Annotated in this window: 54 protein-coding genes and 6 pseudogenes (1 of these 60 running past the window's edge); 32 read left to right on the forward strand and 28 right to left on the reverse strand. The window is 63.8% G+C overall.

All coding sequences use genetic code 11. The annotated features are described in order from the left end of the window. Positions 1-285: 285 nt before the first annotated feature. Positions 286-417, reverse strand: a complete 132-nt coding sequence (locus J2S97_RS22030) for a hypothetical protein (RefSeq protein WP_307052072.1) — start codon at positions 415-417, stop codon at positions 286-288. A gap of 505 nt (positions 418-922) precedes the next feature. Between J2S97_RS22030 and J2S97_RS22035 the strand changes: the two genes are divergently transcribed. Both J2S97_RS22035 and J2S97_RS22040 read left to right on the forward strand, forming a co-directional pair. After that, on the forward strand, positions 923-1,354 hold the full coding sequence (locus J2S97_RS22035) for a YybH family protein (RefSeq protein WP_307052073.1): 432 nt from the start codon (positions 923-925) through the stop codon (positions 1,352-1,354). A gap of 46 nt (positions 1,355-1,400) precedes the next feature. After that, positions 1,401-1,614, forward strand: a pseudogene (locus J2S97_RS22040) (SDR family oxidoreductase); the annotation flags it as partial. Between the two features lie 227 nt (positions 1,615-1,841). On the opposite strand, the gene J2S97_RS24190 reads toward J2S97_RS22040, so the two are convergent. Together J2S97_RS24190 and J2S97_RS24195 are read right to left on the reverse strand one after the other, a co-directional pair. Continuing rightward, positions 1,842-2,225, reverse strand: coding sequence for a hypothetical protein (locus tag J2S97_RS24190; RefSeq protein ID WP_444875945.1), 384 nt, complete (start codon positions 2,223-2,225; stop codon positions 1,842-1,844). 74 nt (positions 2,226-2,299) lie between these two features. Next, positions 2,300-2,632, reverse strand: a pseudogene (locus tag J2S97_RS24195) (hypothetical protein); the annotation flags it as partial. A gap of 304 nt (positions 2,633-2,936) precedes the next feature. Here J2S97_RS24195 and J2S97_RS24200 point away from each other — a divergent pair. The 5 genes and pseudogenes from J2S97_RS24200 to J2S97_RS22070 all read left to right on the forward strand — a co-directional run bounded on the left by J2S97_RS24200 (position 2,937) and on the right by J2S97_RS22070 (position 5,967). Beyond that, the gene (locus J2S97_RS24200; protein WP_444875944.1) at positions 2,937-3,128 is read left to right on the forward strand and encodes a hypothetical protein; all 192 of its coding nucleotides are present in this window, start codon (positions 2,937-2,939) and stop codon (positions 3,126-3,128) included. A 547-nt stretch (positions 3,129-3,675) separates the two neighbouring features. Further along, entirely contained in the window at positions 3,676-3,945 is a 270-nt protein-coding gene (locus tag J2S97_RS22055) for an SHOCT domain-containing protein (RefSeq protein ID WP_307052074.1), read from the forward strand. Next, on the forward strand, positions 3,945-5,411 hold the full coding sequence (locus J2S97_RS22060; RefSeq protein ID WP_307052075.1) for a multicopper oxidase family protein: 1,467 nt from the start codon (positions 3,945-3,947) through the stop codon (positions 5,409-5,411). The genes J2S97_RS22055 and J2S97_RS22060 overlap by 1 nt, the downstream gene beginning before the upstream one ends. Before the next feature lie 111 nt (positions 5,412-5,522). Next, positions 5,523-5,621, forward strand: a pseudogene (locus tag J2S97_RS22065) (flavodoxin domain-containing protein); the annotation flags it as partial. Positions 5,622-5,763: 142 nt separating this feature from the next. Further along, the gene (locus J2S97_RS22070; protein WP_307052130.1) at positions 5,764-5,967 is read left to right on the forward strand and encodes a hypothetical protein; all 204 of its coding nucleotides are present in this window, start codon (positions 5,764-5,766) and stop codon (positions 5,965-5,967) included. Between the two features lie 180 nt (positions 5,968-6,147). On the opposite strand, the gene J2S97_RS22075 is transcribed toward J2S97_RS22070, so the two are convergent. The 6 genes and pseudogenes from J2S97_RS22075 to J2S97_RS22100 form a co-directional block, all read right to left on the reverse strand. After that, on the reverse strand, positions 6,148-7,557 hold the full coding sequence (locus tag J2S97_RS22075; protein ID WP_307052076.1) for an MBL fold metallo-hydrolase: 1,410 nt from the start codon (positions 7,555-7,557) through the stop codon (positions 6,148-6,150). 105 nt (positions 7,558-7,662) lie between these two features. After that, positions 7,663-8,025, reverse strand: coding sequence for a thioredoxin family protein (locus J2S97_RS22080; RefSeq protein ID WP_307052077.1), 363 nt, complete (start codon positions 8,023-8,025; stop codon positions 7,663-7,665). A 64-nt stretch (positions 8,026-8,089) separates the two neighbouring features. Further along, positions 8,090-8,379, reverse strand: a pseudogene (locus J2S97_RS22085) (rhodanese-like domain-containing protein); the annotation flags it as partial. Between the two features lie 42 nt (positions 8,380-8,421). Next, positions 8,422-8,763 (reverse strand): annotated as a pseudogene (locus J2S97_RS22090) (rhodanese-like domain-containing protein). A gap of 21 nt (positions 8,764-8,784) precedes the next feature. Continuing rightward, positions 8,785-9,543, reverse strand: a complete 759-nt coding sequence (locus tag J2S97_RS22095) for a sulfite exporter TauE/SafE family protein (protein ID WP_307052078.1) — start codon at positions 9,541-9,543, stop codon at positions 8,785-8,787. Next, positions 9,540-10,157: a rhodanese-like domain-containing protein gene (locus J2S97_RS22100; RefSeq protein ID WP_307052079.1), complete on the reverse strand. Its 618-nt coding sequence runs from the start codon at positions 10,155-10,157 to the stop codon at positions 9,540-9,542. The genes J2S97_RS22095 and J2S97_RS22100 overlap by 4 nt, the downstream gene beginning before the upstream one ends. A 129-nt stretch (positions 10,158-10,286) precedes the next feature. Between J2S97_RS22100 and J2S97_RS22105 the strand changes: the two genes are divergently transcribed. The 4 genes from J2S97_RS22105 to J2S97_RS22120 all read left to right on the forward strand — a co-directional run bounded on the left by J2S97_RS22105 (position 10,287) and on the right by J2S97_RS22120 (position 13,585). After that, positions 10,287-10,544, forward strand: a complete 258-nt coding sequence (locus J2S97_RS22105; RefSeq protein ID WP_307052080.1) for a metal-sensitive transcriptional regulator — start codon at positions 10,287-10,289, stop codon at positions 10,542-10,544. 635 nt (positions 10,545-11,179) lie between these two features. Continuing rightward, positions 11,180-11,503: a DUF3040 domain-containing protein gene (locus tag J2S97_RS22110; protein WP_307052081.1), complete on the forward strand. Its 324-nt coding sequence runs from the start codon at positions 11,180-11,182 to the stop codon at positions 11,501-11,503. A gap of 54 nt (positions 11,504-11,557) precedes the next feature. Next, positions 11,558-12,829, forward strand: coding sequence for a glycosyltransferase (locus tag J2S97_RS22115; RefSeq protein ID WP_307052082.1), 1,272 nt, complete (start codon positions 11,558-11,560; stop codon positions 12,827-12,829). 87 nt (positions 12,830-12,916) lie between these two features. Next, positions 12,917-13,585: a DUF998 domain-containing protein gene (locus J2S97_RS22120; RefSeq protein WP_307052083.1), complete on the forward strand. Its 669-nt coding sequence runs from the start codon at positions 12,917-12,919 to the stop codon at positions 13,583-13,585. Positions 13,586-13,652: 67 nt separating this feature from the next. On the opposite strand, the gene J2S97_RS22125 is transcribed toward J2S97_RS22120, so the two are convergent. Continuing rightward, the gene (locus tag J2S97_RS22125; RefSeq protein WP_307052084.1) at positions 13,653-14,111 is read right to left on the reverse strand and encodes a potassium transporter TrkG; all 459 of its coding nucleotides are present in this window, start codon (positions 14,109-14,111) and stop codon (positions 13,653-13,655) included. A 44-nt stretch (positions 14,112-14,155) separates the two neighbouring features. Here J2S97_RS22125 and J2S97_RS22130 point away from each other — a divergent pair. Then, positions 14,156-14,353 (forward strand): annotated as a pseudogene (locus J2S97_RS22130) (potassium transporter TrkG); the annotation flags it as partial. On the opposite strand, the gene J2S97_RS22135 reads toward J2S97_RS22130, so the two are convergent. Further along, positions 14,263-14,868, reverse strand: a complete 606-nt coding sequence (locus tag J2S97_RS22135; RefSeq protein ID WP_307052085.1) for a hypothetical protein — start codon at positions 14,866-14,868, stop codon at positions 14,263-14,265. The pseudogene J2S97_RS22130 and the gene J2S97_RS22135 sit on opposite strands and share 91 nt — an antisense overlap. A gap of 249 nt (positions 14,869-15,117) precedes the next feature. Further along, positions 15,118-16,158: a hypothetical protein gene (locus tag J2S97_RS22140; RefSeq protein WP_307052086.1), complete on the reverse strand. Its 1,041-nt coding sequence runs from the start codon at positions 16,156-16,158 to the stop codon at positions 15,118-15,120. Positions 16,159-16,518: 360 nt separating this feature from the next. Here J2S97_RS22140 and J2S97_RS22145 point away from each other — a divergent pair, with 360 nt between their 5' ends. Together J2S97_RS22145 and J2S97_RS22150 are read left to right on the forward strand one after the other, a co-directional pair. Continuing rightward, the gene (locus tag J2S97_RS22145; protein ID WP_307052087.1) at positions 16,519-17,427 is read left to right on the forward strand and encodes an ABC transporter ATP-binding protein; all 909 of its coding nucleotides are present in this window, start codon (positions 16,519-16,521) and stop codon (positions 17,425-17,427) included. Between the two features lie 4 nt (positions 17,428-17,431). Next, positions 17,432-19,051, forward strand: a complete 1,620-nt coding sequence (locus J2S97_RS22150; RefSeq protein WP_307052088.1) for a polyketide antibiotic transporter — start codon at positions 17,432-17,434, stop codon at positions 19,049-19,051. Positions 19,052-19,095: 44 nt separating this feature from the next. Here J2S97_RS22150 and J2S97_RS22155 read toward each other — a convergent pair whose 3' ends face one another. The 3 genes from J2S97_RS22155 to J2S97_RS22165 all read right to left on the reverse strand — a co-directional run bounded on the left by J2S97_RS22155 (position 19,096) and on the right by J2S97_RS22165 (position 21,650). Next, positions 19,096-19,638, reverse strand: coding sequence for an alpha/beta fold hydrolase (locus tag J2S97_RS22155; RefSeq protein ID WP_307052089.1), 543 nt, complete (start codon positions 19,636-19,638; stop codon positions 19,096-19,098). A gap of 609 nt (positions 19,639-20,247) precedes the next feature. Continuing rightward, entirely contained in the window at positions 20,248-20,490 is a 243-nt protein-coding gene (locus J2S97_RS22160) for a hypothetical protein (protein ID WP_307052090.1), read from the reverse strand. A gap of 212 nt (positions 20,491-20,702) precedes the next feature. Next, positions 20,703-21,650 carry a DUF6454 family protein gene (locus J2S97_RS22165; RefSeq protein ID WP_307052091.1) on the reverse strand — a complete coding sequence of 316 codons (948 nt, stop codon included), beginning with the start codon at positions 21,648-21,650 and terminating at the stop codon, positions 20,703-20,705. A gap of 477 nt (positions 21,651-22,127) precedes the next feature. Between J2S97_RS22165 and J2S97_RS22170 the strand changes: the two genes are divergently transcribed. Continuing rightward, positions 22,128-23,159, forward strand: a complete 1,032-nt coding sequence (locus J2S97_RS22170) for an NADPH:quinone reductase (RefSeq protein WP_307052092.1) — start codon at positions 22,128-22,130, stop codon at positions 23,157-23,159. 1,209 nt (positions 23,160-24,368) lie between these two features. Here the strand turns inward: J2S97_RS22170 and J2S97_RS22175 are convergent. Then, the gene (locus tag J2S97_RS22175; RefSeq protein ID WP_307052093.1) at positions 24,369-25,343 is read right to left on the reverse strand and encodes a TIR domain-containing protein; all 975 of its coding nucleotides are present in this window, start codon (positions 25,341-25,343) and stop codon (positions 24,369-24,371) included. A gap of 735 nt (positions 25,344-26,078) precedes the next feature. On the opposite strand from J2S97_RS22175, the gene J2S97_RS22180 reads away from it, so the two are divergent. From J2S97_RS22180 to J2S97_RS22205, 6 genes are all read left to right on the forward strand, one after another. After that, the gene (locus tag J2S97_RS22180; protein WP_307052094.1) at positions 26,079-27,812 is read left to right on the forward strand and encodes an L-aspartate oxidase; all 1,734 of its coding nucleotides are present in this window, start codon (positions 26,079-26,081) and stop codon (positions 27,810-27,812) included. A gap of 262 nt (positions 27,813-28,074) precedes the next feature. After that, the gene (locus tag J2S97_RS22185; RefSeq protein ID WP_307052095.1) at positions 28,075-28,971 is read left to right on the forward strand and encodes an RNA polymerase sigma-70 factor; all 897 of its coding nucleotides are present in this window, start codon (positions 28,075-28,077) and stop codon (positions 28,969-28,971) included. Positions 28,972-29,008: 37 nt separating this feature from the next. Continuing rightward, positions 29,009-30,229, forward strand: a complete 1,221-nt coding sequence (locus tag J2S97_RS22190) for a low temperature requirement protein A (RefSeq protein ID WP_307052096.1) — start codon at positions 29,009-29,011, stop codon at positions 30,227-30,229. 202 nt (positions 30,230-30,431) lie between these two features. Further along, complete coding sequence (locus J2S97_RS22195; protein ID WP_307052097.1) at positions 30,432-31,178, forward strand: SDR family oxidoreductase; 747 nt, start codon at positions 30,432-30,434, stop codon at positions 31,176-31,178. 183 nt (positions 31,179-31,361) lie between these two features. Continuing rightward, the gene (locus tag J2S97_RS22200; protein ID WP_307052098.1) at positions 31,362-32,099 is read left to right on the forward strand and encodes an SDR family oxidoreductase; all 738 of its coding nucleotides are present in this window, start codon (positions 31,362-31,364) and stop codon (positions 32,097-32,099) included. Positions 32,100-32,207: 108 nt separating this feature from the next. Then, on the forward strand, positions 32,208-32,651 hold the full coding sequence (locus J2S97_RS22205; protein ID WP_307052099.1) for a carboxymuconolactone decarboxylase family protein: 444 nt from the start codon (positions 32,208-32,210) through the stop codon (positions 32,649-32,651). A 235-nt stretch (positions 32,652-32,886) separates the two neighbouring features. Here J2S97_RS22205 and J2S97_RS22210 read toward each other — a convergent pair whose 3' ends face one another. The 7 genes from J2S97_RS22210 to J2S97_RS22240 form a co-directional block, all read right to left on the reverse strand. Beyond that, positions 32,887-33,654 carry an SCO1664 family protein gene (locus J2S97_RS22210; RefSeq protein WP_307052100.1) on the reverse strand — a complete coding sequence of 256 codons (768 nt, stop codon included), beginning with the start codon at positions 33,652-33,654 and terminating at the stop codon, positions 32,887-32,889. Then, positions 33,654-34,205 (reverse strand): DUF3090 domain-containing protein, encoded by a 552-nt coding sequence (locus J2S97_RS22215; protein WP_307052101.1) that lies wholly within the window; start codon positions 34,203-34,205, stop codon positions 33,654-33,656. Before J2S97_RS22215 ends, J2S97_RS22210 begins: the two co-directional genes overlap by 1 nt. A 24-nt stretch (positions 34,206-34,229) precedes the next feature. Continuing rightward, a complete protein-coding gene (locus tag J2S97_RS22220; protein ID WP_307052102.1) occupies positions 34,230-34,922 on the reverse strand; it encodes an MSMEG_4193 family putative phosphomutase in 693 nt (230 codons plus the stop codon). 767 nt (positions 34,923-35,689) lie between these two features. Then, positions 35,690-36,733, reverse strand: a complete 1,044-nt coding sequence (locus J2S97_RS22225) for an alcohol dehydrogenase catalytic domain-containing protein (RefSeq protein ID WP_307052103.1) — start codon at positions 36,731-36,733, stop codon at positions 35,690-35,692. Between the two features lie 53 nt (positions 36,734-36,786). Further along, positions 36,787-38,085: a four-carbon acid sugar kinase family protein gene (locus J2S97_RS22230; RefSeq protein WP_307052104.1), complete on the reverse strand. Its 1,299-nt coding sequence runs from the start codon at positions 38,083-38,085 to the stop codon at positions 36,787-36,789. Between the two features lies 1 nt (position 38,086). Next, positions 38,087-39,352, reverse strand: coding sequence for a RuBisCO large subunit C-terminal-like domain-containing protein (locus tag J2S97_RS22235; protein ID WP_307052128.1), 1,266 nt, complete (start codon positions 39,350-39,352; stop codon positions 38,087-38,089). Positions 39,353-39,390: 38 nt separating this feature from the next. Then, positions 39,391-40,401, reverse strand: a complete 1,011-nt coding sequence (locus J2S97_RS22240; protein ID WP_307052105.1) for a 2-keto-3-deoxygluconate permease — start codon at positions 40,399-40,401, stop codon at positions 39,391-39,393. 149 nt (positions 40,402-40,550) lie between these two features. On the opposite strand from J2S97_RS22240, the gene J2S97_RS22245 reads away from it, so the two are divergent. After that, positions 40,551-41,411 (forward strand): GntR family transcriptional regulator, encoded by an 861-nt coding sequence (locus J2S97_RS22245; protein WP_307052106.1) that lies wholly within the window; start codon positions 40,551-40,553, stop codon positions 41,409-41,411. Between the two features lie 437 nt (positions 41,412-41,848). Here the strand turns inward: J2S97_RS22245 and J2S97_RS22250 are convergent, their stop codons facing one another. From J2S97_RS22250 to J2S97_RS22265, 4 genes are all read right to left on the reverse strand, one after another. Then, positions 41,849-42,934 (reverse strand): transposase, encoded by a 1,086-nt coding sequence (locus J2S97_RS22250; RefSeq protein ID WP_307052107.1) that lies wholly within the window; start codon positions 42,932-42,934, stop codon positions 41,849-41,851. A gap of 1,215 nt (positions 42,935-44,149) precedes the next feature. Beyond that, on the reverse strand, positions 44,150-44,614 hold the full coding sequence (locus tag J2S97_RS22255; protein WP_307052108.1) for a sensor histidine kinase: 465 nt from the start codon (positions 44,612-44,614) through the stop codon (positions 44,150-44,152). A 247-nt stretch (positions 44,615-44,861) separates the two neighbouring features. Next, positions 44,862-45,173 (reverse strand): hypothetical protein, encoded by a 312-nt coding sequence (locus J2S97_RS22260; RefSeq protein ID WP_307052109.1) that lies wholly within the window; start codon positions 45,171-45,173, stop codon positions 44,862-44,864. 379 nt (positions 45,174-45,552) lie between these two features. After that, entirely contained in the window at positions 45,553-46,905 is a 1,353-nt protein-coding gene (locus J2S97_RS22265; RefSeq protein WP_307052110.1) for an NAD(P)/FAD-dependent oxidoreductase, read from the reverse strand. Between the two features lie 76 nt (positions 46,906-46,981). Here J2S97_RS22265 and J2S97_RS22270 point away from each other — a divergent pair, with 76 nt between their 5' ends. Further along, on the forward strand, positions 46,982-47,593 hold the full coding sequence (locus tag J2S97_RS22270; protein WP_307052111.1) for a helix-turn-helix domain-containing protein: 612 nt from the start codon (positions 46,982-46,984) through the stop codon (positions 47,591-47,593). A 39-nt stretch (positions 47,594-47,632) separates the two neighbouring features. On the opposite strand, the gene J2S97_RS22275 is transcribed toward J2S97_RS22270, so the two are convergent. Further along, a complete protein-coding gene (locus J2S97_RS22275; protein WP_307052112.1) occupies positions 47,633-48,340 on the reverse strand; it encodes a DUF4386 domain-containing protein in 708 nt (235 codons plus the stop codon). Between the two features lie 146 nt (positions 48,341-48,486). Here J2S97_RS22275 and J2S97_RS22280 point away from each other — a divergent pair, with 146 nt between their 5' ends. From J2S97_RS22280 to J2S97_RS22320, 9 genes are all read left to right on the forward strand, one after another. Next, entirely contained in the window at positions 48,487-49,113 is a 627-nt protein-coding gene (locus J2S97_RS22280; RefSeq protein WP_307052113.1) for a TetR/AcrR family transcriptional regulator, read from the forward strand. Positions 49,114-49,168: 55 nt separating this feature from the next. After that, the gene (locus tag J2S97_RS22285; protein WP_307052114.1) at positions 49,169-51,910 is read left to right on the forward strand and encodes a LuxR C-terminal-related transcriptional regulator; all 2,742 of its coding nucleotides are present in this window, start codon (positions 49,169-49,171) and stop codon (positions 51,908-51,910) included. Between the two features lie 127 nt (positions 51,911-52,037). Further along, on the forward strand, positions 52,038-52,724 hold the full coding sequence (locus J2S97_RS22290; RefSeq protein ID WP_307052115.1) for a hypothetical protein: 687 nt from the start codon (positions 52,038-52,040) through the stop codon (positions 52,722-52,724). Positions 52,725-52,745: 21 nt separating this feature from the next. Next, positions 52,746-53,468 carry a DUF2306 domain-containing protein gene (locus tag J2S97_RS22295; RefSeq protein ID WP_307052116.1) on the forward strand — a complete coding sequence of 241 codons (723 nt, stop codon included), beginning with the start codon at positions 52,746-52,748 and terminating at the stop codon, positions 53,466-53,468. After that, positions 53,465-53,722 carry a hypothetical protein gene (locus J2S97_RS22300; RefSeq protein ID WP_307052117.1) on the forward strand — a complete coding sequence of 86 codons (258 nt, stop codon included), beginning with the start codon at positions 53,465-53,467 and terminating at the stop codon, positions 53,720-53,722. The genes J2S97_RS22295 and J2S97_RS22300 overlap by 4 nt, the downstream gene beginning before the upstream one ends. 114 nt (positions 53,723-53,836) lie before the next feature. Beyond that, positions 53,837-54,301 (forward strand): hypothetical protein, encoded by a 465-nt coding sequence (locus J2S97_RS22305; protein WP_307052118.1) that lies wholly within the window; start codon positions 53,837-53,839, stop codon positions 54,299-54,301. Positions 54,302-54,329: 28 nt separating this feature from the next. After that, positions 54,330-55,070: a DUF4386 domain-containing protein gene (locus tag J2S97_RS22310; RefSeq protein WP_307052119.1), complete on the forward strand. Its 741-nt coding sequence runs from the start codon at positions 54,330-54,332 to the stop codon at positions 55,068-55,070. After that, the gene (locus J2S97_RS22315) at positions 55,067-56,068 is read left to right on the forward strand and encodes an NAD(P)-dependent alcohol dehydrogenase (protein ID WP_307052120.1); all 1,002 of its coding nucleotides are present in this window, start codon (positions 55,067-55,069) and stop codon (positions 56,066-56,068) included. Before J2S97_RS22310 ends, J2S97_RS22315 begins: the two co-directional genes overlap by 4 nt. Positions 56,069-56,204: 136 nt before the next feature. After that, positions 56,205-56,360, forward strand: partial view of a hypothetical protein gene (locus J2S97_RS22320; protein WP_307052121.1) — the beginning only. It continues 444 nt past the right edge of the window; the window shows 156 of its 600 coding nt (coding positions 1-156); its start codon is at positions 56,205-56,207; its stop codon lies off the right edge, out of view.

The following is a 56,360-nucleotide window of genomic DNA, read 5'->3' on the forward strand; positions in this document are numbered from 1 at the left end:
CAGTTTTCGAGCCTAAAGAAGCACTTCTGACACCGTTCCTGCACGCTGCCGTTATCCGTCATAACGACGCCGGAACGCGGCTCGCGGAGTCCTGTTCCGGATAGCAGAACAGCGGTCCCCACCCAGGTACACCGTTAAGCCGGGGTGTCGAAGCGTGACCAGGAGAACGGTCGGGGAGTCCGGCGTGCGGGGCAACGGGTTTAGCGGGACATACGAGGATTTCGCGATTTCTGCACACCCGAGGACCGTCCACGAAGTCCAAGCCCGTGGCGGAACAGGCCTGCACTAAGCGGAGAAGCCGTCCTCGGCCATGGCGGCAGCCGTGCCCATGACGTCCTTGGCACGAATGTCCCGGGATGCTTCGATCAGGGAGACCTCGCACAACCCAGGGGCTCGCCAGCCGGGCCACGGGTTCACCTGCCATCCCCGCCACGGCCGTCCGGGCGCGGCGCGCCAGACCGGGCCGGTGACTTGGGCGCCGTTCAGGTCTGTCAGCGGGCCCTCCGATATGCGATCTTGGGGGCAAACGTTGCTGATCTTGGGATCGACGCAGACGTGGCCGGGTCAGCACATACGTGGAAGAGTTCAACGATGCCGGAAGCCACCGGTATGGGCGCCCGACCACCCCATCTGAGCGCCAGCTCGTCATAAGACCCGCTAACGGCCGGTGCTGGTGAGGGCACGCGCCTCGCACGCTAGCGCGTGAGGAAGACGGGATGAAAAGGCGGTCGGACTCCAAGAACATCGGTGGCCAACCCTCTGTCCATGGACTGACGCTAAGCACCCTCTCCGCTCCTGGATGGGCAAGGCGTGAACGTGGGAAATGCCCGGTAGACATCCCTGGCTAACGGTGCCACCATGGCCGGATACGGGCAGGCAGCAGCACACGGCGCCGGCTCGAAAGCGGAGGCTGGAGGAATCAATGTCAGGGTCCGAACTTGATCTGTTCGTGGAGCAGTACCACCGGGCGCTCGATGCGGTGGTCAGGGGGGATCCCGCGTCCATGAAGAAGCTGTTTTCAAGGCGGGATGACGTAACTTTGGCCAATCCGATAGGCCCACCGGTCCGGGGGTGGAGTGAGGTCGAGAAGACGATGGAGCGGGCGGTATCCCAACTCAGGGAAGGCGAGCCCAACCGTTTCGAGCGAATTTCCGGGCATGCCGGGACAGACTTGGCCTACATTGTGGAAATTGAGCGAACGCAGATGAAGGTCGGCGGATCCGACAAGGCGTCCTCGGTATCACTTCGGGTGACAACAATATTCCAACTGGAAGACGGGACATGGAAAGTTCTCCACCGCCATGCCGATCCGATAACTTCCCCCCGGCCGATCGAGTCAATCGTCCAGGTGTAGCCAGTCAGGGGGACTGAACGCCGCCGTTCCGCCGATCCTCGGCTGAACCAACGCGATGGCCCGCGAGGTCGGCTGGACCGGCGTGACCGTCACTGCCATCACCCCGGCGCCCTGGACACCGACATCCGCGTGGGCAGCACCGAGGAGCAGCAGGCTGTCATCAGTGCCAGCATCCACTGGGCCGCAGCGCCAACACTGAGGAAGTCGCCGCCGTCAGCACGTTCCTGTCCTCTGAGGCAGATGAAAGGGAGGTGGGGACGGCCTGGATCTTGGTCCGTGCTCGAAGGTCCTGTCCTGGCCGAGTCCCTAATCGTGGCTGGCGGGCCGGCGTCGAGTTGGTTAGCGTAGTTCGTGCTGTCTGCGGCTGACATTTCTGGCGAGCTCGGGCTGCCTTTGCAAGGCAAGAAGAGAAGGTGTGCACAATATGCACACCTTCGGCTTCGGACTCGGTCGTGTTATGTCTCCGGACATGGGTGACAGTTCTGTATCAGGAGATCGGTGACATTTCGTGTATCAGGACATTGGTGACGGTTGGGGGTTGTTTCACGGTGCGTTCTGGGGGCTTGCCGTTTCCGACTGTTTTGGTCCCGGCCGGCGGACGGGGGTAGGACGTGATGTGGGTGCCCTGGTCATCGAAGAACTGGATTGTCTCGGTGTCCCAGAGCGCGTGGATGCACTGCCGGGCGTAGGGTCTGCCGATCATGTAGACCACGCTGTTGATCGTGACTCTTCCGTTGGGGTAGGCGATGCGGGTGGCCTGGCCGATGCCGCGGGTGCCGTCCTGCGTGGGGGCCGGGACGGGTTTCGGGTGTGGTGGCGCGGCGGGCGGTGTGGCGTCCCATGCTTGTTGCGGGGTGATCCGCCCGGGCAAACCCTGGTGCGGGCGTTCGTGTTATAGAGCTCATCGAACGCGTCGACCTGCTCCTGAAGCTGTTCAAGGGTCCCGGCGAGGGGTTGTTTGTCCAGGAACCGGAACAGGGTCTGATGGAAGCGTTCGTTCTTGCCCTGCGTGGTCTGTTTGTACGGTTTCCCAGTGACCGCCTCGATCCCCAAGGACGTTACGTACGTGAGGAGCTGGCCCTGATGGCCCGCCGTGAAGGGTTCAACGCGGCCCCGTTGTCCGTGAGCAGTTTCTGCGGCACCCCGTGCGCGGTGATGCCCTTCTTCACCACCGCGATCGCAGCCTCGGATGTTTCCCCGGCGGCGACGTGGGAGGCGACCGCAAGACACGCAAAAGCGCTCCAAAACCGTCGACAAACTAATCGAAGGCACGTTCACGCAGGGATGGAGTGAAGCCCTCGGCGTCCTCGTTCTGAACTATCCCGACCGAATCGGCCCCTACCTGAACCGATGAGGCAGCACCTCACTTACACAAATAACTTGACAGGCCCGGAAGATCACGCATTTACGGCCACCGGTGAGGACGTACTCGGTCGCATCCAACTGCCACAGACAGTTCGGGGCAGGGTAAACGAACCGGCGATACGCGGCCCGGGGCTTCTTCCGCGGCTCCAGCCTCGCGACACCGCTCTGACGAAAGATCCTGGCCAGCGACGCAACCGAGGGCACCGGTTCCAGGCACATGGACTTCATCTTCTCGAACACGCTGATCGGTCCGTGGTCCAGGCCCGAGCGCTCCAACGCCGCCCGCACCCGGAGTGCCTGCTCCTTGGCCTCGTCACTGATCTTGGACGGGCTCGTGCGCGGCCGGCGGGACCGCGGTTCCAACGCCGCAGCCGGGCCCTCGGCCCGGGCCCGGCCCAACAACACGTAAAACGTCTTACAGGAGATGCCATGCTCGGTACAGAACGATGTCACGGCACCACGCGGTGGATCATCCGGCCACTGCGAGATCGCTAAACGGACACGAGGATCAACAGGCTCAACTCCACTCATCCACCCATCAGAATGGCAGAAGTGTCACCACCAAGAACCTCGGAAGCGTCACCGATGTACTGATGCAGAACTGTCACCCATGTCCGGAGACATAACAGTTTTTGTCCGGCCAAAGGGGGGTGTGCACATTGTGCACACCGGTGTGCACGGGCCGCTTTTCGACCCTATTTTGGTCCCTTCCTGCTGGTTCTGCCGCTACCACTTCATGCAGGTCTCTGTTGCAGGCGACATGACTTTGCGGCCTGGATCGTCGGTGTCATCACAGTTCAGGAAGCGGCCCGCCGGCCGGAAGGACTGGGCGGCGACATGCCGGCCAGGATCTCTACCGCATCATGAACCCAGTGCAGGGACCTCGGACTCTACCCCTCAGCCAAGGCCACCGCGAGAATCGGTGTACTGGATGTCGGAGGTGAAAGGCGCCCGTCATGATGTGGGATTACGGACAAGGCATGGTTTGGGTGTGGCTCTGGGGCATCCTGCTGCTCATAGGGATCGCGATTCTTGTACTGCTTGCGGTCCGGATATTTGGCGCTGGTGTCCACGGCGGCTACGCCCCTCCGGGCTCCCAGGTGCATCGCGGAACGCCCATGGGAAGAAGCAGGGCACGGCAGATCCTCGATGAACGCTTCGCTGCAGGAGAACTGACTGCAGACCAGTACCGCGAACAACTCAAGGTTCTCGGTGAGGGGCAGTAGTGCAGCCGATCAGCCGCCGCCAGGCCTTGCTGCTGGGCGGCATGGGCGTCGCGGCGACGGCGGCTGGCGGCGCCGGCCTGATCTGGACGCTTACATCCCCTTCAGGTCCGGTTACCGGGGCCAATCTGGTCCAGCCGGAGGAGAATCGGAGCGTTGACGGGCAGTTGCAGGTCCGGCTCGAAGCTGCACCCGGACGGATACTGCTGGGCGACCGGCAGGCCATGGCTATGGGCTATAACGGCAGCATCCCTGGCCCGACACTTCGCATACGGCCCGGCGACGTCCTCAAGATCAAGCTCGTCAACAAGCTGGCCCGGCCCACCAACCTGCACGTGCACGGCCTTCACGTTTCCCCCGAGGGGAACGGGGACAATATCTTCATTTCAGTGGAACCCGGCGGGACCTTCGACTACGAATACAAACTTCCAGCGGACCATCCCCCGGGTGTGTACTGGTACCACCCTCACCACCACGGCATGGTCGCCGATCAGATCTTCGCTGGCCTCTTTGGAGGGATCATCGTCGAGGACCCCGAGCCCATCGAGACGAGCGCGGAGCGGGTACTTGTCGTTTCGGACACCACTTTGGACGGCCTGGGGAACATCCTGGCGGTCCCGGCACTGGAGCGGATGATGGGCCGGGAGGGTCAGCTGATCCTGGTTAATGGCCAGAGCAACCCGCAATTTCCGGCCCGCCCGGGAGAACGGGAAAGGTGGCGCATCATCAACGCGTGCGTGGCCCGCTACCTTCGGCTCAGGCTCGACGGACAGCAACTGCAGCTCCTCGGCATGGACTCCGGCCGTTACGCGAAGCCGGAGACGGTCGATGACCTGCTGCTCACGCCCGGAAACCGCGCGGACCTCCTCGTGACTACGGCAACCGGCGACTCCACCCTGCGTGCGTTCTACCAGGACCGGGGCAGCATGCCGCGGATGATGGGCCCGGGATTCGGGGCGCGGTCCGCTGCGGGCCAGCCGGATGGCACACCTCTGGCCACTCTCCGCGTTTCAGGCGAACCGGTCGCTTCCCAGACTTCCGTGCCCGACTATCAGGGGCTCGGAGACCTACGGACATCCGCGGTCACCGCCCATCGATCGATCGTTCTGTCCGCCGGGATGGGCATGGGGGGAGGCGCCGGAATGATGCGTTTCACCATTAACGGGAGGGAGTTCATCAAGGGAAGAACGGACACAACCGTGGCGGCCGGGAGCGTGGAGGAATGGACACTGACCAACACCAGTCCCATGGACCACCCGTTTCATCTCCACGTCTGGCCGATGCAGATCATCGAGGGAGACGACCAAGGCAAGGCGTCGGCTGTCTGGCAGGACGTGGTGAACGTACCCGCGAACGGGCGCGTGAAAGTCAGAGTGGCGTTCAATGACTTCCGCGGACGCTCCGTCTACCACTGCCACATCCTTGACCACGAAGACCTCGGCATGATGGGCGTCATCGAAGTGCGGTGAAGAACGCCGGGAATCGGTTTGGCGAAGCCCCGGCGGTATCGGGATCCACGCCACGCCCGCTACCAACACTCCTCCATAAGGGCCTATTAAGTGAAGAAAGGCGGCTCCATCGTGACTGTTCTTGTTGCGTTTGCAAGCGCCCGAGGGTCCACCCGTCAGATCGCCGAACACATAGCATCGTGTATGTCCGCTGCCGTCGGGACGGTCGATTGCCGTTCCGTGGAGGAGGTGGGGGATATCTCCGCGTATGAGGCAGCTGTTGTCGGTAGTGTGCCGTACATAACCAGGCGTGGTTGCCCCCGGCACGTCTGTTCGTGGCACGGCACGCGCCCGAACTTGCCAAAGTACCCGTATGGGCCTTCAGCGTGGGGATGTGCTTCGAAACCACAACCTCTTCTCAGGCGTCTACATGGCCGCCCAGATGCCCGCACCGCTCCGAATGATCTTCAGGCTCGCTGGTGGCCGGGTCGGGGACCTGAGGGACTGGGATGCTGTTGACAGTTGGACCGACGCCATATCGGACCAGCTCAGTGGAACTGCCGCCTCAGCGACCTGAGGCAGCACCAAGGCAGAAGGGCCCGCTGGGGCATGTGTCGGCCGATACCGCCGGGACCAAGGCCCCTGTCTTCACCGCCCGCAGCGGAGTAGCACTGTATTAACCGGGGCTGCGACAAAGCCTTGGCGGCGGCAGGCGTTCCCTGCCGCCGCCAAAGCTTTTTTTCAGGGCGGTTACCGTTTAGTTGGTGGACACGGATTCGCGGGTCTGCTGCCAAGCTGTCCAGCCTGCATAGCTGCCATCGAGTTCGACGATGTCGTACCCGGCGCGGCGCAGGGCGCTGGCGGCGACGGAGTTCCGGACCCCGGACTGGCAGTAGGTCACGATGGTGCCCTCGGCGGGAAGTTCATCGAGGTGCCACATGAGGCGGCCGCCGCTGAGCTGGTAGGAGCCCGGGATGTTCCCGGCGGTGTGCTCGGTGCGGTTGCGGACATCCAGCACCATGGCGGCGTCAAAGCCGGAGAGTTCCTCGGGCTGGATGAGCTTCGGCGTGAAGGTGGTGAGGCCTTCGATGCTGGTGACGTAGCCGGCGACGTTATCGACGCCGACGCGGACCAGGTGGTCCCACATGTCCTGTGCGGTGTCGTGGTCCGGTGCCAGGAGCACCATCGGGTTCTTGTCCGTTTCCGGGTTCACTACCCAGGCGCCGTAGCTGGCCACGGACTTTCCGGCCGGTACGTTCAAAGAACGCACCACGGTGCCTTCGTGGACCTCGTTGTTGGGGCGGGTGTCGATGAAGGTCAGGGTGTCCGCCTCCAGGCCCGCTGCTACGATTCCTTGTGCGAGCTCGGGCAATGGTGTCCGCGTACCCATGACGGCAGGTCCTTCACGGTTTTCCCGCTTCATCCGGCTGAAGTAGGCGTGCGCGTCGGGCTGGCCGTCGAGGAGTTCGGCGATGAAGCCCTGCTCGTCGTTCGCGGCGAGATAGGGACCCCACCAGGCGTATAGCCGCTCATAGCCAACCGTGGAGGACGGGATGGCCCCGAGTGCCTTGCCGCAGGCACTGCCGGCTCCGTGGGCAGGGTGGACCTGGACGTAGTCCGGCAGGGTCAGGAACTTGTCCCGCAGGCTGGCGAAGAGCTGCTTGGCGCCTTCGAACCGGGTGTCGACGCCCCCGGCTGCCTCGTCCAACAGGTCCGGACGGCCCAGGTCACCGGAGAAAACGAAGTCGCCCGAGAGCAGGTAGCCGGGCTGGTCGGAAAACGCTCCGTCGGTGACCAGGAAGGACAGGTGCTCCGGGGTGTGGCCCGGGGTGTGGAGGGCCTGGATGCTGATGTTGCCGATGGTGATCTTGTCACCGTCGTAGAGGCGTTCGCCGTCGAATTCGTACTGCCAGTCCGGCCCGCCTTCACCGGAGACATAGATCTTCGCACCGGTGGCGGCGGCCAGTTCACGGGTGCCGGAGAGGTAGTCGGCGTGAATATGGGTTTCGGTGGCGGCCACGATCTTCATGCGGTTCTTCTCAGCCAGTTCCTGATACACCGCGATGTCGCGGCGGCCATCAACAACAACGGCCGTGCCGTTGGCCTGGCAGCCGATCAGGTAGCTGGCCTGGGCGAGGTCTTCATCGTAAATGCGCTCGATAAGCATCTGGTGCTCTCCTTCGTGGAGTGGGTGTCTTGGGGATTGATCTAAGCATAATACCCCCGGGGGTATCCTGCAAGAGGGGTATGCGCCGGGAAATCCGTGCGTGCGCTAGGCCGGCTGTTGGGCTACATCAGCCCCGCGTTTATCCAGATCCGGGTTCCTAACGGCCTGGATGACTTGTTCCAGGCCTATGGCGTTGAAGGCTCCGGGCTGGGAGAAGACCAGCGTTTTGCCCTTGAAGGCCATCAGGGTGGGGATGGAGGTGATGTTCGCTGCTGCGGCGAGAGCTTGTTCCGCTTCGGTGTCGACCTTGGCGAAGGTGATGTCCGGGTGCCGTTCGGCCGCGGCTCCGTAAGTGGGGGCGAACATGCGGCACGGGCCGCACCAGGCCGCCCAGAAGTCAACGAAGACGATCTCGCTGCTCTCCAGGGTCTCGGTGAAGCTCTGTTCTGTGACGTCGATGGTTGCCATCGTCTTTCGTGTCCTTTCGGGCGATCTCTAAAGGGGTTGGTGGCGGGCCTGCAGGGACTCGGGCGGTGGGGAGGCCAGCGCGAGCCCAGTCGATCATGCCGCCGGCCATGGTGTCCGCCGCATAGCCGGCACCGTTGAGGGCGTCGGCGACGCGGGCTGAACGGTTGCGCTACGGCAGACCACAACGACGGGGACTGTAGGGCCAAGTTCGGACAGGCGTGCCTGCAGCTGGCCCATGGGGATGTGGAGGGCGCCGGGGATCTTGCCTTCCTCGACTTCGAAGTCCTCGCGGACATCAAGGATTCGGGCGGCAGAGCGGCGCTGTTCGGCTTCGGCGATGGTGATTTCAGCCATGTGATTCTCCTTCGAAGTGGTTTTCGGCTGGTGTGGTGGTTGTTAGCGGAGAGGTTCGCCGGCCTGGCGCCAGGTGGGCCATGCCGCCGCGCACCGAGTAGGCGACGTATCCCTTGGCAGCGAGGAGCCGGGCGGCGGAGGCGGACCGTACTCCGGAAGCGCAGACGGCTATCACGGGCCGGGTCTTCTGGATGCCCGCCGTGCTGGCCTGCACCCGGCCCAGGGGGACGAGCTTGGCCTGCGGCGCCCGGCCGGTCCGCCGTTCCTGCGCCGACCTGACGTCGATGAGCGTGGCACCCGACCCAGGAGTTCCTGGGCCTGGGCCATGGATATCGTCTTACAGAGCCTGGTGGAGGCCTTCTTGAGGGAATCGATCAGTCCCATTGGTTTCTCCTGTTGGTTGGGTCAGGCGGTGACAGTGCCGGCGGTGACCCATGCCGCGACGGCGAAGATGAGTACCGCGAATGAGATACGGATGTGCTTGTCGTGCAGGCGGCGGGCCAGCCGGGCGGCGACGAGGGATCCCAGGATGCCCGGGACCGCGAATGCCAGGGTGGTGACCCAGTCGATGGTGTAGCCGGCGGCGTGGGCGCTGAACCCTGCGGCGGAGTTGATCACGATGATCGCCAACGAGGTTCCGATGGCCTGTTTCATGCGCAGGCCCAGGAAGATGGTCAGTGCGGGGGTGATGAGGAAGCCTCCGCCCACCCCGAGCAGTCCGGTAAGGAAGCCGACGAGCAGCCCTACGCCAACGGCCTTCGGGGCGCAGGACCGGAAGGCCTGGCCGAGCCCAGTGCTGCAGGACCCTTCGGATCCGCGCGGCTTCCTGAGCATCCTGATTCCCGCGGCCACCATGATCACGGCGAAGACCAGCATCAGGACGTTCGGGTCCAGTAGCCGGCCTACGGCTGCACCGCCCCAGGCCGCCGGTATGCCGGCAGCCCCGACCAGTGCGATTACTGGCCAGTTCAAACCCTCCCGGACCCGGGTCAGCAGGGCGGCCAACGAGGACACCGCCACCACCAGTAGGGAGGTGGGGATGGCCTGGGTCGGGCTCATACCCACCCCGTAGACAAGGGCCGGCACGGCGATGATCGACCCGCCGCCGCCCACTACACCCAGGACGATCCCGACGACGAGCCCCAGTGAAAGGGCCGGAATCATGCCGCGGCGTCCTCTTCAGGTGCCGGCGCAGGAAGCTGCAGGATGGCGCTTTCGCGCGTGGGTTCCCTGGCGGCCTTGTTCCACGGCATGGCCGAGAGGGCCTGGCCCATGGCACAGGTGTTGGTGGCGGCCGAGAAGGTCAGGCCCGCGCCGATGACGCCGGCAAGCATCCGGATTTTCGGCGAGATGAACTTACCGCCGGCCAGACCCAGGACCACGAGGGATCCTGCGGCAAGGCGGACCTGGCGCTCCAGGTTCCAGCGGTCCTTGCCCTTGACGACGCCTCCGTCTGCGGCCGCGAATCCGGGCACTCCGCCGGTCAGGACGTAGGCGCCATCGATACCGGAGCCGGCAAGGCGCTGGCGTGCTTGCTCGGCGCGGGCTCCGGACTGGCAGACGAGGACGACGCGGCTGCCCAGCCGGGCGGCCAGTTCGTCCGTGTGCTCGACGAGCAGCGGCAGCGGGACCTTGTAGGAGCCGCGGATGTGCATGGATTCGAACTCTGCGGCGGAGCGCACATCGATCACGACGAGGTCCTGATGCACGGCGATCCAGTTGCTCAGGGTTTCCGGCGCTAGAGCGGCAATGGCGGTGACGGGGGAAGCGGAAATCATGGTCAGCCTCTCGAAAGGGGGATTGCTGGTGGATAGGCCACCGAGTATTGCAGATACCCCAGGGGGTATGCAAAACACCCCCGGGGGTATATGTTTAATGGCAAACCACTCACGCCCTCTGGAGACTTCATGAAACTCGATTCGACCGAATTGACCCCCGTGGTCAACCGTCTCAAGCGCGCCCAAGGCCAGCTTGCCGCCGTGACCCGCATGCTGGAGGAGGGCAAGGACTGCAAGGAGATCGTGATGCAGTTGGCCGCCGTTTCGAAGGCTCTGGACAGAGCAGGGTTCGCAATTATCGCCAGCGGTCTGGAGCAATGCATCGCCCGCGAAGACACCACCATGGACAAAAAGGAACTGGAAAAGCTGTTCCTCTCCCTGGCGTAAAAGCAGAGACCCCAAGACCCCGTGCCGGGGGAGTTCCCCCTGCCCCGGCGGTGACCGACTGGTGTGCGTTCGGGCCCTGGTTCTGGTCGGAGCGGTGCCGAATCTGCCCGTTTCGGGTGCGGCATGGCTGCTGGCCGTACCGCGAAGGTGCCGGTTCCTTGGCAGGTATCCCAAGCCCTGGACGATAAGGGTGGGCTGGTCTTCCTTGGCCGGTCGGGTGCTTGTATGCTGTTGATCGGAGAGCCGGGAAGCCTGGTCGGCCCGTGGGCAATGCCTGCGGAACGCCCTCGGCGACCGCCTCGGGTGTTCGCGTGATGACCCGAGGAGCGGCCGGCTCATGAATCCAGCAAAAAAACCCGTCGTTGAAACATTCGGTCTGGTCAAAGACCTCGCCAAAACACGTGCGCCGTGCAGCCCTTACCTGACGGTCGCCGCCGGTGAAGTCAACGGATTCCTGGGCCCCGACGGTGCCTGCAAATCCGAGCCTTTGAGCATCTTGTCGGGGCTCATCCGCTCGTCGGCCGGAACTGACCGGACGGTCGGGGTGCTTCGTTGGGGCGGTCCTGTCGGTACGCGCCGGCATATTGCAGTCCTCCGGCTCACTGTTGGAACCAGGAGAGCAGGAGGCCGCCGCCATGGCACTGTCCGATGAAGAGCGAAAGCGCCTTGAAAAGCTCGAACAGGAACTGGCGGCAACAGACCCGGATCTGGACCGGCAGCTGCAGGACGGAATGTCCCGGAACTGGGCATCCGCCCGCACTGTCTACGCTGTGCTGTCCGTCTTTGCCGGCTTCGCCTTGGTCATCGCCGGAATCGTCACCCAGCTTGCGGTCATTGGAGTCGCCGGGTTCCTGCTAATGGTTGGAGCCGCCAGTTGGTTCCTTGGCGGTCTCTCCCAGGGAGGCGCGACCGGGCGGCAGCCAGAACGCCCGACCAACGGGGGACCCTTGCCCTTATAGACGCGGAGTGCGTTTCTCTCCATCTCCGGCTCACCTGACAGGGGAGACCTACAGATGAAGGTATTGATTATGACGCTGGGGACGCGCGGTGATGTCCAGCCGTTCGTGGCGCTGGCACGGGGATTACTAGGTGCGGGCCACGAAGTGGTGCTTGCCGCGCCGGAACGCTTCGCCGGGTTCGTCGCTGGCCATGGGGTGCCGTTCGCTGGAGTGGACGACGGTCCGATGCGGTTGATGGACGACCCGGCAAATGCGGGTGCGGTGATCGAGAGTGGTGCGCGTGCGCGGCTACGGCAGGTACGGACCATGCCGGCCATGTTTACTCAACTGCTGGCCGACTGCTGGGCCGTCGCATCCCACGGCGCGGGTGCCGGTGCGGATGTCGTGGTGCACAACGGCCAGATTATCGCCGGGCAGCACGTGGCGGAGAAGCTGGGTGTCCCGGCAGTGCTTGCTTTGCCGCTACCGATGTATGTGCCGACCAGGGAGTTTCCGTGGCCGGGCGTGGGCATGCCGACGTGGCTGCCCGCTTGGGCAATTCGCGCCACCTTCGTGGGGATGAAGGCTCCGGCGGCGATATTCGGCCGGGTGGTTGACCGGTGGCGCGAAGACACCCTCGGTCTTCCGCACCGCCGCGGCCGGCACGACCCGCTGCGCCGGCCGGACGACGGCCGGGCTCCGGTGCTGCACGCGTTCAGTTCTTCGGTGCTGCCCCCGCCAGCGGACTGGCCGGACTCAGTGCACACGACGGGCTACTGGTTTCTCCCGCCCTCGGACGAGGCGCTGCCGCCGCGCGTGGAGGACTTCCTTCGTGCCGGGGATGCGCCGGTGTTCGTGGGATTCGGTTCAATGTCCGGCAGTGATCCCGAGCGCAGCACGGCCCTGGTACTGGAAGCGGCACGCCGGGCAGAGAAACGCCTGGTGATCGGGGCGGGCTGGGGCGGACTGGCTAGCAGCATGTCAGGTGATGACGTTCTTGCTGTGGAGGATGTTGACTACCAACAGTTGTTCCCACGGATGGCTGCCGTGGTGCACCACGGGGGCGCAGGCACAACCGGCACCGCCTTCGCTTCCGGACGCCCGCAGGTGGTGTGCCCTTTCGTCGCCGACCAGCCGTTCTGGGCTCGACTGGCACAGCACCGCGGTGTCGCTCCCGCACCACAGCCCCAACGGCACCTCACGGCCGCCGGCCTGGCTTCCGCCATCACCACCGCGGCCACGGATCTGGAAATGGCACGTGCGGCCCAGGAGCTGGGCCACCGTGTACGTGCCGAGGACGGAGTATCCGCAGCGGTGACCGCGCTGGAGCGCATCGCGGTGCCATAGGCAGAGGGACGTTGCAGGGGGCAGAATGTGCGCTCAGGTTAGCCATTCCGTAAACCGGGATGGATCCTCGACGAAAGGCGGACCGCCGTGCCCACCCATAGTGCTCTCATTCGGTGGCTGCTCGCGGGCGGCATCATCGCAGGAGTGATGTTGTCCGTCGTTATCGGAGTTGTCGGAGCCACCCGCGGGGGGTTCAGCGTGTGGCGCAATGGTGTGAGCCAACTTGGGACCGGCGACGGGGCGTGGGTGTTCACAGTCGCGTTCGTTCTCGGCGGCGTTCTCCTCGGAGGTTTCGCCCTCGGACTTCGCCGCGTGCTGCGACCAGGTCGTGGGGCGACCTGGGGGCCGATCGTGATCGCCATGGCCGCAGTCGGCTTCATCATCGGCGGCCTCGTGCCCACAGATCCTGCGCTGGGTTACCCGCCGGGGGAGCTGCCCGTCGCAACGCTTGCCGAGCGAATCCACCAGGGCGCCGGAACCCTCGTCTTCGGCGGCCTCTCCGCAGCGCCATTCATCCTCGCAAGACGGCTCCGTCCTGATGCCCGGGGGCTGGCGACCTTCTCGACCGTCACCGGCACCCTCATCATTGGTTTCTCTGTTGTGGCCGGGATCGCTTACCGCCTGGACTCACTCGGGATCTTGCGGCCGGCACCGGCCGGGATCCTTGAGCAAATATCGCTCCTCGCCGCCTACGGCTGGCTCATCGCAATCGGCATCCGCTACCGGCGCACCCCACCCGTCGGTGCAAGTACATAGAGGCCCTCTTGTGTCTGGACTCCCGCGAGGACCTTAGGGTGCGTCTGCCGCCGTCGTGGGCACTGGGCTAGCCGATGATGGGTCGTTCTTCCGGGAGTTGGTAAAGCCGTGGGCGGGAGGACAGGGCGAGGGATGAGGCCACGGTGATAGTGCCGATGCGGCCCGTGAACATGAGAGCCATAAGTACCCATTGGGCGTTGGCGGGCAGGTCGTAGGTGATTCCGGTGCTGACACCCACGGTAGCGAACGCGGAAATTGATTCGAAGAGGACTTTCTCGAGGCCGTAGTCCGTGAACATCAGGAGCAGCAGTGTGCCGCTGACCACGGCGGCGACTCCCAGGAGTGCGACAGAGAGAGCCTGTCGCTGGGCGGAGGAGCTGATGGAGCGATGGGCGATGGTGACCTGGTCGCGGCCACGGATCTCGTTCCAGATCGCAAACCCTAGGACCAGAAACGTGGTGATCTTGATGGCGCCGGCCGTGCCGGCGCTGCCACCGCCGATGAACATCAGGATATTGGTGATCATCAGGGTCTCAGGGGACGCGGCGGCGTAATCGATGCTGTTGAACTGTTCTCACGGTCCGCTTCTGGTTTGCCTACGACGATAATCCGGGCACAGCCCTCTGGCACGGGACCTTTCACGCTGTTTCGGCGTTCAACAACGCCGGCTTTGCGCTCTACAGCGACAGCCTGATCAGTTTCGCGGACGACCCGTGGATAATCATCCCGGTCTGCCTGGCGGTGATCGCCGGAGGGCTCGGGTTCCCCGGCCGTGACGGCTTCGAAAAAACCATGATACGGGCGACCCGGAAAAGGACGGAACGGACATCTCCGAAGTTCAGGGTGTGCGTTTCGGACTGCGCGACCAAGTGGCCCCGGAGCCCGATGCTTTTGCGCACGAGCAGCGCCAATAACGTCGCCAATGTCATGATGCCGAACCCGCCGACTTGAATCAGCCCAAGAATCACGGCGTGTCCAAATGGTGTCCAGAACGTTGGGGTGTCGACGGTGATCAGGCCTGTCACGCAGACAGCCGAGACGGCTGTGAACAGTGCAGGAAGTACAGGGTCTGCCTCTGCTGCCGTCCGCGCGGCGGGCAGCATCAGGAGTCCGGAGCCCAGGAGGATCACGGCGAGGAACGCGAGGGGCACCGAACGGACGGGATGCAGCAGCGCGCGCCCGATACTGTCGCCTTGGACTCTGCCCCGGGGCTGCCTTTGCGGGCCGCCTTTCAAGGCGGCGGCATTGCGGATTTTCAGACCCTCTTCTCTTCCGGCCCTCACTCCGACATCTCCTCGGCCTCTGCCGCGACGTTGCGGATACCCCGTGGCTGCCCGGCCCTGACCCAGGCCCGTACAGGACGGCTGCGATGATCAGGGCCGCGGCAAAGCTGACGATCGGCAGGCCCCGGGAGAGGTTGGCGGCCAGGGTGAACGCCACCACCGCGGCGCCTGCAATGTTCATGATGAGGTAGCCGCGGCGACGGTCACGGTGGGAGAAATCGGCCATGGAAAGCAGACCGGCCAGGAAGCTCAGGAAGACTGACACGGCGTAAAAGAGTACGAGTTCCTGGTCGTTACCGCCGGCTGCGGCGGTGACAGCGCAGGCCAGAGCGGTGAACAGCACAACCCCCCAGTAGGGGGTGCGGTGGGTGTTTGTGCGTTCCAGCGCGGGAGGAACGATGCCGACGGTATCGCCCTGTTTGTTGGTGTGGCGGCAAAGGCTTTGAGCAGACCGGGGCCCGCCTGATACGAGGAGCTGGCCGCGGAGAGAAGCAGCAGGGCCGTCACGAGTTGGAAGGCGGCAAAGACCGGACCGGGAGCTGCCAGCAGGGCCAGTTCAGCGATCTGGGTGCTGTCCCCGGGCGGGATATCGACCTGCAGGTGCGCGGCTTCCAAGGTTAGGCCCAGGGTGATCGTTCCGACGATGGCCAGGGTCAGGGTCAGCCTGACCCTGCCGAAGCGGCTCCGGCCGGCATCATCGAGCTGGCCCAGCTGGGCGATCGCCGACGACGGGGCTTCCACACCCGTGGCCAGGGCCATGGCCACGGGGAAAGCGAGCACCACGGCGATGACCGGGGCTTGTCCGGGCGTGTCGGTGATCGTCCCCACCGGCTGCGGGGTGGCCCCCAGGCCGTAGAGCAGGATGAGGGCGGAGACCACGATGAATCCCATGGTCATCGCGGCGAAGACCAACCGCCCCAGATGCCCGAACCAAGTCACGGCCCCGACGAGGATGACGAGCGCCAGCGCGAGGAGCAGCCGCCATGGCGCCAAGGTGGGAAAGTATGCGATGGCCGCTGACGCCCTGGGCGAGACGCTGATGGCGATCGTGAGGACGAAATCGACCACCAGCGTGCCGATCGGGATGAAGGACCAGCGGTCCCCGAAGGCCTCACCGACTGTAGCTGACAGATCCCCGTTCAGGGTCCGGAGAGCTGGTTCAATGGTGTGCGCGACCGATGACACCGGGTCCGCCATCACGGCGAACGAGAATGCCAGCAGCAAGGCCGTCCGGGAACGGAATGCACCGGCGAGGCCGCGCCTTGGTGCTACCTTGTCAGGTGCCGGCATCAGATGGTCCTTTCCGCTCGTCGGCCCGCACTGCGCGTGCTGTTCCGTGAACCGGCCGGACTGCCGAGAACATCCCGGAGCCTAACACCGGAAATCCGGCCCACCACCGGCTGGGGGTCAGTCTTAACGAATCCTTAACGCCGCCGCTTCGGAGTTGATACGCCCATGAGAGGTCTGGTCCCGCGTGTTGCGCACACACCGAACCGAAAGAGAATGTGCTGGTCTTCCGGCACCGTTCGGGTGCTTGTATGCTGTGGATCGGAGAGCCGGGAAGACTGGTCGGCCCGTGGGCAATGCCTGCGGAACGCCCTCGGCGACCGCCTCGGGTGTTCGCGTGATGACCTGAGGAGCGGACGGCTCATGAATACGGCAACACAACCTGTTATCGAGACCCTGGGTCTTGTTAAGCATTTCGGCAGGACACGGGCACTGGATGGCCTGAACCTGAGCGTCGCTGCCGGTGAAATCCACGGTTTTCTGGGTCCTAACGGCGCGGGCAAATCCACCACCTTGAGGGTTCTTCTGGGGCTGATCCGCCCCACCGCCGGTACGGCCCGGGTCTTCGGCGTGAATCCCTGGGACGACCCCGTCAGGGCGCATCGGGACATCGCCTACGTCCCGGGCGATGTGAGTCTGTGGCCGAACCTTTCCGGGGGCGAAGTCATCGATCTGCTCACCGGCCTGCGCGGCGGCGCCGACGGGAATCTGCGCCAGGAGCTCATCGACGAGTTTGAGTTCGACCCCCGGAAGAAGGCCCGCACTTACTCGAAAGGCAACCGGCAGAAAGTCGCCCTGATCGCCGCGTTCGCCCGACCAGCAAGACTGTATCTGCTCGATGAGCCCAGCGCCGGCCTGGACCCTGTGATGGACGCCGTGTTCCGCCGCCACATCGAACGTGTCAGCAGGGGCGGGGCGACCGTCCTGCTCTCCAGCCACATTCTCAGCGAGGTCGAACAGCTCTGTGACCGGATCACCATCATCCGTTCCGGAACCGCGGTCGAGACCGGGACCCTGGGCGAACTCCGGCACCTGAAACGCACGCATTTCCGGGTCACCGGACTGGCCGAGCCGGCACGCCTGGCGGCGCTGCCCGGGATGCACGGGATCAGCATCGACGGCGGCGCTGCCGAGTTCGACGCCGATGCCGCCGACCTCGGTGCCGTCCTGGCCGGCATCGCCGAGCCAGGAATCAGCGGGCTCACCGTCGCGCCGCCATCCCTGGAGTCCTTGTTCCTGCGCCACTACAGTGACCGCAACACAGCGGGGTGAAGTGATGCCAGGCTTGTTGCAGCTGGCACTGTTCCAGGCGCGCCGGGACCGGGTGACGCTGCCGGTCTGGATCCTGGGCATCACGCTGCTCGGCTTTGCGACCTCCAGCGCGGTCGTCACGCAATTTGGTGATGAGCCCTCGCAGGCAGCGATCCTGACCCTGGCAGCCACGAACCCGGCCTTTCTCTTCCTCCGTGGCCTGCCCGACGGCACCGGCGTTGGGGCGGTCGTGTTCTTTCAGGGTTTCGCGTTCACGGCCGTACTGGCGGGACTGATGAGCACATTCCTGGTGGTGCGGCACACCCGCACCGACGAAGAGCTCGGACGGGCCGAATTCCTCGGCTCGGTCCCGCTCCCGCGGGCAGCGTCCCTGACCGCGACGCTTCTGCTGGGCGCGGCCGCGAACCTGATCCTGGCCATGTTTCTCGCCGCCGGTTTCGTTGCGGCCGGGCTGCCGGTTCCCGGCGCAGTGGGGGCCGGTGCCGCTGTCGGTGCTGTTGGCGTGTTCTTTGTCGGCTTGGCCGCGGCCGTCGCCCAGGTCATGCCCTCGGGAAGGAGCGCGAACGGTGCTGCTGCCGGCCTGGTCGGGGCTGCATATCTGCTCCGGGGTGTCGGAGACGCGCTGGGGACTCTGGCGTCGGACCTGCTGCATGTGAGCAGTGCATGGCCGTCGCTGCTGTCACCGATCGGCTGGGGGCAGCGGTTACGGCCGTTCACCAGTCCGGACCTGTTCGCGCTGCTGGTCCTTCTGGCAGCTGCTCTGGGCGTGGCCGTCGCTGCTGTGCTGATCCGGCGACGGCGGGATGTGGGCGCCATCCTTCTGCCCCAGCGCGACGGCAGGGAGCGGGCCGGAGTCGGCGGCACGTCGTTCGTCGGGTTGGCATGGCGCCTGCAGCGCTCCACCCTGGCCGGATGGTGCGTCGGGGCCGCGGCCCTGGGTGCGGTGGCGGGCGCCCTCGGCCCTCTGGTTTCCGAGACGGTCTCCAGTGTGGCGCCGTTGAAGGAACTCATTTCCCGGCTCGTGCCGGGCGGGCAGGCCGGACTCATTGACGTGTTCGTCACGGCCTTGCTCGGTGTGGCCGGGGTGTTCGCGGCGGCTGCAGGCATTCAGGCGGTGCTGCGGATGCGTGCAGAAGAGGCTGAGGGCAGGGCCGAGGCCCTTCTCGCAGCGCCGCTATCCCGGGCGCGGTGGATCGGCGCGAACCTGTTCATTGCCGCTGGCTCAGCCGTTGGCGTCTCCGGAACGGCTGGGGTTGCGGCCGCCATCGGCTTGGGACTCTCGGGCACGTCAACCGGACCTGCCGTGTCCCTGGTGCCGGCAGCGTTGGCGCACATCCCGGCCGCCCTCGTGTTTCTCGCCGCAGCGGCCGTGGTCTTCGCCGCCGCGCCGCGCCTCAGTATCTTACTGGGGTGGGGAATGCTGGCTGGCGGGCTTGTGCTGGGCGAATTTGGGGAGCTGTTCGGGCTGCCGGTGTGGCTGCAGGACGTGAGTCCGTTCCGGCACTCCTCGGCCATGCCCGTGGAACCTTTCGACCCCGGCGGGGCGCTGGCACTGGCTGCCATTGCGGTAGCGCTGGCAGGCCTGGCCGTCTATTCCATTCGACGGCGGGACCTGACTGCCTAGTGGGCTGTCGTGTGGGAAAGGGGTTGGTCAGGGAAAGGAGTTGGTCAGGCACGGAATGCCATGAAGTCGATGACGGCTGCCTGGGCTTCTTCGCGGGCCGGTCCGAGCCAGAACAGGTGGCTGGGCGCGGACAGTTCGACGAGCACGGCCCCCGGGATGGTGTCTACGTAGTCCTGTGCGTGGGCGAAAGTGACGCCGGCATCCTGGCGTGAGGCGGTCACTAACGTCGGGCAGGTGGTTCGGGTTTGGGCCATCCGGCGGTATGCCGCACGACCGGGTCGGGCCTGTTGCAGATCGTTGACGAACCCGCTGCCCGACCGCATCGTCCGGAACAGCTCTCGTGCCCTGCCCTTGTCCTCCACGGACCAGGTGTCCCACCACTCATCTACCGGCGCCTTGGATAGTGCGCCGACCATCCGACGTAGCCCGGCATCGGACCTGACGAAACGTGACACCATGGCCCAGGTGAGGCCCTGCAGAGCCGGAGAGAACACCAAAGGGCCGAGCAGTGATTCAAGGCGGGCGTCCGGATATGCCCGCGTCGAAGGAGCGCAGCTGTGCAGGATCAGGCGGGGCGCCGTGCTCATTTCCGGCCGGGCTGTCGGTTGGTTATGCAGGTCGCTGTTCGTTTCTGCATGAAACGTTCGGAGAGGAGGGCCGCCACCATGATCTCCGTCGATTTCCAGCAGGAGGGCCGCCCCGTGGTGCGGTGCTAATCCGGGGCCGGTCCGGTTCGGAGACCTGCCCTTCATATTGGAGCGCAATCGGCGCCTAAATGGACAAGAAAGAGGGTGTGCACAATGTGCACACTATTGCCGTCGGACCGGGCCGTACCGGCGTCGGATTGGGCCGATCGCGGATGTTTTCGGGGGAGTGGCGGATTTGCAAGGCATGGAACCCGGTTCGAGTCCCACCTCGGGCACGTTTTCCCATGTCAGGGGCCCTTTGGGCCTCTGACGTGGTGGACGGGGTTCACGCTTGTCCGAGAAGATCGCTTTTGACGGGTGTCGGTCACGCCGTGTTTGTCGCTAGCCTTTCTTGTGGCCGGTTCCTCCCGTGCGTCGGGGCTTTCCGCTGTCTTAATGCTTCATGGGAGCGTCCGGCCGGGACGACATGACCGGGCAGGTTCCGGGGGAGTGGTGCACGGCTGAGCGATCGTTTTCTTCATACCCATTCATTTCGCTCGGGTGGGATGGCTACATGACATAGCCGCTGAAATGTTCGGGTGTCATCCGATTGATTGGGCGAACGACCTGGGCCAGGTTGTTGCGCCGGCCCGTAGTGCCAAGCAGGGTCTGCTCGGCGACGGATAGTTCGTCGAGGAGTATTCCGGGATCCATTCCTGGGTCGAATGCCCGACCAGATACACCGTAGTCCATCCCCGTGAGGTCGCAATCCTGTTCGTGGACACTCGGCCAGTGGATGCCATCGCGTTCCATCACGACATCCTGGGCGCCGACGACCGGAAAGGCTACTTCAGCCTTCCCGTATCGCGGCGTCTGTCAGGTTAGCGCATTCCACTGCCGTTGCTCATGAGGAAGCCCCTGAGGGGCAGGACTAGGTGTCAAAAGCGCTGCCCCTCAGGCTGCCTTCCTACGGACCGGGACCAAGAGCCCGGTCCCCTCACGCGGGCCACGGATTGTTTACTGGCTCAGGGGCGGGCTTCGAAGACGAAGAGTTCGGTTCCAGCGACTTCTTCGCCGTCATCGGGGGCAGCGAACAGGCGCAGCACGCCGCCGTCAGATTCCAGGGCAACCGGGTTGCGGGTCATCGAGTGCCCGGCGGTGGAGAATTTCTGGAACGGGACCTCGTGGACGATCGTTCCATCTGTGAGGTCGGTCAGGGCGACGCCGCCGAGCTCGAACGGCTTACCGTCAGCAGTCTTGAGGCCGGTAACACCCGAGCAGAGCTGATGCCCGGCTCCGGCGTACTCGCAGTCCTGATAGTCGATTAAGTGGCTGGGGTTGGACTGCGTCCCCAGGAGCCTGCCTTGGTTATTCCAGGTGAACAGCTTGCGGGAACCCCAGCTGACGCCGCTGATTCGGTTGGTCTTGCGGTCGGCGACAACACCGCCAACGTGGTCAGCCTGACGGAACTGCTCCGTGACCTCGTAGGTGTCTGGATCGATTGTGTAGACGATCGAGCTGCTGTTGGGCCGGTACTCGGCCACGGGAACCCAGACCTTCTCGCCGTCGAAGTCCGTACCGCCCGGGTGGTAGATCGTGTCCTCACCCAGGACGACGTCTTTCAGCAGCTTTCCCTGCCGGTCGATGACGAAGACGTGGCCGCGGCCCTTGCCGGTAGTGCGGTCGTAGCCGCCGACGGGCGAGGGGTAGCGCACGGTCGGTTCGAGGATCTCGACGCTGCTGAGGAAGATTTTGTCGCCGACCAGCGACATGCCCTGCGGGTGGAAGGTCGGGAAGTCTAGCTTGAGCTTCTGGACCTGGTCCCACTGGGTGTTGCGGTCCACCTTAGTGAAGGCCTCTGCTTCTGCCGTGAGGCCCTTAGGGGTTTGCCCGTTGGTGGCCACAGCGGAGGTTCCGGCTGTCAGGGTGGCCGCGGCGACTGCTGCGAAGGCCAGGACGCGCTTCATCTTCATGTCTGCTCCAGGTGCGTGATAGTGGTGCCCGGTGGCCGGGCCCGATCAAACTTAGGCGCCCGGGATGGCAAGACAGACAACGGCAGGTGTCGAGAGGGTGAAGCAACCGACCCGGGCCGCGGACACCCCAGCAATCGGCTTGACCAGCAGCGGGCAGCCCGGAGCTGCCGGATGGAGGAGTGCCGGACTGCTGGGATAGCCAGGAGCCCGGCGCCGCGGCCGAGCCCTTCTAGAAGCAGGTTGGCACCGAAGAGATCCTCTTGTCCACAAGTCCGGTCAACAGGGCCGCGTCGGACGTGGACATGACGTTCCCTGGAAATGTGTTGACCAGAGCGCGAAACTTCTGCAGATCAGCATCCCAAATCCTCTGGAATCGGCGCCGGTTATGCTGGGTTTTACGGCCAGGAGGGACCGTTACCCGCATCTGGTCCGACACACGGCGGGAATTTTCGGTCGGGGCCGGCGTTAGCTCTGAGTATGAAAGCAATCGTGTACCGTGCCACCGGCGATCCGTCTGTTCTCGAGCTCGTCGACCGCGACAGCCGCGACCCGGGGCGCGGGGAGGTGCGCGTACGGGTCATGGTGTCCGCGGTGAACCCCACCGACTGGAAGTCGCGCCGCGGCGCCAAACCGGGTGAGCCCTTGCCCTTCGCGGAGGTCGTGCCGAACCAGGACGGCGCCGGAGTGGTGGATGCCGTCGGACCCGGCGTCGAGCATCGCCACGTCGGTGACAGGGTCTGGCTGGCCTTGGCCGCCTACCAGCGCGCCGACGGCGGGACAGCGCAGGAGTTCGCCGTCCTGCCTGCCGAGCGGGTCTTTCCGCTGCCGGAGAACGCCGGGTTCGACGTCGGCGCAAGCCTGGGTGTTCCCGCGGTCACCGCCCATCGGGCCCTGACCATCGCCGAGGACGGCCCGCGGCGGCTGCACCCGGGAACCTTGGATGGCAAAGTGGTTCTCGTCGCGGGAGGGGCCGGCGCCGTGGGCCATGCGGCGATCCAGCTCGCCAAGTGGGCCGGCGCCGTTGTGATCACGACCGTGAGCGGACCGGCGAAGGCTGCGCTGGTCACGGCCGCCGGCGCCGATCACGTCATCAATTACCGGGAAACCGATGCTGCCGCGGAGATCCGCCGGATCGCTCCCGAGGGCGTCGACCAGATCGTGGAGGTAGCACCCGCGCAGAACGCGGAACTCGACCTGGCAGTGATCCGCAACCGCGGCTCCATCGCGGTCTACGCCAACAACGGCGGCGATCAGATGAGCCTGGACGTGCGCAGGCATTTCAGCCTCAATGTCCGCTACCAGTTCGTGCTGCTCTACACCGTTGGCATGGCGGCGGTGCACGCCGCCGCCGAGGACATCAATGCGGCCATCGCCGACGGCGCCCTTCCGGTCGGAGAGGCCGCAGGCCTGCCGCTGCATCGCTTTGACCTGGCGGACACGGCTGCGGCCCACGCGGCGGTGGAAGAGAGCATCGTCGGCAAGGTCCTGATCGATGTGTCAGCAGGCTAGCCGATAACACATCGGGATCATCACGCAGTGCAGCCGAGGAACTGAGCGGGCCGATAAGTCGGGACTGCGGACGGGTAGCCCGGTTCAGAACGCCTCGGCCACCGGAGCGAAGAACCAGGCGGCCCAGCCGATCGCGGGCAAGGTCATTAGGATGCCAGCCACCGGGCCCACCCTGGACATGTCGCCGCGATGGGCCCAGAGCTGCCAGAGTCGCGGCTATCGCAGGACCTCGCCAGGTCTGGAAGCGAACTCCCTGTCAGTTGCCATTCTCTTCGTCGGCTGAAGCTCTCGTTGTGCACCACTGCGTACCTGGTCGGGCCTTCCACCCAGGATTACATCCCGGTGTACTCTTACTCTTCGACGTCCAGACCTCCGCCGAGAAGGCCTCTTGCCCCAAGGAGTTCGTGGCCTGCGCGCCAGGACAAGTCCATGATGTCATTGATCGCTGCATCCACCCGTTGGGCTGCTCACATATCGATGGTGGCACTGGCTGCCCCAATCAGGTGCATATGCGCTGCGTGTGTCGGGCCGGCAACGAAAAACGGAGCCGCCGCCGACCCCTCCCTGAATGGGTGGGTAAAGCGACTCCGTTTCGCCCCGGAAGCTTGAGACCGGCCCCGTCCGACGCTTGAGTCCGGCAGAAGCCCGCAAACCGGGCAGATTTCCCACGCCACGTCGCCCCTGACGATGCCCATGTGGCGGCGGAGTCAATGACTCCCCCCAATACACGAGAGTGGGAGAACCCGGCATGATCATTGTGCATCCCGGACGCCTTCTCGGCTGTCTATGAGTGCAATTATTTCCCGGAAAGCGCTCTGCTGGCTTGTGGAGCGACGGACGTTTGCAACGATTTCGCCGATTGTTCATCCACACTGATTGAGCCGATTGTTCATCCACACTGATTGACTTGGCAGTTTCATCTGGCTGAGCCGGCCATAGCCTCGGATGTATTGCCAGCGTTGAGCCGGATCGCCCTGTGAAAGAGAGCACGGGCTTCCTCAAGCGGGCCATGAAGTGTGGCCGTACCTCGCGAGGAAGATGACGGTCAGGTTATTGGGATTTGATCGTCAGCAGACCCTGATCATATTCGCAGCCGATCAGTTGCAGCACAATTCCATAACGGGCCATAACCGTGGCGTCACCCTTGGCAACGGCAAGCGTGCTTCACCCAGGCGCCGCCATTTACCGTCCGGCGCTTTTCAGGGCCGATCAAGCGCTCCTGACGGACTTCCATTGCTTCAGCCGCTCGGCAATGAGCGCCGCGCGCCTTTGATCGTCTCGACCGTTCATAATGCCCATGTCGTCCGGGTCGGCGCGCCACCAGACACCAGCTGTCCGCGCATTCACATGCGGATCTGTATCAGCGCGAGTCGTGAAATACCCGGATGCGCGGTCACCGGCTTCCAGCCGAATTTCGCCTACTCCCTCCAGCTGCGGCGCGTTGGGATCCAACGGCCGCTCGCCCTTCCAATAGAAGAAGACGCCTGTGGACCCTTCCCTCTCCTTCACCGCCTCGCTCCAGTATCTTGCTGACAGACTTCCATCCTCTCGCCACGCGCGGCCCGTCAGTTCCAGCGCGCCGTTGCGATCACGCGAAATCTTCAGGAGGCTAACGGCATCAGGCTCCTTTGCGGTGCGCTCCGTCAAGGAGAAGTGCCACCACGCGCCCTCGATGCGCGTAAGGCGGCCCTCGTTCTCGATCGCCTTGCGGATTTTCTGGTTGATGGTTCTCATTTCGGACGCTGTCATCGCGCCGGCGTAGCGGATGCAGGTGAGGCCGAGGAGATCGCTCGGAAGCTTCGCCCCGCTTGCATGGAGAATAAAGGTTCGGCGCATACCGAGCACGCCGCCGAAAAGGCCGGCCTCGAACACAACGTTATCCCGCGGAGACGCCTGACCCGACTGAGGCTCGGAAGACGCTGGCAGGCTCACCGTCGTCCAGTCGTCCTGTGCAAAGACAAACGCCGCGAAATCGACCTCTTGGGTGAGCTCCAGGAGGCGTTCCAGTGTCGACGTTCCCGGATTGAAGGATGTCATCCAGGGTTCGACACGCGCGACGTCACTCAGACCGCGAGTGAGTGCCTGAAGCAATTTCTCCTGTTTCCCTGACGAGCCCAAGAACATTCGAGGCTTATCCATCGGTTCCTCCAAGAAATCCGCCAGCGCAACTTCTATGCCCGACACGCATCGCGAATGATTGTTTGTATCACCGCCGATTCTGTCAAACGGTCTTGCACCATTCTGGCACGAAGCCCGGATAGAGGGTGATGGCCGAATTTCATCGAATCAATGTCCTAACCACCAGAGCGGCCCGATGCCTGAATGAGTCAGCACGAAGCTTCCTCAACGAAGAGCCGATTATGAGGACGTTCATTGCGGATGACAGCGCTGACATTTTTTTGCAGGACTGGGGGACTGACGGCGGTGGCAAGAACTCGGGGTGCAGTTACCCGGATTCCCGGACGAGCTCGACGGCTTTGAGGTATCCACTACGAACCAAATTGACCGCGTCACGGCTTGTTTCCACCTCGAGTCCTTGCTCTCGCAGACGACGTGCGAGTGCATCGCCGCTAGCCGAAGCAACGCCTGACCTGCGAAAGCACGGCAAAACGCGTATGGACGGGTTCTCTCATCTGTTTGAACTCGTCCTACTTCACGGCCGATGTCGAGCCATATGTCGGCCGCAGATCCCGTCGGTGGCAGTTGACATGCCCATCGCCTGCTGGAGACTCTACTTGCTGCATCGGCATCAACTTCTCAGTACGAGATGTCCTTTCGTCCTGTCACAAGTTTGAGGGCGACCCGGTCTTAGTTGGTGAGGGACCGGAGGACAAGCAGCGCCGGTGGAATCCAAGATGACATACCGGCGCGCCTCAAGGAATCTTCAATTTAGGTATCTCGAGTGAATGGAATGTAGTGATGAAGTCTCAGGAACTGCACGTGTCGACGTCCGTGCTCGTCATTGGCACCGGAGGCGCCGGCCTCCGGGCTGCTATAGAGCTGGCGGAGCGGGGCGTCGATGTGCTCGCCGTCGGCAAAAGGCCCCGAAGCGACGCCCATACCTCGCTCGCAGCGGGCGGTATCAACGCCGCGCTCGGCACCATGGATTCCGACGACAGTTGGCAGCAGCACGCCGCCGACACAATCCTCGAAAGCTACCATCTCGCGAACCCCGAAATCGTCGAGATCGTCACCAAAGGGGCCGCGCAGGGTATCAGCGACCTGGAACGCTACGGCATGCCGTTCGCCCGCGAGGAAGACGGCCGGATCAGCCAGCGCTTCTTCGGTGCTCATACGTTCCGCAGGACCGCTTTCAGCGGCGACTACACGGGGCTTGAAATTCAGCGCACGCTTGTTAATCGCGCCGCCCAGCTCGACATTCCGATATTGGACGATGTTTACATCACGCGCATTCTCGTCACCGACGGTCGGGTCTTCGGTGCCTACGGCTTCCGGCTCTCGGACGGGACGCGCTATCTGATCCATGCAGACGCCGTGGTGCTCGCCGCCGGCGGACACACCCGCATCTGGCGGCGCACATCCAGTCGGCGTGACGAGAACACGGGTGATTCATTCCGCCTGGCAGTGCTCGCGGGCGGCCGCATCCGCGATCCGGAGCTGGTCCAGTTCCATCCGTCCGGCATTCTTGAGCCAGAGAACGCCGCCGGCACGCTCATCTCGGAAGCGGCACGCGGCGAGGGCGGTATTCTCACCAACGCCCTCGGTGAACGGTTCATGGCGAAATACGATGCCGAGCGCATGGAGCTCTCGACCCGTGATCGGGTCGCGCTGGCCTGTTACACCGAGATTCAAGAGGGTCGCGGCACACCCAACGGCGGAGTGTGGCTGGATGTTTCGCACCTGCCGCGGGAGATCATTATGCGTCGTCTGCCGCGTGTATACCAGACCATGCTCGAACTGCAAATGCTCGATATCACGACCACGCCGATAGAAATCGCGCCGACCGCACATTACTCCATGGGCGGCGTCTGGGTCCGTCCCGACGATCACAGCACTGATGTCGAGGGTCTCTACGCAATCGGGGAGGCATCCAGCGGTCTGCACGGCGCTAACCGTTTGGGAGGCAACTCGCTGATCGAACTGCTGGTCTTCGGAAGGATCGTCGGCAACGCCGCCGCCGAGTACTCGGAATCCCTCACCGCGCACGTACGCTCAGCGGAAGCGGTGGATGAGGCTCGAAAAGAGATAGATGACCTGCTCAACGCCAACGGCCGCGAGAACGTCCGCGTATTGCAGCGTGCCATCCGTGACACCATGACCCAGCATGCGGGTGTCGTGCGGAACGAAGAGGGTCTTACGCAGGGCCTCGCCGAACTCGACGGGATTGAAGCCCGCATCACCGAGGTGGGGGTGCATCCCGACATCGCCGGATATCAGAATCTTGCACACGCCTTCGATCTGAAGGCGGCCGCTCTTGCGGCGCGTGCGACGCTTGAAGCTGCCCGTGAACGCCGTGAAACTCGCGGCTGTCATAACCGCAGCGACTATCCGGATCTTGATCCAAGCTTGCAGGTGAACCTCGTCTGGTCTCCTGCTCGTGGTATCGAGCACGAAGGCATCGCGCCTGTATCGCACGAGATCGCGACCCTTATGCGTCAACCGGTCACAACCGCGGACAAACTCGTCGAGTGAATGAGGGTGCGGTGCGTCCCGATCGGACCTCCGCGTCACGAATCAATGGTTTGTCGATTCCCTCAGTCGAAGACCCTCTTACGTTCCGCCCCGGTGACGGCGCGGCCGGGCCGGACGTCAACCAAGAAACAACCTGCAGAGCAAGGGAAATAATTAAGAATTGGCATACCACTCTTACCGCCAGATTGCCCGGCGTCGTATGGCGTACTCGGCCCAGACTTCCAGGGCAAGGATCCATCTTTGGAGCAGTAATATTGGGCGCATGAGTGCCGATGCCGGGTCAGCCGCCGGATTAGAGACTGCGTCGACGATATTCGCGGAGGTCCGTCCTCGGTTGTTCGGGATCGCCTACCGCATGCTCGGAAGTGTCAGCGAGGCGGAGGACATCGTGCAGGAAGTGTGGATTCGATGGCAGACATGCGATCGCAGCACGGTTCGGAATGCGCCGGCGTTCCTGGCGACCACCGCCACCCGTCTTGCCATCAATGTCGGGCAGTCGGCACGCGTCCGTCGTGAGACGTATGTCGGTCCGTGGCTGCCGGAGCCCGTGGACACAAGCGCCGACCCTGAACTGGGCGCCGTCAATGGTGAAGCGCTCGAGTTTGCCGTGTTGCTGATGCTGGAAAAGTTGTCGCCGACCGAACGGGCCGCGTATGTTCTGCGGCAAGCATTCGACTACCCGTACGAGCAGATCGCGGAGATCATCCAACAGACAGAAGCGAATGCCCGCCAGTTGGTAAGCCGGGCGCGCAAGCGCCTTGCTGAGGAGAAACGCGCAGCGGTGAGCGTCAGCGAGCAACGGCGTCTGCTGGAAGCATTCCTGGCCGCGGCGCGAACCGGGAACCTGGCCGCGCTGGAGGCATTGTTCGCCGCGGACGTCGTCAGTTACTCCGACGGCGGCGGTAAGGTTCGGGCTTCCAAGTTCCCTGTTGTAGGACGGGAACGGGTCGCGAAGTACTATCGGGCGTTCGCGGCGCGCTTCTGGGATGGTGTCGATACCGAGCCCTTCATGGCTAACGGCCAGCCCTCGGCACGGCTGGCACGGGATGGGGTGGTGTTTGCGGTGGTGACTCTCACGGCGTCTGGGGATGGTATTGATCGGCTGTTGTGGACGATGAATCCGGACAAGCTCGCCGGCGTGACGAGGGTTGGCGGCTGACCTGTGGGCTTCCTGAACCGATCATGTGGCACCGCTATTGTCTGAGATTAGCCCGGCCCAGCGTGGTCCGCGGGTGCGTATGAGAGCCCGTGCGGCGGATGAACCGCACCGCCGTGCAAGCCAGCTGGAGCTGCTGTTCGATCTCACTTTCGTGGTCGCTGTCGCCAGCCTTACAGCGCAATTGGCGCACGGGATCGCTGAAGATCATTTAGCAGACTCGATCCTGCCGTTTCTGCAGGTGTTCTTCGCGATCTGGTGGGCGTGGATGAACTTCACCTGGTTTGCGTCCGCGTTCGACACGGACGATGCGTTTTACCGGCTGATGACGATGCTGCAGATGGGAGGCGTGCTGCTGCTGGGTGCAGGTGTGCCCGCGGCATTCAACGACAGTGACTATCTGGCGGTCACCCTTGGTTTTATTGTGATGCGCGTCGGTTTGATTGCCCAATGGCTACGGGCTGCGATTGAGGATCCGGCCAGCCGCCGGACGGCGTTACGATACGCGGTCGGGTTCGCGGTCCTTCAACTGGGGTGGGTCCTGCGGTTGGTGTTGCAGCAGGCGGGGTTGTTGCCGGGGCAGCTGCAGCTCGTCGCGTTCGTGATGCTCGCTATTTTGGAGCTTACCGTTCCGTTGTGGGCGGAACGGACAGGTCGCAGCAGCTGGCATCCGCATCATATTGCCGAGCGCTATGGCCTGTTCGCAATCATTCTGCTCGGCGAAAGCGTGCTGGCCGCATCGAATGGCGTGGCCGCTGCATTAAGATCCGGCGGCGTGAGCGCATATCTGATTGCTGTCTCGGCGGCCAGCCTCGCGCTGTTGTTCGCCCTGTGGTGGCTGTACTTCCTCCAGCCGGCGGGTGAGACATTGTCCAAAAATCGTGACAAATCATACCAATGGGGATATTGGCACTACGCTATCTTTGCGGCGTTAGCCGCCCTCGGAGCAGGCCTCGAGGTTACCATCACGCTCGCGCCGACGGAACGGCAGCCCTTGGCGCAGGCGTTTATCACTGGATACTGTGTCGCGATTCCGACCGCGGTTTTCATGGGGTTGTTGTGGGCGATTCACGCGTCGCTCACGACCCGGCCAGTCATTCGTTCGTCGGTGATATTGCCAGCGGTGGGGACGGTGCTGGTGATGCCGGCTAGCGTCAGTGCGATCGGGGTTGTCGGAGTGGTGGGCGGAATCGCGGTTGTGTGTGCGCTGGTCGTCGTGGTGACGGTATTGCAGCCCGGACAGAAGCGGGAAGCAAGCTGATCGGATCACGGACTCTGCCGTGTGGCACTTTTCGGCTGTTCCGAAAGTTGGCCCAGACAAGCTCCCCGGAGTTACGAAATTTGGCGCTGAAACTAGCATGCAATCTTCCAAAGGCTGTCACAGATTGATTTGGTACCCGGTCATAGCTGGTGGACGGAATGTCACTACATTCCGCTAAGCCATTATCGAAGGGAAAATCATAATGAAGATCGTTGTTATCGGCGGCACTGGCCTGATCGGCAAGCAGGTTGTGGAAATCCTAAGCAGTCAGGGCCATGAGGCGAAAGCGGCGTCCCCTTCCACCGGGGTGGATTCGGTGACCGGCCAGGGATTGGATGAGGCGATGGCGGGGGCGGACGTAGTTGTCGACCTGACGAACACCGCCGATTTCGATGAGAAGGTAGTCGTTCCCTTCTTCTCCACTTCATCCCACAATCTTCTCGCCGCCGAGAAAAAGGCAGGCGTGCGACATCATGTGGCTCTGTCCGTCGTTGGAACCGACCGTATCGGGGCAGTCGGCTACTTTGCCGGAAAGACTGCGCAGGAGAAGGCTGTTAGAGAAGGCGGGGTGCCGTACACCATTCTGCGCGCCACTCAGTTCTTCGAGTTCATCCCGATGATCGCTGACGCCGGAACACGCGACGGGTCGGTTTATGTGACAAGTCACCTGATGCAGCCGTTGGCTGCTGCGGACGTTGCTCGCATTGTGGCGGAGACGGCGGTCTCGCCTGCGATTGACGGCGTCCTTGAGATGGCGGGCCCTGAGCGCGCAGGACTTAATGAATTCGTGTCCCGGGTTCTCGCGGCCCGCAATGATTCCCGCCCAGTGGTCATTGACACCGAAGTCGGCTACTTCGGTATACCGATCGAAGAGACGAGCATCGTTCCTGTCGGTGAAACCCGCATCGGGGACATCACCCTCAAGGAGTGGCTGAACTTGACGCCATAGCCAGGACATCGGCTAGCTCGGCCTCAGCACGACTGCGGGCTGGAATTCACCGCGTTGAACCCGGACCCGGAGGCGGATGAGGCAATCTTGCTCAGGCTGTCACAGATTGTGTTGGTACCCGGTCATAGCTGGTGGATGGAATGTAAATCGCATTCCTTTACGCCACTTATCGAAGGGAAGATCATGAAGATCGTAGTTATCGGAGGCACCGGACTCATCGGGTCCAAACTGGTCAACAAGCTCGGCGAACACGGCCATGAAGCAGTGGCCGCTTCCCCTGACTCGGGTGTGAACACCCTCACCGGTGAGGGCCTCGCGGACGTGCTGCAGGGAGCCGACACTGTAGTCGACGTGTCGAACTCGCCCTCGTTTGAAGATGCTGCTGTGATGGACTTCTTTACTACCTCCACCCGCAACCAGTTGGCCGCGGAGAAGGAAGCCGGCGTCGGGCACCACGTGGCCCTGTCAGTCGTCGGCACGGAGCGCCTGGCAGAGAGCGGTTACTTCCGGGCGAAAATCGCCCAGGAGAAGCTCATCAAGGAATCAGGCGTCCCGTTTTCGATCGTTCATGCGACGCAGTTTTTCGAGTTCGTCAAGAGCATCGCACAGGCCGCGACCGACGGAAACACTGTTCGTCTGTCACCGGCTCTGATCCAGCCCATGGCCGCGGAGGATGTGGCCACCGCTGTTGCCCGTGCCGCCGTCGGAAGTCCACAAAATGCCACCATTGAGGTCGCCGGTCCCGAGCAGTTCGGTCTCGACGAGCTCATTCGCAAGGGCCTCAGTTTCCATGGGGATCCGCGCGAGGTTGTCACCGACCCCAACGCACGCTATTTCAACGCATTGCTCCAGGATCGCGAACTGCTTCCCGGCAGTGAAGCGACCATTTTCAACACCCGCTTCGAAGACTGGCTGAATTAGCAGTAGCCGGATCAAGCCGGGGTGTCCTTCACAGAAGGTTGAAGGGCACCCCGCTTCCACTCCGAACCATTTTCGATACAAGACAATACTTTCTGAAAGCAGACCGCCATGGGCCATCACATTCGCTTGAACCTTGCCGTACCAGCGGCATACAAGACCTTGCTGCTCCTTAACGACGAGTCCTCTACCGCGGCCGGTGTAGCAGGCCTGGAACCCCTCCTCATCGAGCTCGTCAAGATTCGCTGCTCCCAAATCAACGGCTGCGCGTTTTGCCTCAGAATGCACATCCGCGACGCCATCTCCCACGGCGAAACCCAGGATCGACTCGCGGTCCTGCCCGCTTGGCGGGACACCCAGTACTTCACCCCAGAAGAGCGACATGCCCTTGCCATCGCAGAGAGCACCACCATGATCTCCGACCGGCTGACCCTGCCGCAAGACGAAGTGGCAGCACTCAACGACGACCAGATAGCCGCAGTGGAATGGGTGGCAATCACAATCAACGCGTTCAACCGGGTGGCAATCTCCAGCCACTACGATGTCCGCAACTGACCTCGGGCATGCCGGGGTTCGGCTCGGGGAGTCGTCAGTGAACCAATCCAATTCGTGGTGGGGTAAGTGGATCATGAGGTCACGTGAAGCGTCCTGTGTACAGTGCGGCTGTCCATTTCGAGCTGTCCAGCTACGCCAACAATTCTCCGGGCTCGGGAATGATGAGCTCCGTCGCTACCGTTAGGTCCATACCATCAACGTGACACAGCCTGCGAAACCCGTAGCCGTAATTCCCTTAGAACAGCGGCCAGGGCACCGCCGACATCTCACCGCTCGGAGCCGGAAACCGCCCTGCCAAGCGCAACCGGGCGCAGCGCGCGGCGAGCGATGCGATTTCTTCGGCGCTGAGCAAGTCCGCCAGGTCTCGACCCAGCCCACCGTGCAGTCCTTCGCTGACACGATCGATGCCGTCGTGTTCCTCGGCGGTCAGAGCGTCTCCCAGCCATCCCCACAACACCGTGCGCAGCTTGTGGTCACGGTGAAAGGTGAGCCCATGGTCCACACCGTGCCGGTGTCCGTCCGTCATGGCCAGAATGTGGTCGCCTTTGCGGTCGGCGTTGTTGACGACCATGTCGAACACCGCCATGCGTCTGAGCGCTGGCGAGTCTTCGTGAACGAGGGCGAGCATCCGTCCGTTCTCATCTCGTCCCTCGAGAACGTGTTTCCAGCCCGTCTCCGGCACGTGGTCCGCCGCGATCAGGTTCACGGCGCTTTGGGCGGGGTCCTGCTCCTGCCAGAGCTGCACCATTCCTTCGCCCAGCGGACCATCGCGCAGCCAAGTCTGCGGCACGACGTCCCAGCCGAGGACCTGCGAGACCAGGTAGGCGGCCACCTCCCGCTGAGCCAGGGTGCCGTGCGGAAAATCCCACAGCGGACTTTCGCCTGTTATCGGCTTATAGACGACCACCACGTCGTCGATGCTGCCCAGAAATGTAGCGTTTGAAGCCGTAGTGAAGCGGCCGGTGAGCGTCAGCTCGGCGGTCACTAGGTCTGGTGCTGGCATCAGACCTCGGGAAGGGTGCAGGTGTGCCCGTCGGCGTCTATGGGGTAACCGCAGAGCGAGCACGTCGGACGCCCGGCGCCCACGATCTCACGGGTGCGCATGGCGAATGCGCGGGCGGTGCCGACTGGCATTCGCACCAGCAGCATTTCGGGCTCGTCAGCGCCGTCCTCATCAAGCGATTCGTCGTCATCAACAGCGACATCGGTGATGGGGTAGGCCTCTACTACGACCTGGGCCGTGGTTGGGTCCCAACCTAAGCTCATGGCTCCGGCGCGAAACTGCTCCTGAACGGCCTCGAGCTGATCATTGTCGACAAGTTCAATGGGAGTACTCGTGGGAACGCTGAAGGGGTTGCCCTCGACGGTAATGAGCTGGTCGAGAATTTCGTCGATCTTCTCCGCGAGCAGAGCCGACTGCTGCTTCTCCAGGGCAATACTCACGATCTGCGTCCCTGCCCGCACCTGCAGGTAGAAAGTGCGCGCCCCCGGAAGTCCAATGGTGCCAACGACGACCCGATCAGGCCAGGCAAACTCGTGAACACGTGTAGGCATGTCAGTATTCTAGGCACATGAGGTTCATGGCGCCTTTTGCCCTGCACCGCCGCCCACCGGCGCATCGCCGGAATGGATGCCGTTCGACAGCCACGACAGATCACCCGCGTCGGTGTTGGTCGCGTAAACGCTCGGCCGACTAGCGCCGTAGCGCACGATCGATACGGAGGCGGGGCCCACGTTAATGCGCTGGAATAGGTCAAGGTGCATGCCGAGCGCGTCGGCAATGATTGACTTGATGATGTCACCGTGACTCACCGCCACCCACGCGGCCCCTGGCCCGTACTCGGCTTCGAAGGCTGCATCGTGGCGTCGAATCGCTGCCACCGACCGAGCCTGCATCGCGGCCATGGATTCACCGCCGGGAAAGACGACGGCCGACGGTTGCGACTGCACAACCGGCCACAAATCCTCGGTCGCGAGATCACTGAGCATGCGGCCCTGCCACTGGCCGTAATCGCACTCGGTGAGATCGAGATCGACCGGCGCGTACAGCGAGCCAGCCTGGCGATCGAGGATGAGCTGGGCGGTCTCCTGACAACGCTCAAGAGGGCTCGACACCACCCCGACTACTGGCACGGCCGCGAGCCGGTCTCCGGTCAGAGCCGCCTGGTCGCGCCCGACCTGGTCCAAACTGACTCCGGCCACCCGACCCGCCAGCAGTCCAGTGGCATTGGCTGTGGTGCGGCCGTGCCGCACGAGAAGAACTGTCGCCATCCACCCAGCCTAACCATCCGCTCGATGTCGGTGTGAACCGTACCGGGTCGCGCGTCGAACAGGCAGATAAAGCACTGGCGGAACCCTTCAAGCACGCCGACGCGCTCAAAGCCGCCCAGACGGACTCGGCACGCATTGACCAGCTCATGGCCTGCGCAGCAAAACGGGAAGAATCCCCGGTTGAACTCGACCCCCCGCATGGAGGATGTCCTGTACCGGGCTTGAGGTCTTCATCGGATTTCGCCGGCATCAGTACCACCGGTGCAGCCATCGCCGCCGCAGGCTACGGCGCACGCATGGTCCAAGTGGGGTGCCCGCCGAGCGCAGTCGGGGTTCGTGCTCACTGACCTGATACGGGGTGTTCGGGTGGTGCCTGAGGGCGAATCCAAATGTCGATATGTGGCATGACACCGCCCCAGATTGCGACGCTGGGCAGCGGCCTATCTTTCGCCGGCAGCATCTTCCCTGCGGTGTAAAAGAGAAATCCGTAAGTCACTGTACGGTCACCATGAAAAATCAAGATTCGACTTGGGCCGTTAATCCAAACCCAGAAGATGTTGCGTCCTCGCTGACGTTGTCCACAGTGCCGTGATTTGGTTCGAAACCTTTCCCTGGGATTGCTTGAGCGGCGTATTGCGCCTTGGCCGGAGGGACACCAGCGTCGGCCGTTACAGGTGGCGTCCGTATGTGAAGAGAAAGCGGGGGTGTGCACACCCCCGCTTGATCACCTTGCCCGGCCCCGTAGAGCAGGTGCGATTTGGTATCGGTCAGCCGAGGTCCGGGATCAGCAGGACCTTGCAGGCGTCCCCTGTGAGGAGTTCTACGGCTTCGTCGATCTGGCTGAGTTTCATGCGGTGGGTGATGAGCCAGTCGAGTTCCAGCTTTCCGGAGTCCAGCAGCAGCAGGCTTTGTTCCCAGGTTTCCCAGAGCCGGCGGCCGAAGATTCCGCGCAGGGTGATGCCCTTCTTATTGATGTGGGCTGCGATATCGACTTCCGCCGGGCGGCTGGGGTGCCCGACAGTGATGACGGTGGCTTCGCGGCGGACGGCTTCGAAGAGGGTTGCAAGGGTGCCGGGGGCTCCGGAGCATTCAAAGGCGACGTCGAAGCCGCCGCGGCGGCCGGTGAGTTCGCGGCAGCGTTCGACGATGTCGTCGTTGGGGTGGAGCGCGGTCGCGCCAAGTTTTTCGGCCTGGGCGCGGCGGTAGGGATTGGGGTCGACGGCGATGACGTGGGAGGCTCCCATGAGCAGTGCCAGATTCACGACTACGAGGCCGACCGGTCCTGCCCCGCTGACGAGCACGGCCCGTCCTGCGACGGAGTAGTCGGCCCGCTGGATGGCGTGGACTGCGACGCCGGCGGCTTCGAGCAGGGCGCCGGATTCCAGGGACAGGCCGGTGGGGAGTTTGACGCAGATGTCCTGGGGGACCGCTGCGTATTCGGCGAAGACACCGTCGATGTGCATTCCGAGGATTCCGGTGCGTTCGCAGGTGTGGGCGTCGCCTGTGCGGCAGGGGAAGCATTGTCCGCAGGTCAGGTGGCTTTCGAGGGCGACCTGGTCGCCCACGCTGAGCCCGGTAACGCCGGCGCCGACTTCGACGACGGTGCCTGCGCCTTCGTGGCCCAGGATGACGGGGAGGTTGAGGTTGAAGGCCTGGGCGGAGGGGGTCCATTCGTAGAGTTCCCGATCGGTGCCGCAGAGGGACGCGGCCCCTACCTGGATGACGACTGACCCTTCTGTGGCTTTGGGGTCTCCGGCGTCGGTGACGTACTTAACGCCTCGCTCGGCCGCGTTTTTGACTACTGCCCGCATGGGGGCCGCCTTTCGTTGGTTCTGGTGATGGGTGGAGCAACTGCTTGTGGGTATTAGTCAGCGGTTTGGCCGGCGAAGCGGCGCAGGATGTCGGTGGGACCCACCTGGCCGCCCTTGAGGACGAGCCGGCAGCCGGCGACGGCGGAGGCGCCGTCGGCCTGCAGGATCGGCCCTGCCGTGACGAACTGATCCGAGACCCGGAGCTGGCGGACACCCATGGCAATGAGTGCATGGCTGGAGGTATCGCCCCCGCACACTGCGATGTCGCGGGTGAGGCCGGCGCGGGCCATCCTGGCGGCGATGCCGCCGATCAGTGCACCGACATAGCCGGCGTCCAGTGGTGTGCCTGCTCCGTAGCGTGGATCCGCTGCGCCTCGGGTGGTGTGAACGACGACGTTGCGGCCCGACCGGAGCGCAACCGAGACCCGCTCATCGAGGGCTGCCACGGCCGCCGGGTCGTGGCGTTGCAGCAGCTCGGCAGGAACGGGGACGTCCTCCCAACCGTTGGTGAGGGCGTCATTGATCTGCTCTGCTGTGGTGCTGGACGCTGAGGCACTGACGGCCAGTACGGGTCCCGACGGCCGCTGCGGTCCGGGGGTGCGCGGGGCGTGTTCGGAGACGGACCGTGCCAGTGCTGCCATGATGCCGCCGGATCCTACGACGATGGAGGGCCCGTGGCCGTGCTCTTCGCGTGTCAGTGCTTCGGCGACGGCGTCCATGTGGTGTTCGTCCACGGCATCGACGACGAAGGCCTGCGCGCCGAGGTCCCGCCGCCGGTCCGCCCAGGCGTCTTTGAAGGTGCCGTTGTCATAGGCGGGCAGGTGGATCGCGTCCGGTTCCTGGGCGCTGCCGAGTTGTTCGGCGAGGACCTGGCGCAGGTCGGCTTCGGCCATGGGGGTGGACGGGTGCCGGGACATGACGGGGTGGCGGTCCAACCGGTAGGTCTTGCCGGCGTAGGTCGCGTAGTGGTTGCTGAAGGCGGTGTAGCGCCCGAACCCTGGCTGGGCCGGGACCACGGGGATTGGGCCGTGGAGGGGATACTGCTCGTGCAGCAACTGGATGCCGCGGCCGATGCTGCCGACGGTGGTGGAGCTGTCGAAGGTGGAGCAGACTTTGTAGAGCAGCACCTCCAGGTTCAGTGGTGCGATGCCGGCGAGATCCCTGCGTACCAGGTTGTCGAACGCTTCCCCGGCCAGGGACCTGGAGGGTCCGGCGATTCCGACGACGTCAGTGTCCGTGGGCAGCGGTGCGTCGCCGATGACGAGGACAGCTTCCAGGCCGTAGCGGTGGGACTGGGCAAGGACGTCGGCGGCTCCGGTGAGGTCGTCTGCGACGAAACCGAAAGCGGGCATGTCAGGCACCTTTTCTGAAGGTTTGAACTGCGTGCAGGAGTGCATTGTCCCCGGTTTGGGACTGCTTTTCCGCTGCCGACTGGAGGGGTACGCCGTCCACGGCCGCTTCCCAGGCCTGGCGCAGGCTTCGCACCCCGGCGCCGGGGCCGTCCGGGTGGGCGGCGACGCCGCCGCCGGCGAGCATCATCAGGTCTGTGGAGCCGACGGCTTCGAAGGTGGGTCCGGGGGTGGTGACGTTCTGCCCGGAGGACAGGACGGGCAGCGGGGCGATGGTCTGTCCGAGGGGTTCGAGGAGGCTGCGGATGTTCGCGGCGACCTCTTCGTCGAGTTCGTAGAACTTGCTGCCGAGTCCGCTGGCGTGCAGGTGGTCGGCGCCGGCGAGGCGTGCCATCTGCTGCCAGACCCGGTAGTCCATGCCCAGGGCTTTGGACCGCATCGAGGCCGCCAGGCCGGCCCGGTGGCCGTGGATCGGTACCTCGGTGAAGCTGCGCAGCAGGGCCAGGGCGGGCAGGCCCATCACCGGGATGTTCAGCATCACGCACCGGCCGCCGGCTCCAACGACCAGGTCGTGGCGCTTGCGCAGTCCGGCAAGGTCGCCGGTGATGTTGAAGGCGTACATGGTGGAGTGGCCGGTGACCTGCTCGGCGGCGCGGATTTCCTCGGTAGCGACCGCGACCCTGCGTTCCAATGGCAGGTACGCGGGGTCGGTCATCAGTTCGTCGTCTTTGATCAGGTCGATGGAAGCCATCGCCAGGTCGCGGACTACGAGCCGGAATTCCTCTTCGGAGAGTCCGACGTTGGGCTTGACGATGGTGCCGACCATGACGCCCTGAACGTCGCTGATGAGCTTTCGCGTCCCCTCGATCCCGAATGCCGGGCCGGGGTGGGCGGAGACGAAGTCCTCGGGCAGTGCTATGTCCTGCAGCCGGCAGGCGTAAAGGTCGCCCAGTTCGAAGAGGTTGCCGGCGATGGCGGTCTGCAGGGTGGCCAGGTCCGTCCCGACGTTCTCCATGGGGAAATCGACCGTGACAAGGGCCGCCCGGACCTTTTCCGGGGTTGCCCGGGACGGCAGGGAGGGCCGGCAAAAGCCGAGCTCCTGAACGTCCGAGATGCGCGCGGCGTGCCGCTCCCGGATACGGGCTGACTCACCGGGTACCGGCAGGAACGTGCCGCTGGACTGCTCGCCCGCCATGATGGCTGCGGCCTTCTCGGGGTCAATCTCGGACTCAAGGTAGTAGGTGCAACGCACCGAGCGCGGATCGCGCATGGATTCTCCGTCCATAAAAGGGATGTACAAGGAATGGCTCAGACTGCGGCGGGGACCGGATCGGCCGGCTGCAGGCCTCCGGCCCGCTTCAGGGCCCAGGAGGCGACGATCGGGGCGAGTAGCGCTGTCACGAGGACGGCTGTGGCGGCTTGGGCTGAGGCGGAGGCGACAAAGGGTTCAAACCGCGGGTCGGCGACGGCGACTACCGCGGGGACGGCGACGGCATTGCCGGCCGTGGTCCCGGCGGCGAACCCGATACCGCTCTTGGAGCCGCGCTTGAGGATGAACCGGTACCCGAGATAGGTCAGGCCTCCGGTGAACACGACGACGATCAGGCCGAGGAAGATCCCGGCGAAACCGCCGGTGAGCACTGTCTTCAGGTTGATGCCGGTGCCAACAGCGAAGGACATGAACGGGATCACGATGTTCGGCACGTGGTCCAGGGCCTTCGTCCACTCCCGGTCCACTGCGCCGATGATGAGGCCGATGATGAACGGGATCAGTGCCGCAGCGAAGGCCAGTACGGGGATGTCGCCCAGCCCGGATGCGCCCAGGAAGATCAGTGCCAGGAATGGTCCGTCATCAAAGGCGCTGGCGACGTAGGCGCCTGTGTCCCGCTCGTCGCCGTATTGGCCGGCGAACGCCAGCCAAAGGGCGCCGTTGCTGTTGCCGAAGATTGCCAGCATCGCCAGGACCGATACCCCTGCGATGCCTTCGATGCCGACCACCAGGCCCAGGATCACCGCGATTGTGGCGGGGATCAGGGTCTTGCAGACCAGGACAACGGTGGTGGTGGAGGCGGCGGCCTTGCCGCTGTGGCTTCCGGTGATCTGCGCGCCGGTGGCGAGGATCAGCACGGCGATCAGCGTTAGGGCGCCCTCCTTGAACAGCGCCGTGGTGAAGCCGCCGATTTTCAGGGCTTCGGGAGCGAAGGTGTTCATGAGCACTCCCAGCATGAGCGGGATCAGCATCATGCCTGCAGGGACCCTTTGGAGGAAGGCAAACATCGGTAGGCGTGAGCGTCCAGTCCTCAAATGCAGCTGCGTCATTACTCGACCTTTCTACGTCATTGTATGTTCCAGTCGCCGGATCAAGTCCGTACAATTAGTACGTACATTACCTGTGGTTTGGATCACCCGTCAAGCGGAAGATGCAGCAACCGCAGGCTATGATGTCCTCGAGCGGCAAAGGAGTCAGTGTGAGTGTGCAACCAGCCAAGGCAGAGCCCCTTGAGCGGGCTAACAGCCTGAATCGGCAGGAGGGACCGCCCCTTCATGCGCAGATCCGGGACATCCTGCACCGACAGATACTGGAACGGCCTCTGCTCCCCGGCTCTCCCCTTCCCACCGAAGAGGAACTTCAGAAACAGTTCGGTGTCTCCCGCAGCGTGGTACGCCAAGCGTTGTCCGGACTCTCCGATCTCGGGCTGATCCGTCGTCAGCGTGGCCGTGGCAGCGTCGTGGCCGCCGCACCGGTTCTCCGCCGGCACATCCAGCGAGCCGGCGGGCTGGACGAACAGGCCGCCGCGCACGGCCAGCGCCTGCGTACCCATGTCATCGCCGTCGAACATGCAGTACCGCCCGAGCCGGCGGTAGAGGCGCTGAACACGACTAACACGTGGAAGATTGAACGGATCCGCTACTTGGAAGAGGTCCCAGTAGCCTTCATGAGGACCTGGGTGCCCCGCGACCTCTTCCCGCACTTCACCAAGGAACTGCTGGAAAACGCCTCACTGCTCGGCCTCATGCGGGAGCACGGCTACCATCCGGCAGGCGGACCCAGACAGGTCCAGGCCGTGGCAGCAGACCAGGACCTGGCACAAATACTCAACTCCAACATTCGCGAACCCCTACTCCTGCTGCAAGGCGTAACCCGCGACGCCCTCGGCCACGGCCTTGAGTGGTTCAACGTCTGGCACGGCCCCAACACCGTCTTCGACGTCGATGCGCAGGTGACGTCGCAACCCGGACGCGTAGCCCAAGAACACATCCGCCGTCTGCGGAACCTGACACAGCAACTTGAATCCGAACTGGCCGATATTGAACGAGGCGCACGCTAAAAGACTCCCAGGCGCTGCAGACGACTTCTGACACTTGGTACAGATGGCTTCTGAAATTGACAGGTCGGGAGGGCATGCACGCCAGCCCTGCGTCCCGGAAACGCGCCTCATCATGAAACTGTCTCGACGGGAGTGTATACCGGCTTTTCGAGCCAGAATGGGCTGGGGAGGCAACTGCGTTACACCCGTGGCAATACTTCCAGCGAGCTGCAAATGTGCGCGCTGGTCGCTGCTGCACGCATCAGAAACGCCACGTTATTACTAACGTGACTAGTCCGGAGTGGTGTCGGTCCAAGGTGCATGAGGGGGTCGAATTAAGAGTGTGGACATTGATGCTCCTATTGTTGTCAACGGTCGTTGAGCCACGAGCCGCGCAGGTTACCGTGGCCGCCACTCTAGCCTCAAGGGTCGCTACAGCGATCGCTGCGCGGCCATGGTCAGGCAGGCAGCACGCTGGCCAACCCGGGATCCGGCATCTGCACGGTTCCCGGGGGTTGGCAGTTGAGCCAGGTTTCGTAGCGTTTGTGGAAGTTGTTGTCGTGGGCGAGTCCGCGTTCGAGGCGGGACAGTGCGGTGGGCCAGTCGTGCAGGGCGTCGGCGGCTTGTTGAAGGGTCAGCTGCTTGGCTGTGCGTGCCGTCCGGAGGGTGCCGGCGTCGGGTGCCGGGCGCGGGAGGAGGAGCTGGTCGCAGGCTTCCCGGGCGACGTAGCGTTTGAGGCAGCGCATGATTTCCCTGGTGCTCTTGCCCTCCTGACGTCGCGTTGCCACATAGGCCCTGGTCCTGCCGTCGTTGCGCATCCGTACGAGGACCACGCGGTGAATGGCTTTGTTGGCCTGCCGGTTGCCTCCGCGGCTGAGCCGGTGCCGGGAGGTCTTTCCCGATGATGCGGGGATCGGGGCGACGCCGACCAGGGCCGCGAACTTCGCCTCCGTGGTCACGCGTTCGGGGTTGTCGCCCACCGTCACGAGGAGCTGGCTGGCGACGTCGGTGCCCACGCCCTGTAGATCGCGGAGCATCGGTGCGTGGAGCGTGAGGATGGTGTCGAGTTCGGCATCGATCAGTGCCAGCTCCTGGTGCAGGTGCCTGTAGCGGACGGCGAGCCGTTTCAGCACGATCGCGGTGCTGGTCAGCGGCTCGGAGGGGGCTCCCGCGGGCCGTGTCTTCTCCGGCGCGGCCATCAAAGCCGGGCTCGTCATGGCCCGGTACCTGGCGCGGATGGCCTCCGGCGCGGGCACCATGACCGACTTCACCTGGGCCATCACGGCGACCCGGGCACGCATCGCCGTGGCACGCTCCGCGCGCAGCACCCGCAACGATTCCACCGCCCCGTCCCGGGATTTCGGGGTGACGCTGGCCCGGCCGGACGGCACGGATTCGGCGGCCTGGTAGGCATCGAGCGGGTCGGATTTTCCTTGCAGCCGGCGGGTCTGCCGGAGGGTCGGACCAGGCCGGATTCGGCATGTTTCCGCCACTTCCCAGTGTTCGCAGGGGCGGGAATGCAGTTCGAGTCCCACCTTGGGCACAGCATGACCCCTCGTCAGAGGGGTTTTTGCTTTAATGTGTGGGCGTTGACCCTCATCGGCCCCTCTGACGCAGTCCGCGGTTTGTGCCTGGCGCTGCGGGCGCCTATTCGGTTGTGTGGGTGGCGGGGTCAGGATCCTGGCCTGTGGGCCTTCCTCTTGCTGGAATCTAGGGTGATGTGTCGTCCTTTTGCTGTTTGCGGTGCCCGTTGTCGGCCGTCACTCATTCATGGCCAGAAGTTGTGGTGACGACATGACCAAGCCAAATCTTCTTCGAGGATCTTCCGCGGATAGCTGCCTTCTACGCACCAGGCAGTGTGCGCTCATCGCGTGTTTGTCCGGCCAAGGGGGGCATGCACATTGTGCACACTTTTGTGCACGGGCGGCCTTTGGACCTTCACTTTGGTCCCTATCCTCGTGACTTCATGCGGTTCTCTGTTGCACGCGACCTGACTTTGCGGCCCAGACCGTCGGTTTCGTAGGACGTTCCGGGTTCAGCGGGAACGTCTTTGGGACTATGTGCGGCTGGCGTACGATTCCGTCGACAGAGTGCAGGTGTGTGGGATCCGGAACTTCTTCCGCGGCTATCGACATGATTACCTGAGCCTGCTCTTGGCCCTGGTCCTCCACGATTCCTCAGGTGCGTCGTCAGATGCCTGCATCAACGGCTTTGTGTAGACGAGCGTGGATGACCGGAAACGAAGGCGCCGTCGCGGACGTTGGGGATTGCCGGCGTCGGACGTCGTCGGTGAATGCCCGCGGGGCTCGGCCTGGGAAGTGCCAGTGAGGGACTGCAGCGGGACTTCTGGTCCGTAGGAGGCTGTTTGGGGCTGGTATTCGGCGATTGATGAAGGCCTTAGGATCCAGGCTGCACTGATAGGCATGCCGAACTCTGCCAACTGTTGGGCGAGTTCGTGAATGAGGCTTTCGTGCGGCCAGTAGCCCAGGCTGCGGCCACTCAACCGCGTGCTTCCGTAGGTGCGCGCACTTTTTGTTGTGCAGGCTATCTTCCGACGTAGAGCCCAGACTCCGTTGTCGAGTTGCATCAGCGGAAGGGGATGCTTGAAAAATCGGTGGCGTAGACCTGTGTAACGCGCCTTCCGGGCCTGGTCCGCTGCGTCAGGATGGGGCAGTCGCCAGTTTGCTCGTGACGATTATCCATGTCGCAAACGCTGCGTACACAAAGGTCCAGGGAGTAATCTGCGGCTGCGTTGGTCACTAATCCAGCGGAAGGGTGATGGTCACCCGTGTGCCGTGGCCGGGGCCGGAGTCAATGGCGATCGTGCCCCCGGCCTCGTGCACAGCGATGCTCATGAGGCGCACACCGAACCCGTGTCGTCTCCCACTAAGGGACTGGGTATCGAATCCGGCCCCGTCGTCCATGATGTCCAGCCGGATGCCGTGGTAGACGGCTGCCAGCCGGATGGTAAGTCGGGTGGCATGGGCGTATTTGTACGCGTTGCTGAGCGATTCCTGCGCGGCGTGATAGAGCAGGGCTGCGCAGGCTGCCGGTATTTCGATGCCGTGGTGCGGTGTTTCCCACCGGACCGAGGTTCCTGACCTACGCAGGGGAGTGGTCAGCCTATCGATACAACCGGCAAGTCCCAGGGCGTGGAAGTCAACGGGGCGGTCATCGGTGATGACGTTGACGCTGACTTCGTCCAGCGTTGGTGTTTGATTCACGATTCTTCCCGCTTCCTGGCAGCCCCTTGTTGCCTTCTTCGCGAATTGGATCAAGCTTGATCCGGCGTGCGCTTGGGTTAAGAGTGCCTAGTCAGCATCAAGGATTCCGAAGCGTATCCACACCTCTGATGCAGGGTTCTGGCGGGATTCGGCAAGCATGACCTTGGAGGGTGGGTTTTTCTCCGGAAGGCGGCAGCAAACGACTCGTTTGGCCCTCGGCACACACCGTAGCCCGTTGCCGGGTTCGTTAGGAGACGGAGTACGTGACCGTTGCAGTGGAGGCATCCACCACGCCCTCGGTTGGCACCTGCGGGCTGAGGCCGGCATCCCAGGTCGCCGCGTTGTTGCCGGTTACACATGTGGCAGTCTGAATGATCTTGGGCGCGGTCGGATCCGTTGCCGGGGACGCGGGCACTGAGACGGTGCCGGTTGCGGTGGCCGCCGTCGGGGTGTTGGTGGCTCCTGCGGCGGAAAGACGGGCTCCGGTCGCTTCGCCCGTGAAGTCCATGAGGAGCACCGAGGTACTCCAGCCGGCAGTGCTGGCTCCGTTGTCGGTCACCGTGATGCCGCGTTGATCGTCATCCTTCCCGCACCGCAGACAGCGTTTGTATAAACTCCCGTCTTCGGCGTGTTCAATATGCCATTCGTGCCGAATGTTCAGCTTGCACATTAGGGCCTGTAGCATGGCCTTTCTCCGATCCACCGAGCCGCTGCTCTGACAATTCAATAATGGCCTTTCGTACTGCCCCAGGAAACTGATGAATTCCGAAGCGGGGCAGACGACTCCTCCCGATGGCCGTTGCGCGGTCACGATCGCACGGCGCCGCTACCTGCCCAACCAGGAGTTCGCGCCGGCCTTCCACTGTCCCGGGGCACGTTTGCAGTGATAAACCAATCAGAGCGGTCACTCCGCTGGAAAAGATCGCCGCCAACCGACGCTACTTGCGGCTGATTCTTCTGATCGGATGCGCGTTTCGCTCGCCCAATGAAGCCGGGCAGCAAAGGTCGATAACCGGCCTTACGTAAGGTTTCTTGGGCATCTTGGTCGAGGCTAGGTGGCAGTGCGGTTCGCCAGTCGCCCCCAGAGCCGGTGAAGTTGGGGCATGATGCCGTAGATAACGATGGGAACCGCAATAGTAGCCAGGACAAAGGTCCGCAGGACTGGGTGCAGGGTGGCGAGCCAGTCTCCGAACACGATGTTTATGGCTGTCAGAGTGGGGAAGACAGCGAGCCAGATCATCAGCGCCAGCTGGTGTTTTGTTGGCGGTGCAGAGCGGGTGGTTGTCGAGGTGCTGGGCACGGGAGCTCCTTAGTAGCTTTTGATTGAGTTGGGGAGTTGCTGGGCGGGGGAAAAACGTGGGTTTAGAAGCCCATGTTGAAGGCCTTGACGGCGTGCCTGACGTCCTGGTCGACCAGGTCGGCGTTGATGCGATGGCGGCGGCGGATCCTTCGCCGGCAACGGTTATGACTTGTGCCCGGGGGTTGGCCACGTTGCCTGCTATCCATACCCCCGGCACGGTGGTTTGGCCCGTGCCGTCTTTGACGGCCCACCCGGTTTCGTCTATTTCGCAGCCGAGGCCGATGAGTAGGTCATTGTTGGCAACGAACCGCGGTGGAACGAACAGGACATTGCGCGGGATGGTCGTGCCGTCGTCCGTCTCGATGCCTAGCAGGTGGTCGTCTTCGGTCAGGATCCGGGTGATGTCGCCTTCGACGACTCCGATGGCACGGGCGACCAGTTCTGAGCGCTGAAGGGGTGTCAGGAACCCTGTTGGTACGAACAGTACGACGTCCTTTGCCCATTGACGGACGATTTGTGCGTAACGGACGGTTTCTGGGGAACCGCCCAGTACGCCCAGCTGCTGGTCACGGACTTCATAGCCATGGCAGTAGGGGCAGTGGAGGACATCCCGCGCCCACCGGTCGGCAAGGCCCGGGATAGAGGGCAGTTCATCACGAAGCCCTGTGGCAACGAGGAGCCGCCGGGTGGAAATGCGCCGGCCGTCTGACAGCAGCACCCGAAAGCCCGAGCGGCCGGCCGGGACCAGTTCAGTGACAACACCTCCAACGATTTCGCCACCGTAGCCTTCCACCTCGTCCCGTCCCAGGGACAGGAGTTCTCCCGGTGGCAGGCCGTCGCGGGAAAGGAAGCCATGCATGTGCTCGGCAGGGGCATTCCGTGGTGCACCGGAATCGACCACCAGGACTTTGCGGCGGGCTCTGGTCAGCACCAGGGCCGCCGATAAGCCGGCGGCTCCACCGCCTACTATCACTACGTCGTATTCATTCATGGCTTCAGGTTCATCCGGAATTCCAGTCTCGACAACAATCGTTGCTGTTTCCGGGAAACGGGGGTTTGATAAGCCTGTGAATGACCAACCAACTGTTATTGCCGCTGCTCTGGACCAGGTGGGCGTGCGGCTCAAGCGTCTTCGCATGCAGCGCGGCGTGACGTTGACGAGTCTCGCAGCAGCCACTGGTATTTCGAAGAGCACGTTGTCGCGGCTGGAGTCCGGCCAGCGGCGCCCGAGCCTGGAGCTGCTCCTGCCGTTGGCCCAGGCTTATCGCGTGCCCTTGGATGAGCTGGTCGGCGCACCGGAAGTCGGTGATCCCCGTATCCGCCTTAAGCCCCGAAACGCCAACGGGCGTACGGTCATTCCGCTGACCCGCCAGCCGGGAGGCATGCAGGCCTGGAAGATCATTCCGACGTCCAAGATCGAGCCCGTCCTGAAGACTCACGAAGGCTACGAGTGGCTTTATGTCCTTTCGGGGCGGATGCGCCTTGTGCTCGGTGACCATGACCTGGTCCTGGGGCCGGGAGAGGTGGCCGAGTTCGATACCCACGTTCCCCATTGGTTCGGCAGCACGGGGGATCAGCAGGCAGAAGTACTTAGTGTCTTTGGCGGCCAGGGCGAGAGGATGCACGTCCGCGCGAAGGCGAACAAGCAGCGTCACGACCAGCACGGCCGGCCCGTCTGAGAAGGCCGGCCGTGAGGCTTTTTTCGCGGTGTTGGGGGTTTAGCGGATGGTGAGCTTCCGGCCTTTGATAAGGAGCCAGAAGATCCCGGCCGTTTCTCCGATGATGGCGAACAGTCCGTACATCGGGGTGAATCCGTTGACGAACGCGACGCCGATGGCGTCGATGATGTATCCGGTGCCGGAGATGACGAGAAGTACACCGAAGACTTTGGGTACGAAGGTCGAGCGGAATTCCAGGTAACCGATCAGGATGAGGTACAGGCCGAAAAGGCCGAGGCTGACGAGCCAGATCGTTCGGAATGATTCGATGGCGTGCAGTGCCAGTTCGGGTTGATCGAGAAGGGTGTAGGCGTAGGCCAGGTGGCCGGTTGCGACTGTGAAGAGCGCTGCGAAGGTGATACGCATCCATGCGGCAACGGCTGACAGTTTCCGGTTCACGTTCTTGAAGAGCGCGAACCAGGCAACTGCAGCCAGGACGTCGATGAGCGTGACCAGGAAGATGGCGAGAACACCGGCCTGGTACACCATGCCGGACTGTGAGATGTCCGCGGACGTTTTGGCGGCGTCGCCTGGGGTGATGAGGGGTACGACGCCGCCGAAGTAGCCGGCCGTCATCAGGACCACCATGGCCAGCAGGCCGAGGCCGGAGACGAGGCTGGCGGTGGCGGGGGACCAGGTGCGGAAGTCCAGACTGGACCTTTGGTGCGAGACCGGTGCAGCGGTGGGGGTTGTGGCCAGGTTGCTCATCATTCTTCCTTACGGTGTAAGCTTATGATGGAAGTAACATACGCTTACGGTGTAAGTTTATCAATGGACTCACGGTGGAAGGGTGGAAGATGCCGGCGAAGAGTGTCCAGCGACCTGAAGGCCGGGCCCGGTTAAACCGGAAGCGGGTGTTGCAGACAGCGATCAGACTGGCGGATGAGGAGGGCATCGAGAAGCTCTCCATGCGGCGGCTGGGGGTGGGGCTGGGGGTGGAAGCGATGTCGCTGTACAACCATGTCTCTAACAAGGAGGACCTGCTCAACGGGATGATCGATGCCCTGTACAGCGAGATCGAGCTGCCGTCCCATGACGATGACTGGAAGACGGCCTTGCGGAAAAGGTCGGTTTCGGTGCGGGACGTCCTGCTGCGCCATCCGTGGGCCAACGGTCTGATGGACTCCGGAACCAGCCCTGGTCCCGGGACTTTGAGGCATCACGACAGGGTGCTCGGTACCTTCAGGAACGGGGGCTTTTCCCTGGCCATGACGGCGCACGCCTTCTCTGCGCTGGACAGCTACGTTTACGGTTACGCCAAGCAGGAAAAGGCACTGCCCTTCGACACCGAGGAACAGGCTGCCGTCATGGCCAGCGCCATGCTCGCCCAACTGCCCGCCAGCGAATACCCCTACCTTTATGAGCTCATGGGAAAACATGTGCTGCGACCCGGGTACAACTACGCCGACGAATTCAGCTTCGGCCTGGACCTGGTGCTCGACGCCTTGGAACGGGAACGCGACTTGGAGGGCGCGGACTAAGGGCAGGGGGAGTTGGCCCTACACAGCACCAGCCGGCCGCCGTATAGTTCACACAATGGCGATGAGCATGCTTGCCACGAAGTTCCATGTTCCGGCCCCGCGGCGCCACGCCGTCGCCCGCCCCAGGCTTGTCGATCCTCTGCTCTCGGAATCACGTGCAGGTCGGAAGCTCACGCTGGTTTGCGCCCCGGCCGGCTTTGGCAAGACGACGTTGCTGAGCCAGTCGGTACATCGCGTCCGGGCAGCGGAGCCCGAGGTGCGGGTTGCCTGGTTGTCCCTGGATGCGGGCGACAACGACCCTGCCCGTTTCTTAACCCATCTCATTGCCGGGATGCATGGCGTGGACGCGGACATTGGGTCCCGTGCCCAAGCGCTGCTCGACGCTACCCAGGCCGCCGCGGCGGAACCGGTTCTGGTTGCCCTCATCAACGACCTCGCCCAGGTTGGAACGTCCTTCATCGCTGTCCTCGACGACTACCATGCGATCGAAGCGCGCCCTGTTCATGACGCTGTAGCGTTCCTGCTCGACCATTCCCCGCCCCAACTGCACCTGGCCATCGCAAGCCGCTCTGACCCGCCGCTTCCTTTGTCCCGTTTAAGGGTGCGGGATCAGATGACTGAACTGCGCGCTGCCGACCTGCGCTTTTCGGCCAAGGAGGCTCAGGCCTTCCTGAATGATTGCATGGGGCTGAGCCTTTCCGCCGAGCACATTTTTGCCCTCGAAGCCCGGACGGAGGGGTGGGCGGCAGGCCTGCAGCTCGCCGCGCTGTCCCTGCGCGGGCACGCGGACGTGACAGGCTTCATCGGCGCTTTCACCGGCAGCAACCGCTTCATCCTGGATTACCTGGTCGAGGAGGTACTGCAGCGCCAGCCCGAGCACGTGCGGAGCTTCCTGATGCGTACCGCCGTCCTTGACCGACTCTCGGGTCCGCTGTGTGACGCGGTCACGGGCCAGGGCGGAAGCAGTGCTGTGCTTGATGGTTTGGAGAGGGCAAATCTGTTTGTCGTCCCCCTGGACGACCGGAGACAGTGGTATCGCTACCACCACCTCTTTGCCGACGTGCTCCGGGCACGTGCGTCGCACGAGGAACCTGATCTCCAGCAGCCGCTGCACCGGCGCGCCAGCGAGTGGTACCAGCACCATCATCTGCTGGAGGACGCACTGAAGCATGCGCTGGCGGCCGGGGACTTCGAACGGGCAGGGGCGCTGCTGGAGGCGGTAGTGCCGGCCATCCGGCGAAGCCGGCACGATGCGACCCTGCGCGGCTGGTTGGGCGCCCTTCCCAACCACGTCGTGCGCGGCAACCCGGTGCTGAGCGTCTTTTATGCCTGGCTGATGCTCACCTCCGGTGACCTGGACGCCGTCGAACAACGTCTCCAGGATGCTGAACGCGGACTCGCGGAGGCTTCCCTGGATGGGGAAAGGACGCGTAATCCCCCCGGAGGACTGAGAGCCGACAGCGAAGAGTTCCGCGCCCTGCCGGTGACCATTGCCGTCTACCGGGCAGCGCTGGCTCAGGCAGTGGGGGATGCGGCAGGGACCGCCGCCCATGCCCGGCGCGCGCTGGAACTGTGCGGGCCGGGTGATCATCTGTCGCGGGCCGCGGCGGCAGGGTTCCTCGGGCTGGCCGCGTGGGCCCGCGGTGATCTCGACATGGCAGTGCCCACCTTCGCCGACGTGGCCCCGAACTTGCATGCTGCAGGAAATATCGCCGACGAACTCGCCAGCACCATGGTTCTGGCGGACCTGTGGATGGCCAGGGGCAGCCTGACCGAGGCGCGCCGTCTTCTGGAACAAGCCATTACGGCCGCAGACTCTGCAGGCATATCCACTGGCCCGCCAACTGCCGACCTCCATGTGGGAATCAGCGCCCTGCACTGTGAGACCGGGGCGCTGGCTGCCGCGAAACAACACCTGGAAATGGGCATTGCGCTCGGCGAGGCGGCGTCGCTGCCGGAGAACCGGTACCGCCGCTTCGTCGTGATGGCACGCCTTGAGTACCTGTCCGGAGATCCTGACCGTGCCATCGGGCTGCTGGAGGAGGCCGAGCGGCGTTATCTGCGGGGGTTCTTTCCCGATGTCCGGCCGATCCCGGCGATGAAGGCGCGGATCTGGATCGGGCAAGGGGCCCTGCGGGAAGCCTGGGCCTGGGCCCGGGCACGGAACCTCACTGCCGGTGATGAGCTGAGCTATCTGCGGGAATTCGAGCACCTCACCCTCGCCCGCCTGCTTATCGCTCAACACGAAGCAGACCCGCCCAACGGCTCCCTCGGCGACGTCCTCTATCTGCTCGACCGGTTGCTTCAGGTCGCCCAAACCGACGGCCGAGGTGGCAGCGTCACCGAGATCCTCGTACTCAAGGCAAGGGCGTACCAGGTCCAGGGCCGAGCGGGTTTGGCGCTCGAGGCCCTGGAACAGGCACTCAAACGCACCGCAGCCGAAGGCCACGTACGGCTGTTCCTGGATGAAGGCGCACCCATGATCGCTTTGCTGCACAAGGCCACCGCAGAGCGAATCTGTCCCAGCTACGTCAGCCAACTGCTCCACGCAGGCAACACCGGGGAAACGCCCGCTGCCACGTCTCCCGGCAGGGACGCCCTTAACGTCCAGCTCAGCGATCGGGAACTCCAGGTGCTCCGGCTGCTCGACTCTTCCCTGAGCGGGCCGGAGGTTGCCCGGCAGTTGTTCGTCTCACTCAACACACTCAGGACCCATACCCGGCACATCTTCGAAAAGCTCCAGGTGAACAACCGGGCGGAGGCCGTTCGCCGCGCCCGCGAACACGGGCTCCTCTGACCAAGCAGCCCCTCTGAATCACCACTCCGGTCACCACATGTGGTGATGCCCTGTCGCCACGGGCATGCGTAGCTTTAGAATCGTCCCCGGCACCCGCCCCGGACTCACCAGAAATGGGAGCGCGGAAATGACCATCACCCCGTCCAAACTCAGCGGAGCGGCCGGCGTTGCCGCCATAGCCGCCGGACTGCTGTATGTATCGATACAGTTCGTCCACCCGGCGGAGGAAGTCGCGAACGTCACCGGCAGCACTTGGGCCATCGTGCATTACCTGACCGTGTTGATGGGTGTCCTCGGCCTCGCCGGAATCACCGGGATGTATCTCAAGCAGGTGAAGGAGACGGGGCTGCTGGGGCTGTCCGGCTTCCTTCTGCTCGGCCTGTTCTATTTGACCGTCATAGCGAACTCGTTCGTGGAGGCCTTCGTGCTGCCGCCGCTGGCCGAGCAGGCTCCGCACATTGCAACGGACATCCTCGGCATCTTCGGCGGTGCCGCAGCTGACGGGAGCCTGGGTCCTCTGGAGGGGATCAGCACGTTCGCCTTCGCGGTCTACTTCCTCGGCGGACTGACCTTCGGCATCGCCATCTTTCGGGCCCGGATCCTCGCCCGCTGGGCGGGCATCCTGCTGGCCGTGGGATCAGTCTCTACCGCCCTGCTTCCGCTGTTTCCCCACGCGGTGGGACGCTTCGCCGCCCTTCCCGTAGGTATCGCTGTGGCGTGGCTGGGTTACTCACTGTGGGTCAGTGCCCGCCAAACGGTTTCCCTGGCTGCAGGGACCGTCGTCGCGGGTCGTGGCCGGGCTGTCGCTAAGTGACGATCAGAAACGGGATGTGTGATGGACGGCAAGGACAGTGCAGGGGCTGGACCATCCCCTGCGCGAAGCCAGAGGAAAGGACGGCGTCAAACACCAGGTGCCGGGCTCCTCATCACCGGCCTGATCGCCCTGGGCCTCGTTCCGGTACTGGCGGACACTCTAAGGCGCATCGCGCTTTCCCTGGGCACCGCGGACGGGTCCACCGATACCGGAAGCCACCCTCTATCTTTGCCGGTGGCCGTCCACATCATCACCGCCACCATCTTTGTGATTCCCGGTGCCTTCCAGTTCTCGCCGAGCTTCCGGCGCCGCAAGCCAGCCTGGCACCGGATGGCCGGGCGGGTCCTGGTCGTGGTGGGGATGCTGGTGGCCCTGTCGGGTCTTTGGCTGAACCAGTTCGTTTCCTTTCCGGCCGGGTCAGGGGAACTGCTGTACGTGTTCCGTTGGCTTGCCGGGCTGGGAATGGCACTATGCATCGTTATTGGCTTCGCCGCTGTCCGCCGCCAGGACATCACGCGGCACCGGCAGTGGATGATCCGGGCCTACGCCTTGGGGCTGGGCGCGGGCACCCAGGTATTCACTTTGGGGTTCGGTGAGGCGATCTTTGGGAAAACGGCGCTCACCGGTGCGCTTCTCAACGGGGCCGGCTGGATTATCAATCTTGCCGCCGCCGAATGGGCCATCCGCCGACGAAGGCCGTGGAAGCACGCCGGTAGTGACACAGCGAAGGTTCCGGTACCGTGACCGGCCCCATGCCCCACGGGGACGAACCCGGCCACTACGAGCTCCGGGTGGAAGGGCACCTCGATGATTACTGGGTGGAATGGTTCGAGCACTTCGAACTCACCCGCGCAAGTGACGGTACGACAGCTCTCCGCGGCCCGGTGACGGACCAGGCCGCACTGCACAGCGTCCTCAACAAGGTCCGCGACCTCGGCATGGTCCTCATCTCCGTACAAATGATCGGCCCTCCAGCCGGCTCGGTCGGTGATCACTGAACAAACCGCCGTGTACCCGTTTTGGCAACAAAACTTTGCTGCCGCCGCACAGCGGCGCACCCTCAAGGAATGAACATCCCTCAGTTTTCCCGGCAAGTGAGCAAGGAGCCTGCAATGTCATTACCGGCGACGTCCACACCCAACCCGAAGACCGTGACGGGCCCCGCGGAGGAGCTGTCCCTGCAGCGTCTATACCTGTTGCGTGGCGGCTACCTGCTGATGGCGCTCGGCCTGGCGATCACTCGGTGGCCCCTGCTGACCGGGCACGACGCTTCCTGGCCGCTGATGGACGGGGTTGTGGTGTGCATGCTCGTCGCTCAGTCCCTGCTGTTCTTCCTCGGTGTCCGCTACCCCGTAAAGCTGATCCCGATCCTGCTGTTCGAAATGACATGGAAAGTGATCTGGCTCAGCACTGTGGCGCTGCCCCTATGGATCGCCGGCGAGCTCAACGACGCCACCGCCACTGTCGCCATCAACTGCTCCCTTGTCGTGATCGTCGTGCTCATCCTTCCCTGGCCGTACTTGGTCCGGCAGTACGTGATCAGAAGCGGTGACCGCTGGCTGCCCGACGTCCGCTGACACCCCTCCTAACAGGAGACAAATCATCATGATTACCACTGAACCCGAAACCACGAAGGTGCCTCTGGTGTCCCACCGGAAGACCTCGCTGGCCGCCGGCACGTTTTACCTCCTCACGTTCGTGTCCATCCCTACCCTCTTCCTTTGTGACCGTGTACAGACAGACGCTGGATTCATCACCGGTCCCGGCCCCGACACCCTGGTCGTCGTCGGCGGGCTGTTGGAGGTCATCGTTGCCCTGGCCTGCATCGGAACCGGTGTCGCGCTGTATCCGGTGGTCAAGCGACAGAACGAAGGGGTCGCGCTCGGGTTCGTCGGGGCGCGGATCCTGGAGGCAGGGGCTATCTTCGCCGGGGTCGCGGTGCTCAAGTCAATCGTTACCCTCCGCCAGGCCCGCGCCGGAGAGGAAGCGCTCATCACCGGTCAGGCACTGCTCGCCCAGCATGCCCGGACCACACTGCTCGGACAAAGCCTGATACCTGCGTTCAACGCACTGCTGCTCGGCTCACTCATGTACAAATCCCGTCTGCTGCCCCGGGCGTTGCCGGTCTTCGGATTAATCGGGGCGCCGCTGCTCATCGCCGGGGCAGTCGGCATGCTCTTTGGCCTGTGGGGTCCGGTATCGCCGCTGGCCGGATTCGGTGCCCTGTTCCTGGCCATCTGGGAGTTCGGGATGGGCATCTGGCTGGTCCTCAGGGGATTCAACCCCGACGCCGTCGCCAGGCTCACCGCAACAGGTACCGGCACGCGCGGCGGGACCGGGCGATGAAAGCCGCCGTATACCGCCGCTTCGGCGGCCCGGAGGTGGTCCGGCTCGAGGAACAGCCCAAACCCGCCCCTCGGCGCGGCGAGCTGCTGGTCAAGGTCCAGGCAGCCACTGTCAGCGCCGCTGACTACCGGGCCCGGACCAAACACGTTCCAAAAGGGCTGAAGCTTCTCAGCTCGATCACCCTCGGATTTATCACCCCGCGCATCCCGGTCCTGGGCATGGACATCGCCGGCGTCGTCGAATCAGTCGGTCCCGACGTCGCCCGCTTCAAGCCCGGTGACGAGGTGATCGCGATGCTGGGTGGGACATTTGGCGGCCACGCCGAATACGTCACCGTCCCGCAGGACGGGGCCATCACAACAAAGCCGCCGAACCTGACTTTCGAGGAAGCCGCGTCGCTGGTCTTCGGCGGGATCACCGCCCAGGCGTTCCTCGGCAGGACCGGCATGGGTCCCGGGACGTCGGTGCTCGTCAACGGGGCCTCGGGCGCCGTCGGGACCGCAGCCGTGCAGCTCGCCAACACTGCAGGTGCCCACGTCACCGCAGTGTGCAGCGGCACCAACGCTGACCTGGTTCGGTCCCTTGGCGCCGAGACGGTAGTGGACTACACCAAGGAAGACTTCACCCAGGAGACGGCAGCTTACGACGTCATCGTGGACTGTGTCGGCAACGTACCGTTCCGGCAATTGCAGCCGCTCATCAAGCCCGGGGGAGCGCTGCTGTCTGTCATTGCCGACCTCATCGGGGTTCTGGCCGCAGGTCTGCGCTCACGCCGGACCGGCACGCACATCACCGCCGGCAACGTCCCGTTCATCGCCGCTGATCTCGCCCACATCGCACAGCTGGCAGAGTCCGGCCAACTCCGCCCCGTCATCGACCGCTCCTTCGACCTCACCGACATCGCCCAGGCACACCGGCACGTCAGCACAGGCCGGAAAAGAGGCAACGTCGTTGTCCGAGTAGCTGTTGCATCCACGCGCCGGCCGTCAGTCGAATAGGCCTTTCCGTCCAGACAGCCCTCAAAGTGCCGTGAACCTATACTTAGCTCTCACGACCAGGAGCTAGTCAAGGCAGAGAACATAGCAACAGGCGGGCCTCACACTGTTTGGGACTGCCTTAACCACGAGGACGTACATGAGCGCAGAATTTGCCCGGGGCATCGACCGTTTCACCGTGACACAGAAGCTCACCCTGATGGTGAACCGGTACGAAATACGTTCCGTGACCGGAGACGGGCAACCGGGGCACCTGCTCGCCGTCGCTCAGCAGAAGCGTGCAGCTTTCAAGGAG

This window comes from Arthrobacter oryzae, assembly GCF_030812315.1.
In the GTDB taxonomy this organism is placed as follows: domain Bacteria; phylum Actinomycetota; class Actinomycetes; order Actinomycetales; family Micrococcaceae; genus Arthrobacter; species Arthrobacter oryzae_B.

Bases quoted from the DNA above. Each gene is read 5' to 3' on its own strand.
- J2S97_RS22100 (WP_307052079.1), bottom strand. From the start codon at position 10,157: ATGATTTCCGCTTCCCCCGTCACCGCCATTGCCGCTCTAGCGCCGGAA.
- J2S97_RS22145 (WP_307052087.1), top strand. From the start codon at position 16,519: ATGAATACGGCAACACAACCTGTTATCGAGACCCTGGGTCTTGTTAAG.
- J2S97_RS22285 (WP_307052114.1), top strand. From the start codon at position 49,169: ATGGCGATGAGCATGCTTGCCACGAAGTTCCATGTTCCGGCCCCGCGG.
- J2S97_RS22205 (WP_307052099.1), top strand. From the start codon at position 32,208: ATGGGCCATCACATTCGCTTGAACCTTGCCGTACCAGCGGCATACAAG.
- J2S97_RS22240 (WP_307052105.1), bottom strand. From the start codon at position 40,401: ATGACGCAGCTGCATTTGAGGACTGGACGCTCACGCCTACCGATGTTT.
- J2S97_RS22080 (WP_307052077.1), bottom strand. From the start codon at position 8,025: ATGGCAACCATCGACGTCACAGAACAGAGCTTCACCGAGACCCTGGAG.
- J2S97_RS22310 (WP_307052119.1), top strand. From the start codon at position 54,330: ATGATTACCACTGAACCCGAAACCACGAAGGTGCCTCTGGTGTCCCAC.
- J2S97_RS22210 (WP_307052100.1), bottom strand. From the start codon at position 33,654: ATGCCAGCACCAGACCTAGTGACCGCCGAGCTGACGCTCACCGGCCGC.
- J2S97_RS22295 (WP_307052116.1), top strand. From the start codon at position 52,746: ATGGACGGCAAGGACAGTGCAGGGGCTGGACCATCCCCTGCGCGAAGC.
- J2S97_RS22095 (WP_307052078.1), bottom strand. From the start codon at position 9,543: ATGATTCCGGCCCTTTCACTGGGGCTCGTCGTCGGGATCGTCCTGGGT.
- J2S97_RS22110 (WP_307052081.1), top strand. From the start codon at position 11,180: ATGGCACTGTCCGATGAAGAGCGAAAGCGCCTTGAAAAGCTCGAACAG.
- J2S97_RS22075 (WP_307052076.1), bottom strand. From the start codon at position 7,557: ATGCTTATCGAGCGCATTTACGATGAAGACCTCGCCCAGGCCAGCTAC.
- J2S97_RS22165 (WP_307052091.1), bottom strand. From the start codon at position 21,650: ATGAAGATGAAGCGCGTCCTGGCCTTCGCAGCAGTCGCCGCGGCCACC.
- J2S97_RS22220 (WP_307052102.1), bottom strand. From the start codon at position 34,922: ATGGCGACAGTTCTTCTCGTGCGGCACGGCCGCACCACAGCCAATGCC.
- J2S97_RS22115 (WP_307052082.1), top strand. From the start codon at position 11,558: ATGAAGGTATTGATTATGACGCTGGGGACGCGCGGTGATGTCCAGCCG.
- J2S97_RS22315 (WP_307052120.1), top strand. From the start codon at position 55,067: ATGAAAGCCGCCGTATACCGCCGCTTCGGCGGCCCGGAGGTGGTCCGG.
- J2S97_RS22230 (WP_307052104.1), bottom strand. From the start codon at position 38,085: ATGCCCGCTTTCGGTTTCGTCGCAGACGACCTCACCGGAGCCGCCGAC.
- J2S97_RS22070 (WP_307052130.1), top strand. From the start codon at position 5,764: ATGGGCCTTCAGCGTGGGGATGTGCTTCGAAACCACAACCTCTTCTCA.
- J2S97_RS22180 (WP_307052094.1), top strand. From the start codon at position 26,079: ATGAAGTCTCAGGAACTGCACGTGTCGACGTCCGTGCTCGTCATTGGC.
- J2S97_RS22185 (WP_307052095.1), top strand. From the start codon at position 28,075: ATGAGTGCCGATGCCGGGTCAGCCGCCGGATTAGAGACTGCGTCGACG.
- J2S97_RS22275 (WP_307052112.1), bottom strand. From the start codon at position 48,340: ATGAGCAACCTGGCCACAACCCCCACCGCTGCACCGGTCTCGCACCAA.
- J2S97_RS22125 (WP_307052084.1), bottom strand. From the start codon at position 14,111: ATGATCACCAATATCCTGATGTTCATCGGCGGTGGCAGCGCCGGCACG.
- J2S97_RS24200 (WP_444875944.1), top strand. From the start codon at position 2,937: ATGGACTTCATCTTCTCGAACACGCTGATCGGTCCGTGGTCCAGGCCC.
- J2S97_RS22160 (WP_307052090.1), bottom strand. From the start codon at position 20,490: ATGGAACGCGATGGCATCCACTGGCCGAGTGTCCACGAACAGGATTGC.
- J2S97_RS22305 (WP_307052118.1), top strand. From the start codon at position 53,837: ATGTCATTACCGGCGACGTCCACACCCAACCCGAAGACCGTGACGGGC.
- J2S97_RS22150 (WP_307052088.1), top strand. From the start codon at position 17,432: ATGCCAGGCTTGTTGCAGCTGGCACTGTTCCAGGCGCGCCGGGACCGG.
- J2S97_RS22170 (WP_307052092.1), top strand. From the start codon at position 22,128: ATGAAAGCAATCGTGTACCGTGCCACCGGCGATCCGTCTGTTCTCGAG.
- J2S97_RS22055 (WP_307052074.1), top strand. From the start codon at position 3,676: ATGATGTGGGATTACGGACAAGGCATGGTTTGGGTGTGGCTCTGGGGC.
- J2S97_RS22265 (WP_307052110.1), bottom strand. From the start codon at position 46,905: ATGAATGAATACGACGTAGTGATAGTAGGCGGTGGAGCCGCCGGCTTA.
- J2S97_RS22140 (WP_307052086.1), bottom strand. From the start codon at position 16,158: ATGCCGGCACCTGACAAGGTAGCACCAAGGCGCGGCCTCGCCGGTGCA.
- J2S97_RS22155 (WP_307052089.1), bottom strand. From the start codon at position 19,638: ATGAGCACGGCGCCCCGCCTGATCCTGCACAGCTGCGCTCCTTCGACG.
- J2S97_RS22225 (WP_307052103.1), bottom strand. From the start codon at position 36,733: ATGCGGGCAGTAGTCAAAAACGCGGCCGAGCGAGGCGTTAAGTACGTC.
- J2S97_RS22035 (WP_307052073.1), top strand. From the start codon at position 923: ATGTCAGGGTCCGAACTTGATCTGTTCGTGGAGCAGTACCACCGGGCG.
- J2S97_RS22195 (WP_307052097.1), top strand. From the start codon at position 30,432: ATGAAGATCGTTGTTATCGGCGGCACTGGCCTGATCGGCAAGCAGGTT.
- J2S97_RS22290 (WP_307052115.1), top strand. From the start codon at position 52,038: ATGACCATCACCCCGTCCAAACTCAGCGGAGCGGCCGGCGTTGCCGCC.
- J2S97_RS22105 (WP_307052080.1), top strand. From the start codon at position 10,287: ATGAAACTCGATTCGACCGAATTGACCCCCGTGGTCAACCGTCTCAAG.
- J2S97_RS22235 (WP_307052128.1), bottom strand. From the start codon at position 39,352: ATGCGCGATCCGCGCTCGGTGCGTTGCACCTACTACCTTGAGTCCGAG.
- J2S97_RS22200 (WP_307052098.1), top strand. From the start codon at position 31,362: ATGAAGATCGTAGTTATCGGAGGCACCGGACTCATCGGGTCCAAACTG.
- J2S97_RS22215 (WP_307052101.1), bottom strand. From the start codon at position 34,205: ATGCCTACACGTGTTCACGAGTTTGCCTGGCCTGATCGGGTCGTCGTT.